The 57,671-nt window shown below is 56.9% G+C and carries 48 protein-coding genes, 2 tRNA genes and 1 other RNA gene (2 of these 51 only partly in view); 29 read left to right on the plus strand and 22 right to left on the minus strand.

The genetic code is table 11. The features are described 5' to 3' along the window. From AUC61_RS15955 to AUC61_RS15995, 9 genes are all read right to left on the minus strand, one after another. Positions 1-408 carry the 5' portion of a DEAD/DEAH box helicase gene (locus AUC61_RS15955; RefSeq protein ID WP_099266774.1) on the minus strand. It extends 2,604 nt beyond the left edge of the window, so the window shows 408 of its 3,012 coding nt (coding positions 1-408); its start codon is at positions 406-408; the stop codon falls past the left edge of the window. A 387-nt stretch (positions 409-795) separates the two neighbouring features. Then, positions 796-1,077, minus strand: a complete 282-nt coding sequence (locus AUC61_RS15960; RefSeq protein WP_080964338.1) for a hypothetical protein — start codon at positions 1,075-1,077, stop codon at positions 796-798. Then, positions 1,074-2,054 (minus strand): integrase domain-containing protein, encoded by a 981-nt coding sequence (locus AUC61_RS15965; RefSeq protein WP_243247205.1) that lies wholly within the window; start codon positions 2,052-2,054, stop codon positions 1,074-1,076. The genes AUC61_RS15960 and AUC61_RS15965 overlap by 4 nt, the downstream gene beginning before the upstream one ends. A gap of 948 nt (positions 2,055-3,002) precedes the next feature. Next, on the minus strand, positions 3,003-4,259 hold the full coding sequence (locus AUC61_RS15970) for an integrase domain-containing protein (protein ID WP_243247206.1): 1,257 nt from the start codon (positions 4,257-4,259) through the stop codon (positions 3,003-3,005). A gap of 187 nt (positions 4,260-4,446) precedes the next feature. Next, positions 4,447-4,834: a transfer-messenger RNA gene (gene ssrA, locus AUC61_RS15975) on the minus strand. Positions 4,835-4,942: 108 nt separating this feature from the next. After that, positions 4,943-5,227 carry a hypothetical protein gene (locus AUC61_RS15980; protein ID WP_243247207.1) on the minus strand — a complete coding sequence of 95 codons (285 nt, stop codon included), beginning with the start codon at positions 5,225-5,227 and terminating at the stop codon, positions 4,943-4,945. 213 nt (positions 5,228-5,440) lie between these two features. Next, the gene (locus tag AUC61_RS15985) at positions 5,441-8,251 is read right to left on the minus strand and encodes an FAD-binding and (Fe-S)-binding domain-containing protein (protein WP_243247208.1); all 2,811 of its coding nucleotides are present in this window, start codon (positions 8,249-8,251) and stop codon (positions 5,441-5,443) included. Between the two features lie 80 nt (positions 8,252-8,331). Next, positions 8,332-9,477: an FMN-dependent L-lactate dehydrogenase LldD gene (lldD, locus tag AUC61_RS15990; protein ID WP_243247209.1), complete on the minus strand. Its 1,146-nt coding sequence runs from the start codon at positions 9,475-9,477 to the stop codon at positions 8,332-8,334. A 69-nt stretch (positions 9,478-9,546) separates the two neighbouring features. Further along, positions 9,547-11,238, minus strand: coding sequence for a lactate permease LctP family transporter (locus AUC61_RS15995; protein ID WP_243247210.1), 1,692 nt, complete (start codon positions 11,236-11,238; stop codon positions 9,547-9,549). Positions 11,239-11,647: 409 nt separating this feature from the next. On the opposite strand from AUC61_RS15995, the gene AUC61_RS16000 reads away from it, so the two are divergent. Further along, complete coding sequence (locus AUC61_RS16000) at positions 11,648-12,415, plus strand: GntR family transcriptional regulator (RefSeq protein ID WP_243247211.1); 768 nt, start codon at positions 11,648-11,650, stop codon at positions 12,413-12,415. Positions 12,416-12,575: 160 nt separating this feature from the next. Here AUC61_RS16000 and smpB read toward each other — a convergent pair whose 3' ends face one another. After that, positions 12,576-13,058 (minus strand): SsrA-binding protein SmpB, encoded by a 483-nt coding sequence (gene smpB / locus AUC61_RS16005; protein WP_122666702.1) that lies wholly within the window; start codon positions 13,056-13,058, stop codon positions 12,576-12,578. Positions 13,059-13,530: 472 nt separating this feature from the next. On the opposite strand from smpB, the gene AUC61_RS16010 reads away from it, so the two are divergent. Both AUC61_RS16010 and AUC61_RS16015 read left to right on the plus strand, forming a co-directional pair. After that, positions 13,531-13,965, plus strand: a complete 435-nt coding sequence (locus tag AUC61_RS16010) for a type II toxin-antitoxin system RatA family toxin (protein WP_243247212.1) — start codon at positions 13,531-13,533, stop codon at positions 13,963-13,965. Further along, a complete protein-coding gene (locus tag AUC61_RS16015; RefSeq protein ID WP_243247213.1) occupies positions 13,958-14,269 on the plus strand; it encodes an RnfH family protein in 312 nt (103 codons plus the stop codon). Before AUC61_RS16010 ends, AUC61_RS16015 begins: the two co-directional genes overlap by 8 nt. Positions 14,270-14,344: 75 nt before the next feature. Here AUC61_RS16015 and AUC61_RS16020 read toward each other — a convergent pair whose 3' ends face one another. Next, the gene (locus AUC61_RS16020) at positions 14,345-14,854 is read right to left on the minus strand and encodes an outer membrane protein assembly factor BamE (RefSeq protein WP_122666700.1); all 510 of its coding nucleotides are present in this window, start codon (positions 14,852-14,854) and stop codon (positions 14,345-14,347) included. A 98-nt stretch (positions 14,855-14,952) separates the two neighbouring features. On the opposite strand from AUC61_RS16020, the gene fur reads away from it, so the two are divergent. Beyond that, on the plus strand, positions 14,953-15,360 hold the full coding sequence (fur, locus tag AUC61_RS16025) for a ferric iron uptake transcriptional regulator (RefSeq protein ID WP_002555142.1): 408 nt from the start codon (positions 14,953-14,955) through the stop codon (positions 15,358-15,360). Between the two features lie 336 nt (positions 15,361-15,696). On the opposite strand, the gene recN is transcribed toward fur, so the two are convergent. Next, positions 15,697-17,370 (minus strand): DNA repair protein RecN, encoded by a 1,674-nt coding sequence (gene recN, locus AUC61_RS16030; RefSeq protein ID WP_243247214.1) that lies wholly within the window; start codon positions 17,368-17,370, stop codon positions 15,697-15,699. Between the two features lie 273 nt (positions 17,371-17,643). On the opposite strand from recN, the gene grpE reads away from it, so the two are divergent. The 8 genes from grpE to AUC61_RS16070 all read left to right on the plus strand — a co-directional run bounded on the left by grpE (position 17,644) and on the right by AUC61_RS16070 (position 28,159). Continuing rightward, positions 17,644-18,207 carry a nucleotide exchange factor GrpE gene (gene grpE / locus AUC61_RS16035; RefSeq protein ID WP_243247215.1) on the plus strand — a complete coding sequence of 188 codons (564 nt, stop codon included), beginning with the start codon at positions 17,644-17,646 and terminating at the stop codon, positions 18,205-18,207. Positions 18,208-18,310: 103 nt separating this feature from the next. Beyond that, positions 18,311-20,230: a molecular chaperone DnaK gene (dnaK, locus tag AUC61_RS16040; RefSeq protein ID WP_243247216.1), complete on the plus strand. Its 1,920-nt coding sequence runs from the start codon at positions 18,311-18,313 to the stop codon at positions 20,228-20,230. Positions 20,231-20,556: 326 nt separating this feature from the next. Next, positions 20,557-21,693, plus strand: a complete 1,137-nt coding sequence (gene dnaJ / locus AUC61_RS16045; RefSeq protein WP_087266764.1) for a molecular chaperone DnaJ — start codon at positions 20,557-20,559, stop codon at positions 21,691-21,693. A gap of 12 nt (positions 21,694-21,705) precedes the next feature. After that, positions 21,706-22,509 carry a 4-hydroxy-tetrahydrodipicolinate reductase gene (dapB, locus tag AUC61_RS16050; protein WP_122666697.1) on the plus strand — a complete coding sequence of 268 codons (804 nt, stop codon included), beginning with the start codon at positions 21,706-21,708 and terminating at the stop codon, positions 22,507-22,509. A 266-nt stretch (positions 22,510-22,775) separates the two neighbouring features. Further along, positions 22,776-23,912, plus strand: coding sequence for a glutamine-hydrolyzing carbamoyl-phosphate synthase small subunit (gene carA / locus AUC61_RS16055; protein ID WP_243247217.1), 1,137 nt, complete (start codon positions 22,776-22,778; stop codon positions 23,910-23,912). 131 nt (positions 23,913-24,043) lie between these two features. Then, on the plus strand, positions 24,044-27,265 hold the full coding sequence (gene carB, locus AUC61_RS16060; protein WP_243247218.1) for a carbamoyl-phosphate synthase large subunit: 3,222 nt from the start codon (positions 24,044-24,046) through the stop codon (positions 27,263-27,265). Next, on the plus strand, positions 27,262-27,738 hold the full coding sequence (gene greA / locus AUC61_RS16065; protein WP_122666694.1) for a transcription elongation factor GreA: 477 nt from the start codon (positions 27,262-27,264) through the stop codon (positions 27,736-27,738). Before carB ends, greA begins: the two co-directional genes overlap by 4 nt. Further along, positions 27,716-28,159, plus strand: a complete 444-nt coding sequence (locus AUC61_RS16070) for an MFS transporter (protein WP_243247219.1) — start codon at positions 27,716-27,718, stop codon at positions 28,157-28,159. The genes greA and AUC61_RS16070 overlap by 23 nt, the downstream gene beginning before the upstream one ends. A 21-nt stretch (positions 28,160-28,180) precedes the next feature. Here AUC61_RS16070 and AUC61_RS16075 read toward each other — a convergent pair whose 3' ends face one another. After that, entirely contained in the window at positions 28,181-28,489 is a 309-nt protein-coding gene (locus tag AUC61_RS16075) for a YhbY family RNA-binding protein (RefSeq protein WP_027900317.1), read from the minus strand. A gap of 104 nt (positions 28,490-28,593) precedes the next feature. Here AUC61_RS16075 and rlmE point away from each other — a divergent pair, with 104 nt between their 5' ends. From rlmE to AUC61_RS16155, 16 genes are all read left to right on the plus strand, one after another. Then, entirely contained in the window at positions 28,594-29,244 is a 651-nt protein-coding gene (gene rlmE / locus AUC61_RS16080; protein ID WP_037015133.1) for a 23S rRNA (uridine(2552)-2'-O)-methyltransferase RlmE, read from the plus strand. 191 nt (positions 29,245-29,435) lie between these two features. Further along, positions 29,436-31,346, plus strand: a complete 1,911-nt coding sequence (gene ftsH, locus AUC61_RS16085; protein WP_087266497.1) for an ATP-dependent zinc metalloprotease FtsH — start codon at positions 29,436-29,438, stop codon at positions 31,344-31,346. An 8-nt stretch (positions 31,347-31,354) separates the two neighbouring features. After that, the gene (gene folP, locus AUC61_RS16090; protein WP_243247220.1) at positions 31,355-32,206 is read left to right on the plus strand and encodes a dihydropteroate synthase; all 852 of its coding nucleotides are present in this window, start codon (positions 31,355-31,357) and stop codon (positions 32,204-32,206) included. Between the two features lie 19 nt (positions 32,207-32,225). Further along, positions 32,226-33,563, plus strand: a complete 1,338-nt coding sequence (gene glmM, locus AUC61_RS16095) for a phosphoglucosamine mutase (RefSeq protein ID WP_243247259.1) — start codon at positions 32,226-32,228, stop codon at positions 33,561-33,563. 66 nt (positions 33,564-33,629) lie between these two features. Next, complete coding sequence (gene tpiA, locus AUC61_RS16100) at positions 33,630-34,385, plus strand: triose-phosphate isomerase (protein WP_243247221.1); 756 nt, start codon at positions 33,630-33,632, stop codon at positions 34,383-34,385. Between the two features lie 4 nt (positions 34,386-34,389). Further along, the gene (gene secG, locus AUC61_RS16105) at positions 34,390-34,770 is read left to right on the plus strand and encodes a preprotein translocase subunit SecG (RefSeq protein ID WP_243247222.1); all 381 of its coding nucleotides are present in this window, start codon (positions 34,390-34,392) and stop codon (positions 34,768-34,770) included. Between the two features lie 43 nt (positions 34,771-34,813). Beyond that, positions 34,814-34,899, plus strand: a tRNA-Leu gene (locus tag AUC61_RS16110). A gap of 96 nt (positions 34,900-34,995) precedes the next feature. Beyond that, a tRNA-Met gene (locus AUC61_RS16115) sits at positions 34,996-35,072 on the plus strand. Between the two features lie 138 nt (positions 35,073-35,210). Then, positions 35,211-35,669, plus strand: coding sequence for a ribosome maturation factor RimP (rimP, locus tag AUC61_RS16120; protein ID WP_162874006.1), 459 nt, complete (start codon positions 35,211-35,213; stop codon positions 35,667-35,669). 59 nt (positions 35,670-35,728) lie between these two features. Next, complete coding sequence (gene nusA, locus AUC61_RS16125; protein WP_122666689.1) at positions 35,729-37,210, plus strand: transcription termination factor NusA; 1,482 nt, start codon at positions 35,729-35,731, stop codon at positions 37,208-37,210. Positions 37,211-37,237: 27 nt separating this feature from the next. Beyond that, on the plus strand, positions 37,238-39,754 hold the full coding sequence (gene infB / locus AUC61_RS16130; protein WP_122666688.1) for a translation initiation factor IF-2: 2,517 nt from the start codon (positions 37,238-37,240) through the stop codon (positions 39,752-39,754). 160 nt (positions 39,755-39,914) lie between these two features. Continuing rightward, positions 39,915-40,328, plus strand: coding sequence for a 30S ribosome-binding factor RbfA (gene rbfA, locus AUC61_RS16135; protein WP_087266483.1), 414 nt, complete (start codon positions 39,915-39,917; stop codon positions 40,326-40,328). Positions 40,329-40,331: 3 nt separating this feature from the next. Then, positions 40,332-41,249: a tRNA pseudouridine(55) synthase TruB gene (truB, locus tag AUC61_RS16140; protein WP_243247223.1), complete on the plus strand. Its 918-nt coding sequence runs from the start codon at positions 40,332-40,334 to the stop codon at positions 41,247-41,249. 142 nt (positions 41,250-41,391) lie between these two features. Then, a complete protein-coding gene (rpsO, locus tag AUC61_RS16145; RefSeq protein WP_002555121.1) occupies positions 41,392-41,661 on the plus strand; it encodes a 30S ribosomal protein S15 in 270 nt (89 codons plus the stop codon). Positions 41,662-41,831: 170 nt separating this feature from the next. Further along, positions 41,832-43,937, plus strand: coding sequence for a polyribonucleotide nucleotidyltransferase (pnp, locus tag AUC61_RS16150; protein WP_027900330.1), 2,106 nt, complete (start codon positions 41,832-41,834; stop codon positions 43,935-43,937). A 290-nt stretch (positions 43,938-44,227) separates the two neighbouring features. Continuing rightward, positions 44,228-44,578, plus strand: a complete 351-nt coding sequence (locus AUC61_RS16155) for a BON domain-containing protein (RefSeq protein WP_243247224.1) — start codon at positions 44,228-44,230, stop codon at positions 44,576-44,578. A gap of 267 nt (positions 44,579-44,845) precedes the next feature. Here the strand turns inward: AUC61_RS16155 and AUC61_RS16160 are convergent, their stop codons facing one another. The 6 genes from AUC61_RS16160 to acs form a co-directional block, all read right to left on the minus strand. Then, positions 44,846-45,151: a DUF2845 domain-containing protein gene (locus AUC61_RS16160; protein WP_243247225.1), complete on the minus strand. Its 306-nt coding sequence runs from the start codon at positions 45,149-45,151 to the stop codon at positions 44,846-44,848. Positions 45,152-45,155: 4 nt separating this feature from the next. Further along, positions 45,156-48,140 (minus strand): DUF748 domain-containing protein, encoded by a 2,985-nt coding sequence (locus AUC61_RS16165; RefSeq protein WP_243247226.1) that lies wholly within the window; start codon positions 48,138-48,140, stop codon positions 45,156-45,158. Between the two features lie 121 nt (positions 48,141-48,261). Beyond that, positions 48,262-49,278, minus strand: a complete 1,017-nt coding sequence (locus tag AUC61_RS16170) for a class I SAM-dependent rRNA methyltransferase (protein WP_243247227.1) — start codon at positions 49,276-49,278, stop codon at positions 48,262-48,264. Between the two features lie 204 nt (positions 49,279-49,482). After that, positions 49,483-50,661, minus strand: a complete 1,179-nt coding sequence (locus tag AUC61_RS16175) for an acetyl-CoA C-acetyltransferase (protein ID WP_243247228.1) — start codon at positions 50,659-50,661, stop codon at positions 49,483-49,485. A 136-nt stretch (positions 50,662-50,797) separates the two neighbouring features. Continuing rightward, entirely contained in the window at positions 50,798-51,664 is an 867-nt protein-coding gene (locus AUC61_RS16180) for an oxygenase MpaB family protein (protein WP_243247229.1), read from the minus strand. Between the two features lie 155 nt (positions 51,665-51,819). Continuing rightward, on the minus strand, positions 51,820-53,757 hold the full coding sequence (acs, locus tag AUC61_RS16185; RefSeq protein WP_243247230.1) for an acetate--CoA ligase: 1,938 nt from the start codon (positions 53,755-53,757) through the stop codon (positions 51,820-51,822). Between the two features lie 504 nt (positions 53,758-54,261). On the opposite strand from acs, the gene AUC61_RS16190 reads away from it, so the two are divergent. Next, positions 54,262-54,474, plus strand: a complete 213-nt coding sequence (locus tag AUC61_RS16190) for a DUF6124 family protein (protein WP_243247231.1) — start codon at positions 54,262-54,264, stop codon at positions 54,472-54,474. Between the two features lie 197 nt (positions 54,475-54,671). On the opposite strand, the gene pgi is transcribed toward AUC61_RS16190, so the two are convergent. The 3 genes from pgi to panB form a co-directional block, all read right to left on the minus strand. Then, positions 54,672-56,336, minus strand: coding sequence for a glucose-6-phosphate isomerase (pgi, locus tag AUC61_RS16195; protein WP_243247232.1), 1,665 nt, complete (start codon positions 56,334-56,336; stop codon positions 54,672-54,674). Between the two features lie 348 nt (positions 56,337-56,684). Beyond that, positions 56,685-57,542 (minus strand): pantoate--beta-alanine ligase, encoded by an 858-nt coding sequence (gene panC, locus AUC61_RS16200; RefSeq protein WP_243247233.1) that lies wholly within the window; start codon positions 57,540-57,542, stop codon positions 56,685-56,687. After that, positions 57,539-57,671 carry the final stretch of a 3-methyl-2-oxobutanoate hydroxymethyltransferase gene (panB, locus tag AUC61_RS16205; protein ID WP_243247234.1) on the minus strand. The gene runs 668 nt beyond the window's last position, so the window shows 133 of its 801 coding nt (coding positions 669-801); its start codon lies beyond the right edge, outside the window; the stop codon is at positions 57,539-57,541. The genes panC and panB overlap by 4 nt, the downstream gene beginning before the upstream one ends.

A 57,671-nucleotide genomic window follows, 5' to 3' on the forward strand; every position in this document is an offset into this window, starting at 1 on the left:
ATCAAAGTCGTCTTGGACGTTTTTTAGTTCATCCTCACCCAACCTCGTCAGTTTCTGGAAGCTGGTGATGTAGACTCCATCACCCTGATCAAAATCAGAGTCACGAAAGGTTTTTTTAAGCTCAAGCTCTTGGTCGCCAATCGTACTCCGGAAAAACTTTCTTGAGATCTCTCGGAAAAGCTGATCTTTCACAGCTTTTCGATGGCATATCACAAGAACTTTCAGCGCATCTGATAGATGCGATATGAGAGAGATAACACCTGTTTTCCCGGCGCCCGTGGGTAAGTTGATCAGGAAGCCCCTCTCAGTGTCGTTTTCTTCGGCATATCTGACAAAGCTGCGAACAGCTTCCAGCTGACATTTTCTTAACTTTTCTTCAGCAGAATCCAAGTATTCCAGGATAGTCACAGCAGTCTTCCATGCAATTGAAAGTGGCCGTCTCGGCTATTAACGCCGCGATGCCAGTAGAGAGTGTCAAAAGGCCACAATGCCACATCCCTCCGGGCCGGTGGCAGTTTTTTTGATACCCTTCATGCAGCAGAGTAGAGTCCCCTCCGTGCTATGCCGCAGGCCCGTGATCGACCATCGCCTCTGTTTTCGGCTAAAAACATTATTTGAAGCCCATACGACCAGCTTTCTTTCAGCGCCTCAGCCAGAGGTGGCGCCAATGCCCACAGAATCGGTATTCGCACTGGCCAGGTAACGTATGCTATTGCGTACGTTAGGTGCGTAAACGGCCACCTAGGTATATGAAAATAGACGTTATGCTTATCCGAAGCATGTCCGACTCGGCAATCAGCGAGACCATTGGCCAACCCATGGTTTTTCTAATCGACGAGAAAGCAGTCGTATGGTCAGCAGGTAGTAGTACCGCGTCGCCTCGCTGTGTCGATCTAGGCGATGTTCAAGAAACCAAACCACATGCTTTCTCTGCCAAGCCCAAGGTGTTTCTCGCTGCCAGCGATCTGCAATTTCAGCTTGGATAAGCGTTGCTTGCCGTAAATGGCGCTGCTGCGTCGCGTGCGATCCGGTCAGCACTCCAGCCAAGAACAGCTCCATATCGAATGGCTTGCTCATGTCCGTCCTCCAATGTATGTAGCGACCACATCGATCCGACCGTGCCCCAGCTCATAGCTGATTTGACTCCGGGCCACACGATCAAGGTGCCTATTTACCTGGCAGCATCGGCCGCCGTTGATAGGCGCGAAGTGTTGGGTGATTTGCTCGTAGCGATCACATGCGTACGCCGCCCGCAGCTCATGAAAACCTTTGAGATTGCCTGCATGTAGGGTGTCCCGCGCTGGGCGGACGATTTCCTGCAGAACGTTCAGGTAGCTTTCGTTTGGCGCAATCAGGTTGCGGCTACCTGCAGGCAATACCTGCCGTGCAAACTCAAGTGCATCTCGAACATCGACATCCACCGCAATCCAACGGGGCGCCGAGGCGCCGGCGCGGCCTCCTTTGGTGCCATCCTGAATGTTTATCCTTCCTAGGTCAGTAGCCTCACGGCTTAGCCGTGGCAGGTCACCCAAGATGGCTTCACGCAAGCGCATGCCGGTGGCTCGCGCCAATAGAACGATCGCAGCGGCCCGCAGTTGATGTTGGCTGCAAAGCGCATCGACGATCTGTTTCACCTGTTCGCGATTCTGGCCTTGCGGCACTGATTGTCGAACCCCGTTGCGCTGCATACCTAACGCCTTGCTCGGACTTGGCAGCTTCACGTACTGATCACCGCGAAGCGCGGCCATGGTCCTGTTAACGCTGGATAGCCGGTTTTGTGCAGTGCTGATGGCGAGCTCACCGCGCGCTACAACGTCGCGCAGATACGCCGCATAGTCGGCCAACACCTTCCGATTAATCTGCCGCGCATCATTAATGCCGGGCCCCTGTTCGGAGCGGCACCACTTCACGAATGCCTGCCACCGATCACAGTGCGCCTTGACCGTGCCGTAATGGCCTCCGCCGAACATGCCTTTCAGCGCCTGCGGTCCTGCGTAGCTCAACTGCCTGCCGTAGCCGAAATTGCGGCCATTCCGCCTACCTATCAATGCCATGTCGATCACCTCTTCACCTGGTCTCAGACTTTCGCCCCACGTCATCCCGCCAAGAATGCTGAGTGTTATCAGGGATCAAGGCCCCTGCGGCCTGTGGGGTGTCCTCTAGCGCGGGACTGGCGGCTCCTTACGACCGGGAGCAAGGGCATCTCATGATCTGGCCTCCTGAGCACCGTTACCGGTGGGCGGGTGGAGGCAGCACTGGCTGACGAGACCAGCGCCTGAAGATCCTGAGTCGGGTGAACGCAGCGGTGCGATGACCGGGGCATGCCTGACTGTCAGTCAGGTGCAGTCCATTCCCTGGTCTGCGGCACCATCATCTGTAGCGCTGTTGCTGGTGATATCGGCGTTTGTCACGCCGATTGTCACGAGGAGAGTTGCGGCAAAGCCCCGTTCTATATGGGCTGCAGCAGTGGTAGGAGCGCCCGTCTCTTTCCAGTAGAAAGAGACGGGCGCAGGTTGGCGCAAGATTTGGCCAAGCGGATAGGTTGCTGCAGGGCAGCGAAGTAGGAAGTGTCGTTGGCACACGAGGGCCATGATCTGAAGTAGGCATCCATCACCGGGGAGGTGACCGGGCGAGCTGCCGGATGCTAATCGCCCTTGGGGAGAACCACCGCGGGAGCGGCATGACCTTTAAGGTTCGGGTCACCTGGGGTGCTGTCATCGACAGCGTTTGCACGGCCAGTTCTACGCCTGTGGATAAACCCGGTCAAGGGCCGAAATTCAGCGCTTTTGGGGGCGTGCAAAGTGGTTATCCATCGGTGGAATTCCGTGGTAAGTCACGGACAAAGTCGTGGCTTTTAGCTCTTTAAAGTGAGGTCCATCCAAACAGGGCGGCTTTGCAGCCCAGTTTGGATGGACCCGTGCTAAAAAGCGGATAAGCGAGGCTGCCTGCCCCGAATCTTGAGCGCTCAAATGTTGCTGCTGCCGTTCTTGCGCTGTACAGAGCTAGCGGATCGGCACCACGTTATTGTCTCTGACTTGACCGTATGCAGAGGCGAGCAGGCTGCCGGTGGCGGCCTTCTGGATGTACTCACTCCACCAGGCCATCATCGGGCGCCGGCGCTCGATGTAATCGGCTCGGTTGTAGGCGCTGCGCACCTCATCCTTGTCGACGTGCGCCAGTGCGACCTCAATGAGTTCCGGGTCCCACCCATGCTCATTCAAAATGGTGCTGGCCATCGAGCGCATGCCGTGGCTGACTAACCGATCCTGGAACCCCATGCGTTTCAACGCCATGTTGGCAGTTTGGCTATTGGCGTGGGTGCGCGGATTTCTGTCTGCCGGGAAGACGTATTCGCGATGGCCGCTGTGAGTCTTCAGTGACTCCAGCAACGCGACAGCGTGATCACTCAAAGGAATGCTGTGTGGGCGGCGCTTCTTCATCCGCTCCGCAGGGATAGTCCAAACGCGCCTTTCAAAGTCGATGTCTGCCCAGCGAGTAGTCGCCGCCTCCGCGGGGCGAGTCATCGTGTGCAACTGCCATTCGATCAGGCAGCGGGTGGTGCGTTTGATGCTGGCGTTCGCGATCTCCAGCATGAGCTCGGGGAGCTCTTCGGGTGGAAGCGCAGCCATGTTCTCTTTCTTGGGCTTTTTGAAAACCGCCCTGATCCCGCTGAGCGGGTTGGCGAAGATCAGGCCGGAATTTACACCGTAGGTCATGATCTCGTTTAGCCGCTGGCTAAGCCGTTTGACCGTCTCCAGGCTGCCTTTCGCTTCTATTGGTCGAAGCAATGCGATCACCATCGGTGCGGTGATTTTCGTCAGTGGTGTCGTCCTCAAGTCGGGGAATACATGCAGCGAGAGCGACCGCCAAATGTCCTCGGCGTAGGCCGGGGTCACCGAGTCTTTCTTGAGCTCGAACCAGGCGGTGGCCACGTTCTCGAAGGTGTGTTCCGTTTCTGCGCGCTTGGCTTCATTCAACGTATTGCGCTGTACCTTCGGATCGATCCCTTGGGCGAGCAGCTCGCGTGCATCGACTGCCATCTTTCGTGCGTTGGCCAGTGACAGTTCAGGATAGGTCCCGAAGCCGATGTTGATGCGCTTCTTGGTCACCGGTTCGCGGTAGTTGAAATTCCACAGCAACGAGCCGTTGCTGCGTACGCGGAGCTGTAAACCGTCACCGTCTGTAAGGACGTAATCCTTGGACGCGGGTTTGACTCCCTTGAGCTGTCGATCGGAGAGGCGGAGGTTTTGAGCAGGCATGAGATTCTCCTCAGGCACTGATTCGGTATTCCAAAGATTAGCACCGAGTGAGGTGGAATACCGCCTGGAATACCCGAACGGTTGGAACTCAAAAACTCTCAAAAGACCGCAAAAGCGCTGGAGGCCGCGTATTTCCTGGGTTTCAGGCACAAAAAAAGACGTCCGTGGACGTCTTTTTTTGATCATTTGGTGGAGCCGGGGGGATTTGAACCCCCGTCCGCCAGTACTCCGCTGTCGGTCCTACATGCTTAGCCGTGTCTATTAAGTTAACCCTCAGCGACCCGACGGGCAGGGTGCTTTGGGCGAGCTGTGTAAGTTTTAGCCGATTCGTCCACAGCGTACTGCACGGCGATTCTGTTCTATATGACAATCATTTTGGGTTTACAGACATCCCCTGATGATTGCTGGAGCCGAAGCTACCAGAAGTGCGGCTAGGCTGCTTACGCAGCTAGTTGAGCACCGTAGTTATCGTCATTGGCAACTATAGAAAGTTGCAACAGTGGATTTACGACTTCTGTTACCAAGTCGGCATGCACCTAAAGTTTCATCACCGGCGTCGAATCCTAATCGGCCCCAGGTGACTGCTTTCGCAGTCAGGTCGCGGAGTGTACTCCAATGAGCTCCTCGCGTCGACCTTCTGGCGCATCCGTTTTCGGCCAGCCAGGGGCTGGCCGAAATGCGAATTACTTGGCGCCTTCGCTGGCCGACCCAGTGTTTTTCAGCTTGGTGATGGTTTTGGTGGTCAGCTCTATACACGTTTTATCGTCGCCAGCTTTTTGGGCTTTTACCGCATCGGCTTGGGTTTTCTCGATTTCAGCTTTAGTGTCGGCCGACATGTTGGCATTGGCTGAAGTATGGGCATCCTTCAGCGTCTGCAGGTTGGCACCACACAGGTCATCGGCGGCGAAAGCCGGGGAACCCAACAGGGCGGCGGTGAGGAACAATCCAGTAAGTGCTGTGCGCTTCATGTGTATCTCCTTTTAAGCCTGTGGACTCGGTGTGGCCGGTCGATGAGGCCTGTAGCCGAGGTCTGTGAGTAAGCCCGACTACAGAATTGGCGGGCTCACAGAAACTGACTGCTCACAAACGCAGGGGTTCTATTTTTTTTCGTGCTCATGTGAAAAAGCCATATTTCGTGATAAGGGCACCAAAATGGGGCGATTGCCGCTGTTATGTCGCGATCAGGCAGTTTTGGCCTGTGTGACGCGATCTACTAGATACACCAACCCGTGGTAGTCGATACCGCCATGTTGTGAGAGGCCGATCTCGCATGTGCGGCTGGTCGAAATGCCTTCGTTGCACTGCTGGACCGCTTCTTTGAGGGTGCGCAGCGAGTGTGCGTTCAGCTCGGGTGTGGTGAAGCCTTTGTCGCCCGCAAAGCCGCAGCAATGGATGCCTTCAGGGATGACGACGTTGATGCTGCACAGGCGCGCCAGCTCGATTAGCGCCTGACTTTCACCCAGATGCTGAGTGCTGCACGTGACGTGCACGGCGATCGGTTCTTGCTGTGGCGTGAAGGTCAGTTTGTCGAGCAGATGCGTGCGGATAAAGCGCACGGGATCGTACAGATCGAGGCCTGTTTCCTTGAGGTTTTCAACCAGGCGCAAGGTGCAGGGGCTGGTGTCGCAATAGATTGGGTCGAGCCCACCCCGGCTGGCTTTGCCGAGCGCGGCGAGCAGTTGCTCACGTTTGCTGTCGGCTTGCTCCTTGTAACCTTTTGACGCAAAAGGCTGGCCGCAGCACAGGTTGTCCTGATCTTCGGGGAATACCACTTGGTAGCCTGCTTTTTCGAGCAGGCCACGGGTTTTATCCAGTAGCGACATTTGTTCTTTATCACCCGCTGCGGGGCCCATCACCCGGGATACACAGGCTGCGAGGTAAACCACTCGCGGACGTTGGTCCTCGATGGGCGGGGTAAAGCGTATCGCTTGTTCAGGCTGCGGCATGGCGGGGGACCATTGCGGCACTCGACCGGCCGAGGCTTTGCTCAGCGCGGCGGAAATTTTGGCGAGACGCGGCGCACCGAGCAGCATGCGTGCGCCATTGGCGGCATGCAGGGTGAAGCGCGCGCCTTGCAGCATGGTCTTGAAGTGATTGGCCATCCAGCCCGCAGCCTGTGCATGACTGGCTTCCTGGCTGCGCAGTTTTTTGACCAGTTCGCCGGTGTTGATCCCTACAGGGCAGCGCTGTGCGCACAGACCGGTGGCTGCGCAGGTTTCGATTCCTTGATAGTGGTAGGCCTTTTCCAGTTCATCGGTGTTGGTACCCGCTCGTTTGCGCGCCTGAATGTCTCGCCAGATGACGATGCGTTGTCGCGGGCTGAGGGTCAGGCCTTTGGAGGGGCAGACCGGTTCGCAGAAGCCGCACTCGATGCACTTGTCGATGATTTCGTCGGCTGCGGGTAAAGGCTTGAGGTGCTTGAGGTGGATCTGCGGGTCCTCACTCAGGACCACGTCAGGGTTGAGAATGCCGTTGGGGTCGAGCAGGCGTTTGAGTTGCCACATCAGTTGGTAAGCATCGTGGCCCCATTCCAGTTCAACGAAGGGGGCCATGTTGCGGCCGGTGCCGTGCTCGGCTTTGAGCGAGCCGCCAAACTCGACCGCCACCAGTTGCGCCACGTCTTCCATGAACGCCTGATAGCGGGCGACTTCTTCCGGGTTGTTGAAGCCCTGAGTGAACACGAAGTGCAGATTACCTTCCAGGGCATGGCCGAACAGGATGGCTTCGTCGTAGTGGTGTTTGTCGAACAGCGCAATGAGGCGACGCACGCCGTTGGCCAGTTCCTCAACGGGGAAGGTGACGTCTTCGATGATCACCGTGGTGCCGGTCTGCCGCACGGCGCCGACGGCGGGGAAGGTGTCTTTGCGGATGGCCCACAGGCGGGCGTTTTCCAGCGGGTCTTCGGTGAAGTCGACCTGCTTCTCCACCGGGAACGACGCCAGAGAAGTCATGATCTGCGCCAGTTGCTCGTGCAGCAGCGGGCTGGATGCCGCGCGGGCTTCGATCAGTAGCGCGCAGGCATTTGTCGACAGTTCACGTACGAATGCGGGCATACCGGGTTTGTTCTGCACCGAGCGCATGCTGCGTCGGTCGAGTAACTCGACGGCGGCCACAGGTTGGCTTTTCAGGACGGTGACGGCGTTGCAGCAGGTTTCCACATCCGGGAAGACGATCAGGGCCGAGGCTTTATGAGGATGATCGACGACGGTGTCGTACGTCACCGCGCTGATGAAGCCCAACGTGCCTTCGGAACCCACTAGCAGATGGCTGAGGATATCCAGTGGCTCGTCAAAATCCACGAGGGCGTTGAGTGACAGGCCGGTGGTGTTTTTCAGGCGGTATTTGTGGCGAATTTTGGCGGCCAATTCGGTATTGGCACGGGTCTCGCGGCTCAGTCTGGCGAGTTGTTCCAGCAGGTCAGCGTGGCTGATGCGAAAGGCAGCCACGCTGTCGGGGTCTTCAGTATCGATGCGCGTACCGTCGGCGAGCACCAAGCGTATGCCAGCCAGCGTGTGATAGGTATTTTGCGCCGTACCACAGCACATGCCGCTGGCATTGTTGGCCACGATGCCACCGATTTTGCAGGCATTGATGGACGCCGGGTCTGGCCCGATCTTGCGTCCGTAAGGTGCGAGCCAGGCATTGGCCTGCGCGCCGATCACGCCGGGTTGCAGGCGTATCTGGGTGCCGTGCTCGCGTACTTCGCGGCCATTCCAGTTATCGCCGAGTACCAACAGCACCGAATCGCTGATGGCCTGGCCCGAAAGGCTGGTGCCTGCTGCGCGAAAGGTCAGCGGTACGTTTTCCCGCTGGGCCAGTTTCAACAGGCTGACCACTTCGTCTTCGGACTCAACGCGAATCACCAGCTTGGGGATCAAGCGGTAGAAGCTTGCGTCCGTGCCGAATGCCAGCGTTGAAAGCGGATCGTCGAAGCGTCGCTCGGCGGGGATAAGCCGAGCGACATCGGTCAGGAAGGGGGCAGGGAGGTTCACACGGTCTTCCTCATGCAATCAGCTTTAGGGTGCCGCAGCATCTGGCGTGCCGCGTGCTTGCTGCTTCAGGTTGTACGGGCTTAAGCGCCTAGCTCACGGACCAGTGAATCGCGAGAAATCTCGCTGATGGATTTGGCTCCAGTCAGGACCATGGCCACGCGCATTTCCTTTTCAAACAGGTCGAGCAGGTTTTTCACTCCCGCTTCACCGTGGGTGGCCAAGGCGTAGATAAACGCACGGCCAATCAGCACCGCATCGGCACCGAGGGCGATCATGCGCACCACGTCCAGGCCACTGCGGATCCCTGAATCTGCGAGGATTTTCAAGTCGCCCTTCACCGCGTCGGCAATGGCGGGCAAGGCACGGGCGCTGGACAGCACGCCATCGAGCTGACGGCCGCCATGGTTGGAAACGATGATGCCGTCGGCACCGAATTTCACGGCGTCGCGGGCGTCTTCGGGGTCAAGAATGCCTTTGATGAGCATCGGCCCGTCCCAGGTTTCGCGAATCCATTCCAGGTCTTTCCAGGAAATGGACGGATCGAAGTTATTGCCCAGCCAGCCAATGTAGTCGGCGAGCCCGGTGGGATTGCCGCGGTAGGTGGAAATGTTGCCCAGATCATGGGGGCGACCATTTACACCAACATCCCATGCCCATTGAGGATGAGTCATGGCTTGCAGCACCCGGCGCATCGGGCCGTTTGCGCCGCTCATGCCATGGTGGGCGTCGCGGTAACGAGCGCCGGGCACCGGCATGTCGACGGTGAACACCAGCGTCTTGACCCCGGCAGCCTTGGCCCGCTCAAGGGCGTTGCGCATGAAGCCGCGGTCCTTGAGCACGTAGAGCTGAAACCAGATGGGGCGGTCGATGGCGGGAGCAACTTCTTCAATCGGGCAGACCGACACCGTGGACAAGGTAAACGGGATGCCTTTGGCCGCTGCCGCGCGCGCCGCCTGCACTTCGCCTCGCCGTGCATACATGCCGCACAGGCCGATAGGTGCCAGCGCCATGGGCATGCTCATGGACTCGCCGAACAACGTGGTATTCAGGCTCAGTTCCGACATGTTTTTCAGGACGCGCTGGCGTAAGGCAATGCTGGCAAGGTCCGAGACGTTATGGCGCAACGTGTGCTCGGCGTAGGCGCCGCCGTCGGCGTAATGAAACAGGAAGGGCGGCAGTTTGCGTTGCGCTGCGGCGCGGTAGTCAGTGGAGGCAGAAATAATCATGGGCTCTCACAGCGTCGAGTAAGTGGGGCGAAGGCCGGGCGCACCTGAGCGCGCCCGACGCTCGTTTCATCAGTGCACCAGCATGCCGGTGAACCAGTACGCCTGGGCGTAGGTCATGCAGCCAATAATCGTGGCGAAGAAAATGCTGTGCTTGAGGGTGAAGCGGAACAGGTCAGACTCTTTGCCGACCAGCCCGGTTGCTGCGCAAGCCACGGCGATGGACTGCGGCGAAATCATCTTGCCCGTCACGCCGCCGGTGGAGTTCGCCGCCACCATCAGCACATCGCTGACGCCAACCTGATGCGCGGTGGTCGCTTGTAACGAGCCAAACAGCGCATTGGACGATGTGTCCGAGCCGGTCAGGAACACGCCCAGCCAGCCGAGGAATGGCGAGAAGAACGGGAAGGCTGCACCGGTTCCGGCCAATACCAGCGCCAGCGTCGAGGACATTCCCGAGTAGTTCATGACGAAGGCAAAGGCCAGCACCATGCCAATGGAGATGATCGCCCAGCGCAACTCTTTGAGGGTTTCTTTGAACGTGGTCAGGCCCGTCATTGGAGTGATCCGCAACACGAGCATCGCGAGGATGGCCGAGAACAGGATCGCGGTCCCCGAGGCGGCGATCAGGTCAAACTTGTAAACAGCAGGCATGGCTGTCGCGTTGGCAACGATAGGTGCAGTTTTCATCACCAGTTGATCGAGATGCGGGATGGGAATGTTTATCGTCCACGCCTGCATCGCGCCGCCAGCGGCAAACATGGCCTTGAAGGGTTTCAGTGTCCAGATGGTGACCATCACCGTGAGTATCAGGAAGGGAGACCATGCCTTGATGATTTGCCCGATGGTGTAGGGCGATTTAACCGATGTGCGGGGCTGACCAAAACCGCCAGGGCTGCCCATGACTGCTGCACCGCCGGACTGGATGATGTCGGTTTCCCCGGCTTTTTTGGGCTGCCAGACTTTGAGGAACAGGGTCAGCGATACCATGCTGACCAGTGCCGAAGTGATATCGGGCAGTTCCGGGCCAATATAGTTGGAGGTGAGGTATTGGGTGATGCCGAAACTCACGCCTGCGACCAGCGCTGCAGGCCAGGTCTCCTTGACCCCTTTAACGCCATCCATCATGAACATCAGCCAGAACGGCACGAAGACCGACAGGAACGGCAATTGCCGACCTGCCATTGCACCGATCTTGAAAGCATCAATGCCTGACACCTGGCCCGCCACGATCACCGGGATCCCCAATGCGCCGAAGGCGACAGGCGCGGTGTTGGCAATCAGACACAGCCCTGCTGCGTACAGCGGGTTCAAACCAAGGCCGACCAACAGGGCAGCAGTAATCGCCACCGGTGCGCCAAAGCCTGCTGCACCCTCCAGAAACGCCCCAAAACAAAACGCGATCAACAGCACCTGGATACGCTGGTCATCGGTGATGGACATGACCGAGCTGCGGATGATCTCGAACTGACCACTCTTCACCGTCAGTTTGTAGAGAAACACCGCCGCGACAATGATCCATGCGATGGGCCATAACCCGTAGGCAAATCCATAACCGGCGGCAGCGAGTGCCATGTCAGCAGGCATCTGGAAAGCAAAGATCGCTACCAGTATCGACAGCACCAGCGTAATGCTCCCGGCGACATGCCCTTTGAGCCTGAATACGGCGAGCGCCAGAAAGAAAAACACAATCGGTATGAGCGCAGCGGCGGCCGAAAGGCCAAGACTGCCCAGGGGGGTGTAGAGCTGTTGCCAGGTTTGCATATGGGTGGCCCCTAATTGTTTTTGGATAGGCCCGGTATTCCGTGTCTTACGTGCGAGGCTTCGAGCTGACGCCCAGGGTGGCAGACGTCGTGCCGATGCTGACGAACGAATCGCACAGCTCACCAGTTCAAGCCTTTCATCATTGCGAAAGGTACTTGCAGCGCAGTAGAGGTTAGCCACTCACGCTGGCATTGGATAATTGGTAATACCAATTTACAATGTCTAGTCGCTAGCGTAGAAGCCTCTCTATTGGTGTGTCAATTTGCGGTCGTGCAACTTTCGTAGGAGAACCCTTTGAAAGTAGCTTCTGATACGGCATTTCAGGGGTTATCTGGTGGGTGCCTGAGTGGCGGCAATCAGCCAGAATACGCAGGCCCGGTAACGCGATCGGGGATGTGGAGTGAGAGTGATGGGCTTTGATCAGGTGCGTCAGCGCCGTTTGTCCGACGATATCGTCGAGCAGTTGGAACGAATGATTCTTGAGGGCACGCTCAAGGCAGGGGGGCGACTGCCTGCCGAGCGGGCCCTGGCCGAGCAGTTTGGTGTTTCCCGGCCTTCTTTGCGTGAAGCCATCCAGAAATTGACCGCCAAAGGCTTGTTGATCAGCCGTCAGGGTGGCGGCAATTATGTGGTCGAGAATATCGGCTCGACCTTCAGCGATCCGCTGCTGCATTTGCTGGAGAGCAGCCCGGATGCTCAGCGCGACTTGCTGGAGTTCCGCCATACGCTTGAAGCCTCTTGTGCGTATTACGCGGCCATGCGCGCGACTGATGTAGACCGCGAGCGTCTACGCCAGGCCTTCGACACGTTGCAGGACTGTTATGGCCGTGAAGGGGAAGTCAGCCGGGCAGAAGAGGGCGCTGCTGATGCGAGCTTTCATATGGCGATCGCTGAAGCCAGCCACAACGCTATTTTGCTGCACACCATTCGCGGTCTGTTCGACCTGCTCAAGCGCAACGTGGTGATCAATATTGGTGGGATGTACAAACAGCGCAGCGAAACCCGCGACATGCTGATCCGTCAGCATCAGGAGCTTTACACGGCAATTATCGAAGGGCGAGCGGACGACGCGCGTGATGTTTCCAGTCGTCACCTGCTGTATGTGCAGGAGGTGCTGGAAGAGGTTCGGCAGCAAGTGCAGCGCACGGCCCGGGCTGAGCGGCGCAATGGGATGTGATTGAGCTAGAACTGTAGGCGCTAAACCTGTGGGAGCGAATTCATTCGCGAAAGCGTGGGTACAGCCGATGAAGGTCTATCGACTGTACTGGCCTCTTCCCGAATAAATTCGCTCCTACCGGTCGAGCCAGCAGGGCAGGGCAGGGAATCAGGCGCTCAGCCTAATCATCCTTGCCTTTGGTCCGCACGGCCCGTTGCAGCTCGCGATCAGAATCACGCTCACGCTCGGTATGGCGCTTGTCGTATTCCTTCTTACCTTTGCCCAGAGCAATTTCGCACTTGATCAAGTGCTGCTTCCAGTAAAGGGAAAGCGCTACGCACGCATAGCCTTTTTGCTGAACCGATGAGGTCAGCTTTTCAAGCTCACGTGCATTAAGCAGCAGTTTGCGGGTGCGTGTCGGGTCAGCGATGACGTGCGTGCTGGCAGTCGTCAGTGGCGAAATATGGCTACCCATCAGCCAGGCCTCACCATCTTTGAGCAGCACGTAACTGTCGACCAGCTGTACCTTGTTGGCACGCAGACTTTTTACTTCCCAGCCAGCCAGGACCAGACCGGCCTCGAACTTGTGTTCGATGAAGTAATCGTGACGCGCTTTTTTATTTTGCGCGATGGTCCCTGTAGGGTGTTTCTTGAGCTTAGCCATAGGCGACGCATTATAGGGACTCGCTTCGATGTCGGCTACGCAGACCGTGCGAAAACTACTGCGCTCGACATTACTGCGTTAAAAACAGACGAAAAATGCTCATTTAGAACACCTAGACTCCGCTTTTTCGCCTGTTTTTGCCTTGTCCTGCCTTCGCTCGCTACGTTTTCACACGGTCTGTCCGGAAGCTGCACGCTTGAGCGCGATGATTGAATCCCGGACAATGCGCCTGGTTCTGCGCCGTATTCAGGGGTGCGAAGCGAAGGTGACTTTTATTTCATTCGAACCGATGCTGGCTTGCCAGGGTCGATGTGTTCATCACGTCGTTCACCGAGGTGAGGCGTGTTTGCAGTATCCGCAGGTTGGGTGACGGGCCTTGGCGCTCCTTGCTTTGACGTTTTTTTGATGCGCTATGTGGCGCCGTTCGGCATTCATGTTGTGTTTGCCGCTCAGCTTTGGAATTGACGCTGACATGACTACGCATATCCAACGTTCCGCTCTTTTGCCTTACCCGGCCAAGGCTCTCTATGACCTGGTCAACGATGTAGAGCGCTACTCCGAATTCTTGCCCTGGTGCTCTGAAGCTAAAGTGCTGGAGGTGGGCGAGGAGCACATGCGTGCCAGCCTGGAGATCGCCAAGGGCGGCCTGAGCCAACATTTTGTAACGCAAAACACGCTGGTACCGGGCCAATCCATTGTGATGGACCTGGTCGAAGGGCCTTTCGAGCAACTGCACGGCGTCTGGACGTTCAAGGCGCTGGGCGAGAAAGCCTGCAAAATCAGCCTCGATCTGTCGTTTGATTACGCGGGGCCCATCGTCCGGGCCACGCTTGGGCCGCTGTTCAATCAGGCTGCGAACACGTTGGTGGATGCGTTCTGCCAGCGAGCGAAACAATTGCATGGCTGAGGCACTGATTACGGTCGAGGTGGTGCACGCCGGGGTGGATCGGCAGTCGCTACGTGCTGTTGATGTGCCGGCGGGGTCGACTGTTCAGCAGGCATTGCTGATTTCAGGCGTAGGCAATGAGTTTCCTGAGCTGGATCTGGTCCATTGCCCTGTGGGTATCTTTGGCAAGGCGGTCAGGCATGAGCGTGTGCTGGAGCAGGGTGACCGGATTGAGATCTATCGCCCGCTGCTGGCCGACCCCAAAGAGGTCCGACGCCTGCGGGCAGCCAAGGCCGCAAAAGCTCGAAAGGATAGCGAGCGTTAGGCGCGTTGTTTTTTCCTTAACCCGCAGACAGCAAAAAGCCCGGCATGCCGGGCTTTTTTGTAGCTGCAGTATTGTTTACTGCGGCGACACTTCCAATGGTTCCTGAGTCGGAACAGGAACGGTCTCGACTTTGTCGACGTCCTTCTGGATCTGGTCCAGCAGCGACCCTGGCTTGGCAGGTTCTTCTTTAGGCTGCTGTGGCGTGACGGTAGAGCCACCGTCGTTGCCAAGGATGGCTTCATCACGGCTTACGCCTGGCATGAAGTCGCCCGACAGGCTGACCAGTTGGTCGTTGCCATTGAAGATCAGCGAGACACGCTCCTGCTGGCGTTCACCGCCACCTGGCTGCAGGCTGTACAGATAATCCCAGCGATCGGCATGGAAAGTATCGGTCAGCAGAGGGTTGCCCATGATAAACCGTACTTGCCGTCGGGTCATTCCCGGCCTTAACTGGTCTATCATGTCCTGCGTGACGACATTGCCTTGCTGGATGTCGATTTTGTAAACCCCGGGGAATGAACAACCGGCGAGTGCGAGCAGTCCCACAAGGGTGAAACTGGTTAGCAGGAGCTTGGTGTTTTGCATCGGTGGGCGACTTCCACTATCTTGGCTGGGACAACGTAAACCCCGATCATACCTGCATTAAGAGAAGCTGCGAAGCAGCGTCTGCGAGAAAGCTGACCATGGTTGAAAATAGCGAACTACGAAAAGCCGGACTTAAAGTGACCCTGCCACGGGTCAAAATACTACAGATGCTCGATTCCGCCGAGCAGCGCCACATGAGTGCCGAGGATGTTTACAAGGCACTGATGGAAGCTAGCGAGGACGTCGGACTGGCCACGGTTTACCGTGTCCTGACCCAATTCGAAGCTGCCGGATTAGTGGTTCGCCACAATTTCGACGGTGGACATGCGGTATTCGAACTGGCTGACGGCGGCCACCACGACCATATGGTCAACGTGGAATCCGGAGAAGTGATCGAATTCTTCGACGAAGAAATCGAAAAGCTTCAAAAGGCCATTGTCGAGCGGCACGGTTTCGATTTGGTGGATCACAATCTGGTGCTGTACGTGCGCAATAAGAAGGCGTAAGTCTTTTTGATGCATCAGCAAAGGCGACCCTAGGGTCGCCTTTGTGCGTTTTTGGATGTGAATAAGTCTTGGGGCGGGGCTGAGGGCGCGAATTGGTAGGAGCGAATTCATTCGCGAAGACGGCCTTCCTTCCGATGCAAATATGGCTGCTGTACCGGCCCACTCGCGAATGAATTCGCTCCCATGGGAATTGTGTCTGCAGGCCAGTCTTCCACGGGTTTGAGGTCGTCGTTGAGTCTGGAAGCTGTTCTGAATTATGTAGGAGCTGCCGAAGGCTGCGAATGGCGGCCATTGCTTCGCAGCCTTCGGCAGCTCCTACACTGAAAGCGGCAGCCTTCAGCTCTTAGCCGTAACGACCATCTTCTTCGCGTGGGCCAAAGACTCTTTGGTCAGGTCTATGCCGCCCAGCATCCTCGCGACTTCTTCTATACGTTCGTTCTTGCTCAGTTTTGATACAGCGGTGCGCGTGGCGTCGCTGTCGCGGACTTTGTGGACAAACAGGTGTTGATGCCCCTGTGCGGCCACTTGCGGAAGGTGAGTGACGGTCATGACCTGGCCGCGATCACCCAGACGTCGCAAGAGCTGACCAACGATTTCGGCCGTTGGCCCGCCGATCCCAACGTCCACCTCGTCGAATACCAGTGTTGGCACACGTGAGGTTTGTGCGGTGATCACCTGGATCGCCAGGCTGATCCGGGATAGCTCACCGCCCGAAGCCACTTTCGCCAGCGCTTTTAGCGGCTGGCCCGGGTTGGCGCTGACCAGCAGCTCAACCTGTTCAAGGCCGTTGGGCAGTAGTTCTTTCTCGGGGTTGGCTTTCAGCTCGATGCTGAACCGCCCACCCGGCATGCCGAGTCGCTGGATTTCATGTTCCACGGCGGCTGCGAGTTCCGGTGCTGCGCGATGACGCATGTCACTCAGTTCCCGGGCCTTTTCCTTGTAGTGACGTGCGAACGATGCCACTTCATTTTCCAGGCGCTCGATTGCCTCGTCGTTGGCATTCAGTGTTTCGATCTCGTCCAGCAGCTTCTGTTGAAGTGTCGCGACTTCAGTGGGCTGGATGCGATGCTTGCGCGCCAGGGTATAGATAGCATCCAGGCGTTCTTCGATCTGCTGCAGACGGGCCGGGTCAGCGTCGAAGTGATCAAGGAAGCGATTGAGTTCGCCCACCGCTTCTTCTACCTGAATCTGCGCACTGGACAGCAGGTTGGTGGCTTCGCTCAAGGCGGTAGGGGAGTCATTGACGCTGCCCAGCCGATGCAGGCTCGCGGTCAGTGCGTTCAGCACATTACCTGAGTCATTTTCGCTGCATTGCTCGACAACCTGACGGCAAATGCTCAGCAGGCTTTCGGCGTTGGTCAGGGTTTTCTGTTCCTGCTCAAGATGTTCCAGTTCGTTTTCGCCGAGGCTCAGGCTTTCGAGTTCTTCAAGCTGATAGCTCAGCAGTTGATGGCGTGCGCGCTGCTCGTCGCCGGAGTTGGAGAGCCTGTCGAGTTCCTGGCGAGTCTGGCGCCAGCGTTGGGCGGCCAGTTGTACCTGACGGGCCAGATCGGTAGCACCAGCGTATTCATCCAGCAGACGACGGTGTGTGTCAGTCTTGAGCAGCGACTGATGCTCGTGCTGGCTGTGTATGTCTATCAGCAGCTCGCCCAGTGCTTTCAAGTCACCTTGAGGGCAGGGCGTGCCATTGATATAGGCGCGTGAGCGGCCTTCTGCGGTGATGACGCGGCGCAGAATACATGGACCGTCATTGTCGAGGTCGCGCTCCTGCAGCCAGGTTTGCGCTTCAGGAATGTCGCCCAGGTCGAACGTCGCCAGGATGTCAGCCTTTTCCGCACCGGGGCGCACCACGCCACTGTCGGCCCTGTCGCCAAGGGTCAGGCCGAGGGCGTCGAGCATGATTGATTTACCAGCACCGGTCTCACCGGTGATCACGCTCATGCCACGGTCCAGCTCGAGGTCGAGATGTTCAACGATGGCGTAGTTATGTACGGAAAGGTGCACCAGCATGGAGTGGCTCCCAAGCGATAAGTCTGGTTATTTATACAGTGTTTTGTTCGCGGGTGACAATGCCCTGATTTAGCTCGATTCGTTCGGGAATACGCTTTTTTTAGTTCATTTGGCGATTTGTTCAAGCGCGATAAGGGCTTGGCTTTGGCCGGAAGGTTTGTGAGGACTTTTGTCGATCTGCTGAAATTTGCTCTTGAAGCTGAAAATTCCGCTCCCATATAGGGGGGCAGAAGCGCGATTTGAGGTCGCGGACGTATTGGAAAGGAGAAATCTATGGCTGACGAACAGAATCTGGATGCGCAGACCCAGGACCAGGCTGCCGAAGCGGTTTCCGGTGAAGATTTGGTAACCCGCGTGCAAGTGCTCGAAGAGCAACTGGCTGCGGCGCAGGACCAGTCCCTGCGAGTGGCTGCGGATTTGCAGAACGTCCGCCGCCGTGCAGAACAGGATGTAGAAAAGGCTCACAAGTTCGCCCTCGAGAAATTCGCCGGTGACTTGCTGCCGATCGTTGACAGCCTTGAGCGTGGTCTTGAGCTGTCCAATCCGGACGACGAAAGCATTCGTCCGATGCGTGAAGGCATCGAGCTGACGCTGAAAATGTTTAGCGACACCCTCAAGCGTTACAACCTCGAAGCCATTGATCCGCATGGTCAGCCATTCAATGCCGAGCACCATCAGGCAATGGCCATGCAGGAAAGCGCTGACGTTGAACCCAACAGCGTGTTGAAAGTGTTTCAGAAGGGCTACCAGCTCAATGGTCGTCTGCTGCGCCCGGCCATGGTCGTGGTCAGCAAGGCACCATCGCCTGTTCAGCCATCAATTGATGAGCAGGCTTGAAATCAGCTGTCTGGCCCCCATTTATAGGCCAAGCGTTTAAGAGCTACCGCAATTTGTAAACGCAGTTGCGGCAACCAAATTCAAAATTTCGGGAGATTCAAAGATGGGCAGAATTATCGGTATCGACCTGGGGACCACCAACTCCTGCGTCTCTATTCTGGAAAACGGTAGCGTCAAGGTTATCGAGAACGCCGAAGGCGCGCGTACCACGCCTTCGATCATCGCTTATGCCAACGATGGCGAGATCCTGGTAGGCCAGTCGGCCAAGCGCCAGGCGGTCACCAACCCGCATAACACTCTGTACGCGGTAAAGCGTCTGATCGGTCGTAAGTTCGAAGAAGAAGTTGTTCAGAAAGACATTCAGATGGTCCCTTACAAAATCGCCAAAGCTGACAATGGCGATGCGTGGGTTGAAGTCAACGGCAAGAAAATGTCGCCTCCTCAGATTTCTGCTGAAATCCTGAAGAAGATGAAGAAAACCGCTGAAGACTACCTCGGCGAAGCAGTGACCGAGGCGGTGATCACCGTTCCGGCTTACTTCAACGACAGCCAGCGTCAGGCCACCAAAGACGCCGGTCGCATTGCCGGTCTGGACGTAAAACGTATTATCAACGAACCAACCGCAGCCGCTCTGGCATACGGTATGGACAAAGCGAAGGGCGACCACACTGTCATCGTTTATGACCTGGGTGGCGGTACTTTCGACGTTTCGGTTATCGAAATTGCTGAAGTTGATGGCGAGCACCAGTTCGAAGTGCTGGCAACCAACGGTGACACGTTCCTGGGTGGCGAAGACTTCGACATCCGTCTGATCGACTACCTCGTTGACGAATTCAAGAAAGAAAGCGGCATGAACCTTAAAGGGGACCCGCTGGCCATGCAGCGCCTGAAAGAAGCCGCTGAAAAAGCCAAGATCGAACTGTCTTCGAGCAATTCGACCGACGTTAACCTGCCGTACATCACTGCAGATGCGACCGGTCCTAAGCACTTGAACGTCAAGATCTCCCGCGCCAAGCTGGAATCGCTGGTTGAAGACCTGGTTCAGCGCACCATCGAACCTTGCCGTATCGCGTTGAAAGACTCCGGTATCGACATCAGCGCCATCAACGACGTGATCCTGGTCGGTGGCCAGACTCGTATGCCGTTGGTACAGCAGAAAGTCACTGAGTTCTTCGGCAAAGAAGCGCGTAAAGACGTTAACCCGGACGAAGCCGTCGCCATGGGTGCTGCTATCCAGGGCGCAGTATTGGCCGGTGACGTTAAAGACGTTCTGCTGCTGGACGTTAGCCCGCTGACACTGGGTATCGAAACCATGGGCGGCGTGATGACTGCTCTGATCGACAAGAACACCACGATTCCTACCAAGAAATCGCAAGTGTTCTCCACTGCTGACGACAACCAGAACGCTGTGACCATTCACGTGCTGCAAGGTGAGCGCAAGCAGGCGGGTCAGAACAAGTCTCTGGGCAAGTTCGACCTGGCCGAGATTCCACCAGCACCACGTGGCGTTCCACAGATCGAAGTGACCTTCGACATCGACGCCAACGGCATTCTGCACGTGGGCGCCAAAGACAAGGCAACCGGCAAGCAGCAGTCGATCGTGATCAAAGCCAACTCCGGTCTGTCGGATGAAGAAATTCAGCAAATGATCCGTGATGCTGAAGCCAACACTGAAGAAGACCGCAAGTTCGAAGAGCTGGCGACTGCTCGTAACCAGGGCGATGCGCTGGTTCACTCGACTCGCAAAATGATCTCCGACGCGGGCGACAAAGTCACCGCGGAAGAGAAGACTGCGATCGAAGCTGCACTGGTTGCTCTTGAAGCTGCAGTCAAAGGCGACGACAAGGCTGCCATCGACGCGAAAGTCGAAGAGCTGTCCAAGGTCTCCGCGCCAGTGGCTCAGAAAATGTACGCCGAGCAGGCCGAGCAACCACAAGCGGGTGCTCAGGCGGCGAAGGAAGAAACCAAGCCTGCTGACGACGTTGTCGATGCAGAGTTTGAAGAAGTAAAAGAAAACAAGTAAGCGCAGGCTCACTTGCAAGCCAGTTGACCGTTTTCGGGCGGTCGCTGGTAGGATGTCGCCGCGCGGGAGCTTGCTCCCGCGTTGGCGTGTCTGGAATAGACGAAATTTTTGCGGCCTGCGGTATCTACCGCAAGCTGCTGTGGCAAGGTCGTCATGCTCCTGCATGGTGGCTTGTTCTGCCGCTTTCCCGGTCAGCCTGGCCGGTGAAATGAAGACCAGGATCGTTGAATTGACGTGAGTTGGGTCCGGGGCCTGTATGGGGCTCAACGAGTTTGGCAAAGCTCAGGAGGGTTTTGCCGGACGTCCTCAAGAGTGCGGAAGAATTTATGGCAAAGCGTGACTATTACGAAGTTTTGGGGGTGGAGCGAGGCTCCAGCGAGGCTGATCTGAAGAAAGCTTATCGTCGTCTGGCGATGAAGCATCACCCTGATCGCAATCCTGATGACAAAGCATCGGAAGAGCTGTTCAAAGAAGCCAATGAGGCCTACGAAGTTCTGTCCGATGCGAGCAAGCGTGCGGCCTATGACCAATACGGTCACGCTGGCGTCGACCCAAGCATGGGTGGCGGCGGCTTCGGTGGCGGTGCTGGCGGTGCAAACTTCTCCGATATCTTCGGCGATGTATTCAGTGACTTCTTCGGCGGTGGCCGGGGCGGTGGCGGTGGTCGTGGTGGCGCTCAGCGCGGTAGCGATCTGCGTTACACCCTTGAGCTGAACCTCGAAGAAGCCGTGCGTGGTACCTCGGTTAATATTCGGGTCCCGACGCTGGTCAATTGCAAACCTTGCGACGGTTCGGGTGCCAAGAAAGGCTCCTCGCCTGTTACCTGCCCGACGTGCGGCGGTATTGGTCAGGTTCGCATGCAGCAAGGTTTCTTCTCGGTGCAGCAAACCTGCCCGCGTTGCCACGGTAACGGCAAGATCATTTCCGATCCGTGCGACTCGTGCCACGGTGAAGGTCGTGTCGAAGAGTACAAGACGCTCGCTGTGAAAGTGCCGCCTGGAGTGGATACCGGCGATCGCATCCGTCTCTCCGGCGAAGGCGAAGCGGGTACGCAAGGTGGGCCAACGGGCGACCTGTACGTGGTGATCAATGTGCGCGAGCACGCGATCTTCCAGCGTGACGGTAAGCATCTGTTCTGCGAAGTGCCAATCAGCTTCACCGATGCCGCACTTGGTGGTGAGCTTGAAGTGCCAACGCTGGATGGTCGCGTCAAACTGAAGATTCCTGAAGGTACCCAGACGGGCAAACAGTTCCGCTTGCGTGGCAAGGGCGTAGCGCCGGTACGTGGCGGTGGCGCAGGGGACTTGATGTGCCGTGTGGCTGTCGAGACTCCGGTCAATCTGGGTCGTCGTCAGCGTGAACTGCTCGAAGAGTTCCGCTCAACGCTTGAAGGCGATAGCTCTCACTCCCCGAAAGCCACCGGCTGGTTTGACGGTGTGAAGCGTTTCTTCGGCGATTTGTAACGGGAGCAGGACATGCGACGTATTGCAGTGATGGGCGCCGCCGGGCGCATGGGTAAAATTCTCATCGAGGCCGTTCAGCAGGCGCCTGGCGCTGGTCTGACTGCGGCTATTGATCGTCCTGACAGCACGCTGGTTGGTGCTGATGCGGGCGAGTTGGCTGCACTGGGTCGGATCGGTGTACCGCTGTCGGGTGATCTGGCTCGGGTGGCTGACGAATTCGATGTGTTGATCGACTTCACGCACCCTTCGGTAACGCTGAAGAACCTGGCGTTCTGCCGCAAGGCTGGCAAGGCGATGATCATCGGCACTACAGGTTTCAGTGCTGAAGAGAAGCAGCGTATCGCCGAGGCGGGTAAAGAAATCCCGATTGTTTTCGCGGCTAACTTCAGCGTCGGTCTGAATCTCTGTCTGAAGCTGCTCGACACCGCCGCTCGCGTGTTGGGCGATGATGTCGATATCGAAATCATCGAAGCGCATCACCGTCATAAGGTCGACGCGCCATCAGGCACTGCGTTGCGCCTGGGTGAAGTGGTTGCCAATGCATTGGGTCGTGATCTGGAAAAGGTCGCTGTCTACGGCCGTGAAGGTCAGACCGGCGCACGTGATCGCGAAACCATTGGCTTCGCGACGATTCGTGCAGGTGACGTGGTGGGTGATCACACGGTCTTGTTCGCCTCCGAAGGCGAGCGCGTCGAGATCACGCACAAGGCCTCCAGCCGCATGACCTTCGCCAAAGGTGCGGTTAGAGCTGCAATGTGGCTTGAAGGGCGCGAAGCGGGTCTGTATGACATGCAGGACGTGCTTGATCTGCACTGATTGACCGCTGCGAGAGAGGCGTAACCCCTGAGATACAGGGTTTGCGCCTCTGTTTTATTCTTTCTCGGGAACTTCTGTCGCATTCCCTCGTCTTTTCGCCTCATTGGCGGTAGACCAAAAAAGCCTTTTTCTGTAAGCTACAGCTTTAGTGTGTCCACTAAAAGCGCGCAGATGATTCGATAAGAAAGCGGGGTGACGTAACTACGTCATTCCGCTTTTTTGCAACCTGCGAACGCCCTTTCAGGCTTTACTTACGGGAGGTCTTCTTGACTAAGCCAGCCATACTCGCCCTTGCTGATGGCAGCATTTTTCGCGGCGAAGCCATTGGAGCCGACGGTCAAACCGTTGGCGAGGTAGTGTTTAACACTGCCATGACCGGCTATCAGGAAATCCTTACCGATCCTTCCTATGCCCAGCAAATCGTTACTCTGACGTACCCGCACATCGGCAACACCGGTACCACTCCTGAAGACGCTGAGTCAGATCGCGTCTGGTCTGCCGGTCTGGTCATTCGTGATCTGCCGCTGGTTGCCAGCAACTGGCGTAACAAGCTGTCGCTGGATGAATACCTGAAAGCCAACAACGTCGTAGCAATCGCTGGCATCGACACCCGTCGCCTGACCCGCATCCTGCGTGAGAAAGGCGCACAGAACGGCTGCATCATGGCCGGTGACAACATTTCCGAAGAAGCTGCAATTGCTGCCGCGCGTGGCTTCCCGGGCCTGAAAGGCATGGACCTGGCGAAAGTCGTCAGCGTCAAGGAAGCGTACGAGTGGCGCTCCAGCGTCTGGTCGTTGAAGACTGATAGCTGCCCGGAAATCGCCGCGTCCGAATTGCCATACCACGTTGTAGCCTATGACTACGGCGTCAAGGTCAACATCCTGCGCATGCTGGTTGAGCGCGGTTGCCGCGTGACCGTGGTCCCTGCGCAAACGCCTGCCAGCGAAGTACTCGCGTACAAGCCTGACGGTGTATTCCTGTCCAACGGCCCTGGCGACCCGGAGCCGTGCGATTACGCCATCAAGGCGATCAAGGAAGTGCTGGAAACCGACATTCCGGTATTCGGTATTTGCCTGGGTCACCAACTGCTGGCGCTGGCTTCCGGTGCCAAGACAGTGAAGATGGGCCATGGCCACCACGGTGCCAACCACCCGGTACAGGATCTGAAAACCGGCGTTGTGATGATCACCAGCCAGAACCACGGTTTTGCGGTGGATGAAGCGACACTGCCGGCCAATGTTCAGGCGATCCACAAGTCGCTGTTCGACGGCAGCCTGCAGGGCATCGAGCGTACCGACAAGGACGCGTTCAGCTTCCAGGGTCACCCTGAAGCAAGCCCGGGCCCGACTGACGTGGCTCCGCTGTTTGATCGTTTCATCGAAACCATGGCCAAGCGACGCTGAACGGTTGCCTTGAGAATGTAACGCGCAGCGCTGGGCTGGACCTGGATGAACGTCCGGCGAAGACCGCCCAGCCGCTGCAAAGAAGTTCAAGACGGCTTGCCGACTGACCTACGGATTTGAGTGACAAACCCATGCCAAAACGTACAGACATTAAAAGCATCCTGATTCTCGGCGCCGGTCCTATCGTGATCGGTCAGGCCTGTGAATTCGACTACTCCGGCGCCCAGGCCTGTAAAGCCCTGCGCGAAGAGGGTTATCGCGTCATCCTGGTGAACTCCAACCCAGCGACCATCATGACCGACCCGGCAATGGCCGACGCGACCTACATCGAGCCGATCAAGTGGCAGACGGTTGCCAAGATCATCGAAAAAGAGCGTCCAGACGCCGTGCTGCCAACCATGGGTGGTCAAACCGCTCTGAACTGCGCACTGGATCTGGAGCGCGAAGGCGTTCTGGCCAAGTTCGGCGTTGAGATGATCGGTGCAAACGCCGACACCATCGACAAGGCTGAAGACCGTTCGCGTTTCGACAAAGCCATGAAATCCATCGGTCTGGACTGCCCACGTTCGGGTATCGCCCACACTATGGAAGAGTCCTACGCGGTTCTGGAAAAGCTCGGCTTCCCGTGCATCATCCGTCCATCATTCACCATGGGCGGCACCGGTGGCGGTATCGCGTACAACCGTGAAGAGTTCGAAGAAATCTGCACCCGCGGTCTGGACCTGTCTCCGACCAAGGAACTGCTGATCGACGAATCGCTGATCGGCTGGAAAGAATATGAGATGGAAGTTGTCCGCGACAAAAAGGACAACTGCATCATCGTCTGCTCCATCGAAAACTTCGACCCGATGGGCGTCCACACCGGCGACTCGATCACTGTTGCGCCAGCGCAAACGCTGACCGACAAGGAATACCAGATCATGCGTAACGCCTCTTTGGCGGTACTGCGTGAAATCGGTGTGGAAACCGGTGGCTCCAACGTTCAGTTCGGCATCTGCCCGAACACTGGCCGTATGGTTGTGATCGAGATGAACCCGCGTGTATCGCGCTCCTCGGCACTGGCTTCGAAAGCGACCGGCTTCCCGATCGCTCGCGTAGCCGCCAAACTGGCTATCGGTTACACCCTTGACGAGCTACAGAACGAAATCACTGGCGGCAAGACTCCGGCGTCTTTCGAGCCTTCGATCGACTACGTCGTGACCAAGCTGCCACGCTTTGCCTTCGAGAAATTCTCCAAGGCTGACGCTCGCCTGACCACGCAAATGAAGTCGGTCGGTGAAGTCATGGCAATCGGCCGGACCTTCCAGGAATCCCTGCAGAAAGCTTTGCGCGGTCTGGAAGTGGGTGTGTGTGGTCTTGATCCGAAGCTGGACCTGAGCAACCCGGAAAGCATGAGCACCCTCAAGCGCGAGCTGACCGTACCGGGCGCCGAGCGTATCTGGTACGTGGCTGATGCATTCCGTGCGGGCATGACGGTCGAAGAAATCTTCGCCATGAACATGATCGATCCGTGGTTCCTGGTACAGATCGAAGATCTGATCAAGGAAGAAGAGAAGGTCAAGACTCTGGGTCTGTCGGCTATCGATCACAGCCTGATGTTCCGCCTCAAGCGTAAAGGCTTCTCTGATGCACGTCTGGCCAAGCTGCTGGGCGTTACCGAGAAGAACCTGCGCACTCATCGTCACAAGCTGGAAGTGTTCCCGGTCTACAAGCGCGTTGACACGTGTGCCGCCGAGTTCGCTACTGACACCGCTTACCTGTACTCGACGTACGAAGAAGAGTGCGAAGCTGCACCGACAGGTCGTGACAAGATCATGATCCTGGGTGGCGGTCCTAACCGTATTGGCCAAGGCATCGAGTTCGACTACTGCTGTGTACATGCGGCTCTCGCCCTGCGCGAAGACGGGTACGAGACCATCATGGTCAACTGCAACCCGGAAACCGTATCCACCGACTACGACACCTCCGATCGCCTGTACTTCGAGCCGGTAACTCTGGAAGACGTACTGGAAATCGTCCGTGTCGAGAAGCCTAAGGGCGTGATCGTTCAGTACGGTGGCCAGACGCCTCTGAAACTGGCTCGCGCTCTTGAAGCGGCCGGTGTGCCAATCATCGGCACCAGCCCTGATGCTATCGACCGTGCAGAAGATCGTGAGCGCTTCCAGCAAATGGTTGAGCGCCTGAACCTGCGTCAGCCGCCTAACGCCACTGTGCGCAGCGAAGACGAAGCGATTCGCGCTGCTGCAAAAATCGGTTATCCGCTGGTTGTGCGTCCGTCCTACGTGTTGGGCGGTCGTGCGATGGAAATCGTTTATCAGGAAGACGAGCTCAAGCGCTACCTGCGCGAAGCGGTTCAAGTGTCCAACGACAGCCCGGTACTGCTGGACCACTTCCTGAACTGCGCCATTGAAATGGACGTCGATGCCGTTTGTGACGGTACTGACGTGGTGATCGGCGCGATCATGCAGCACATTGAACAGGCTGGCGTTCACTCCGGTGACTCCGCATGTTCGCTGCCTCCGTACTCGCTCCCGGCTCATATCCAGGACGAGATGCGCGAGCAGGTGAAGAAGATGGCGCTGGAGCTGGGTGTGGTCGGCCTGATGAACGTGCAGTTGGCGTTGCAGGGTGAAGACATCTACGTGATCGAAGTGAACCCGCGTGCCTCGCGTACCGTGCCGTTCGTTTCCAAGTGCATCGGTGTTTCCCTGGCGATGATCGCTGCGCGCGTCATGGCAGGTAAAACCCTGAAAGAGCTGAACTTCACCAAAGAGATCATCCCGAATTTCTACAGCGTGAAAGAGGCGGTGTTCCCGTTCGCCAAATTCCCTGGCGTTGACCCGATCCTTGGCCCAGAGATGAAGTCGACCGGCGAGGTCATGGGTGTGGGTGATACGTTCGGTGAGGCATTCGCCAAGGCTCAGATGGGCGCCAGCGAAGTACTGCCGACCGGTGGCACTGCGTTCATCAGCGTACGTGACGACGACAAGCCTTTGGTGGCTGGCGTTGCTCGTGACCTGATCAATCTTGGTTTCGAAATCGTTGCCACTGCCGGTACTGCCAAGTTGATTGAAGAGGCGGGCCTGAAGGTTCGTCGTGTCAACAAAGTGACCGAAGGCCGTCCGCACGTTGTCGACATGATCAAGAATGACGAAGTCACGCTGATCATCAACACCACCGAGGGGCGTCAGTCGATCGCTGATTCCTACTCTATTCGTCGTAATGCCTTGCAGCACAAAATCTACTGCACCACGACGATTGCTGCGGGCGAGGCCATCTGCGAAGCGCTGAAATTCGGTCCGGAAAAGACCGTGCGTCGCTTGCAGGATCTACATGCAGGATTGAAGGCATGATCAAATACCCAATGACAGTTCAGGGCGCTCGCGCCCTGGAAGAAGAGTTGACCCACCTGACCAAGGTGGTTCGCCCAAAACTCAGCCAGGACATCGGTACTGCGCGTGAGTTGGGTGACCTGAAGGAAAACGCTGAGTACCACGCTGCCCGCGAGCAGCAAGGTATGGTTGAGGCGCGTATCCGTGATATCGAAGGCCGTATGCAGAATGCTGTGGTCATTGATGTCACCACGATCCCGCATACCGGCAAAGTGATTTTCGGCACCACAGTGGAAATCGCCAACGTCGAGACTGACGAATCTGTGAAATACCAGATCGTCGGTGAAGACGAGGCAGACATCAAACAGGGCAAGATTTCGGTCGGCTCACCCATCGCTCGCGCCTTGATTGCCAAGGAAGAGGGTGATGTGGTGGTGGTCAAAACGCCAAGCGGCGTGATCGAGTACGAGATTGTTGAAGTCAGCCACATTTGAACAAAGTCGCCCGTTTTCGACGGGCGCATTGACCTGGCAGCTTGCCCAGACTTTTTGGGTGGGCGGCCTGGTCTTGTTGCATCTGGCGATGCTCGCAGTACTTGATCAGACCGGCCTTGCGCCGTTGTTGATCAATGAGCTCACCGGTTTTTCCGGCGCGTTACTGGTCGGGATTGCAGTGTTATGTGCGACCCTGCAGTTGGCTGTTTTGGTGAGTTTCAAGCGGTCGGCAGGTATCTGGCGTGATTTGCGCGGACAATTGCTGATCGTTGCGATTCTGTCGGCGGGCGGCTACTTCGCCTTGCGGCTGTGGTTGCCGAATGCGATTAGCTGGCAGTTGCTGAGCTACACGATTTTGGGAATGTCCGGCCTGCTGCTGGTTTTACAGCCTGTGCCGGAGAGTAGCGCCAGGGCACGCTGATGCGGCCCTGGGCTGGTGATATCAAACTGCGCGATGGACGTTGGAAAGCTGCTTGTTTACCTTTGGGTTCTTGCGGTAGATCAACGCCATTTTGCCGATGACCTGCACAAGATCCGCAGATCCGGCCTTGCACAGTTCGGCAATGGCTTGAAGGCGGCTTTCGCGATCCAGGATGTTGAGTTTGATCTTGATCAGCTCGTGATCGCTCAGTGCGCGCTCCAGTTCGGCTAGCACACCTTCGGTCAAACCATTGTCAGCCACGATCAATACCGGTTTCAGATGGTGGCCAATGGATTTGTACTGTTTCTTCTGCTCTTGAGTGAGCGGCATAATCTGACCCCTGCGTCTGATCTTGTAAAAAGCGGCGGCCAGTTTACCCGAGCGAGTCCGGGACCGCCCACTTAATCACGACTCGATTATTTTTGAGGTGCCCCGTGGCCCGTTCCAAGACAAGCCATAACTGGCTCAAAGAACACTTCGACGACAAATACGTCAAAATGGCGCAAAAGGACGGCTACCGTTCACGCGCCAGCTACAAGCTGCTCGAGATTCAGGAAAAGGACAAAATTATTCGTCCTGGTATGACCGTCATTGACCTCGGCGCTGCGCCCGGAGGCTGGTCGCAAGTGACCAGTCGTCTGATTGGGGGTCAAGGTCGGCTGATTGCGTCTGACATACTGGAAATGGACAGCATCCCTGATGTCACCTTTATTCAAGGGGATTTCACCGAGGACGCGGTCCTTGCACAAATTCTGGAAGCTGTCGGTAATACACAGGTAGACCTTGTGATTTCCGATATGGCCCCCAATATGAGTGGACTGAGTGCTGTTGACATGCCTCGCGCAATGTTTCTTTGCGAGTTGGCACTCGATCTTGCCGGACGGGTTTTGCGCCCTGGTGGTGATTTTCTGATCAAGGTTTTCCAGGGTGAAGGCTTTGATGTGTACCACAAGGACATTCGCAAGCTGTTTGACAAGGTTCAGATGCGCAAGCCGTTGTCATCGCGTGATCGCTCCCGCGAGCAGTATTTGTTGGGGCGTGGTTTCCGCGGTATTGAAGGTTCGGCGAGCGATGAGCGCCTTTGAGGTGCAGCGATAGTTTTTTTTAAATGGCCTTGTCGATGCAGCATCACCGAGCATCGTGTAGTCAAAGTTTCACAAAGGGTTACAGACGGCGCCTGCCACATCTGTAGGTTCTGTAGTAAGTTAGGCCGGTGAATATCATGCGAGGCACGCTCTGCGTGGAGCTTGCTTCAGAGGGTAGCTAATTGAACGATATGGCAAAGAATTTGATCCTGTGGTTGATCATCGCAGCTGTCCTGGTGACGGTGATGAACAACTTCTCCAGCCCTAACGAGCCGCAGACCCTCAACTATTCCGAGTTCATCCAGCAAGTGAAGGATGGCAAGGTCGAGAAAGTTGCTGTGGATGGCTACGTCATCACGGGCAAGCGCAGTGATGGCGACACCTTCAAGACCATTCGTCCGGCGATTCAGGACAATGGTTTGATTGGTGATCTGGTCAACAACAACGTGGTTGTTGAAGGCAAACAGCCTGAACAGCAGAGCATCTGGACCCAGTTGCTGGTAGCCAGCTTCCCGATTCTGGTGATCATCGCTGTCTTCATGTTCTTCATGCGCCAGATGCAAGGTGGTGCTGGAGGCAAGGGCGGGCCGATGAGTTTCGGCAAGAGCAAGGCGCGCCTTCTCTCTGAAGATCAGGTCAAGACCACGCTGGCTGACGTTGCAGGTTGCGACGAAGCCAAGGAAGAAGTGGGCGAGCTGGTCGAATTCCTCCGTGATCCGGGCAAATTCCAGCGTCTGGGCGGTCGTATTCCTCGCGGCGTGCTGATGGTTGGCCCGCCGGGTACCGGTAAAACCTTGCTGGCGAAAGCCATTGCGGGTGAAGCGAAAGTACCGTTCTTCACGATCTCCGGTTCTGACTTCGTGGAAATGTTCGTGGGTGTTGGCGCAAGCCGCGTTCGCGACATGTTCGAACAAGCCAAGAAGCATGCTCCTTGCATCATCTTCATCGACGAAATCGATGCCGTGGGTCGCCATCGTGGCGCGGGCATGGGTGGTGGTCATGATGAGCGTGAGCAGACTCTCAACCAGTTGCTGGTAGAGATGGACGGCTTTGAAATGAATGACGGCATCATCGTCATCGCTGCGACCAACCGTCCTGACGTACTCGACCCTGCGCTGCTGCGCCCAGGCCGTTTTGACCGTCAGGTCGTAGTGGGTCTGCCGGATATTCGCGGTCGTGAACAGATTCTCAAGGTTCACATGCGTAAAGTGCCGATGGGCGACGACGTCAACGCGGGTGTTATTGCGCGTGGTACGCCTGGCTTCTCCGGTGCTGACCTTGCCAACCTGGTTAACGAGGCATCGCTGTTCGCTGCCCGTACCGGTAAGCGCATCGTCGAGATGAAAGAGTTTGAACTCGCCAAAGACAAAATCATGATGGGCGCTGAGCGCAAATCCATGGTCATGTCCGAGAAAGAGAAGCGCAACACGGCTTATCACGAAGCGGGTCACGCAATCGTGGGTCGTGTGGTGCCAGAGCATGATCCGGTTTACAAAGTGTCGATCATCCCTCGCGGTCGTGCGCTGGGTGTCACTATGTTCCTCCCTGAGGAAGATCGTTACAGCCTGTCCAAGCGTGCCCTGATCAGTCAGATCTGCTCGTTGTATGGCGGTCGGATTGCTGAAGAGATGACCCTGGGTTTTGACGGTGTTACCACTGGCGCTTCCAACGACATCATGCGGGCCAGTCAGATTGCCCGGAACATGGTGACCAAGTGGGGGCTCTCAGAGAAGCTGGGTCCTCTGCTGTACGGCGAAGACGAAGATCAGGGCTACCTGGGTCGTGGCGGCGGTGGCACCAGCAGTGGTTTGTCGGCTGACACCTCTCGTTTGATTGACTCTGAAGTGCGCAGCATCATCGATCAGTGCTACGGCACCGCCAAACAGATCCTCACCGACAATCGTGAGAAGCTCGACGCGATGGCAGATGCGTTGATGAAGTACGAAACGATTGATGCTGAGCAGATCGACGATATTATGGCTGGCCGTACTCCGCGTGAGCCGCGCGATTGGGAAGGTGGTTCGGGTACTCCAGGTACGCCGGTTACACCTCCGGACGTTCGTCCGGAAGCCCCGATCGGTGGCCCTGCCGCTGAACACTAAGGCCTGACATGAACGCTGTGCTGTACCCAACCCGGTTGCCTTGCGGCAACCGGGTTCTTGATTTGTCCCGTACGCATGTTATGGGCATCCTCAACGCAACTCCCGATTCCTTCTCTGATGGTGGTCGCTACACCCATCTCGATGCTGCGTTGAAGCACGCACAGGCGATGGTTGCTGCGGGGGCTACGCTGATTGATGTCGGGGGCGAATCTACTCGCCCTGGCGCGCGTGCCGTGTCGCCCACTGAAGAGCTTGAGCGTGTTGCGCCTGTCGTAGAAGCCTTGAGTCGTGAGCTGGATGTGATCATTTCGGTGGACACGTCAACGCCTGCGGTTATTCGCGAAACAGCGCGTCTAGGCGCCGGACTGATCAACGATGTTCGTTCGTTGCGTCGTGATGGTGCGCTGGATGCGGCTGCAGCTACGGGGTTGCCGGTGTGCTTGATGCACATGCGCGGCGAGCCGGGTGACATGCAGGATGATCCGAAGTATGGCGATCTGGTCGCAGAGGTCAGCGCGTTCTTGCGCGAGCGAATGGACCAGTGCGCAGTTGCCGGCATTCCTGAAGAGCGCATTATTCTTGATCCGGGTTTTGGCTTCGCCAAGAGCCTCGATCACAATCTGAGCTTGTTCAAGCATATGCAGGAACTGCATATGCTGGGGCGTCCGCTATTGGTTGGCGTCTCGCGCAAGAGCATGATTGGCGGTGCGCTGGGTCGCCCGGTGGGTGAGCGCCTTTATGGTGGTCTTGCCCTTGCCGCGCTGGCGATGACCAAGGGCGCAAGAATTCTACGTGTGCATGATGTGGCCGAAACGGTCGATGTCGTGCGGATGATTGCCGCAGTTGAAGCGGCGCAATAAGAATATTGGAGCATCCATGATTACCAAGAAATACTTCGGAACCGACGGCATTCGTGGTCGAGTGGGGCAGTTCCCTATCACTCCAGAATTCATGCTGAAGCTCGGTTGGGCAGCAGGCATGGCGTTTCGTCGTCTTGGCGCCTGCCGCATTCTGGTCGGCAAGGACACGCGTATTTCAGGTTACATGTTCGAGTCTGCGCTTGAGGCGGGTCTCTCTGCTGCGGGCGCTGACGTCATGCTGCTCGGACCAATGCCTACGCCTGCAATTGCTTATCTGACCCGTACTTTCCATGCAGAAGCCGGGATCGTGATCAGCGCGTCGCACAATCCGCACTACGACAACGGTATCAAGTTCTTTTCCGGCCAGGGCACGAAACTGCCAGACGAAATCGAGCTGATGATCGAAGAGCTGCTCGATGCGCCAATGACGGTCGTCGAATCGGAAAAACTCGGCAAGGTTTCGCGTATCAACGACGCTGCGGGCCGCTATATCGAGTTCTGCAAGAGCAGTGTGCCAACCAGTACCGACTTTGCCGGCCTCAAGCTTGTGATCGACTGTGCTCATGGCGCGACCTATAAAGTCGCCCCGAATGTATTTCGTGAGCTGGGCGCGCACGTCACGGTGTTGTCCGCGCAGCCTGACGGCCTGAACATCAACGAAAATTGCGGCTCCACTCATATGGGGGCGCTACAGGCGGCCGTGCTGGCTGAGCACGCAGACTTGGGTATCGGTTTTGATGGCGATGGCGATCGCGTCTTGATGGTTGATCACACCGGCGCTGTCGTTGATGGCGATGAGCTGTTGTTTATCATCGCTCGTGATCTTCATGCGCGTGGTCGTCTGCAAGGCGGCGTGGTGGGTACCCTGATGAGCAACCTCGGCCTGGAGCTGGCTTTGGCTGATCTGGATATTCCGTTCGTGCGTGCCAACGTGGGTGACCGTTATGTGATCGCCGAACTGCTGGAACGTAACTGGCAGGTTGGTGGTGAAAACTCGGGGCACGTGGTTTGCTTCCAGCATACGACCACCGGCGATGCAATTATTGCTGCGCTACAGGTGCTGCTGGCTCTGCGTCGTAATGGCGAGAGCCTTGCGCAGGCGCGTCAGGCGCTTCGCAAGTGTCCACAAGTGCTGGTTAACGTTCGGTTCTCGGGTGGTGTTGACCCGGTTTCGCACCCTGCAGTCAAAGAGGCGTGTGACCGTGTTACCGCCGCTATGGAAGGGCGTGGTCGCGTATTGTTGCGCAAGTCCGGGACCGAGCCGCTGGTGCGTGTCATGGTTGAAGGTGAGGACGAAGTGCAGGTTCGCGGTTATGCCGATGAGCTGGCAAAACTGGTTGCTGAAGTTTGCGCCTGATTTCGGCTTGCCAGTGTTGAAACTGTTGGGTAACATCTGCGCCCACTTTGACCGACGAGGTACAGCATGCGTCGCCCTATGGTAGCTGGTAACTGGAAGATGCACGGTACCCGCGCCAGCGTCGCTGAGCTGATCGAGGGCCTTGCTGAGCAGGTCCTCCCTGGCGGTGTTGATGTGGCGGTATTTCCGTCGAGCCTGCACATAAGCTTGGTAGTCGAAGGTTTGCAGGGTAAATCGATTTCCGTGGGTGCGCAGAATTGCGCCCATGAAGCAGGACAGGGTGCTTTGACCGGGGAGGTGTCTCCGAGTCAATTGGCTGATGCGGGTTGCAAGCTGGTACTTGTTGGGCATTCGGAGCGTCGCCAGATTATGGGCGAAAGCGATGATGTTCTTATTCGCAAGTTCGCTGCAGCTCAGGCAAGCGGCCTGACGCCGGTGCTGTGCATTGGCGAAACCCTTGAGGAGCGTGAAGCTGGCAAAACGCTTGAGGTTGTCGGGCAACAACTTGACAGCATCATCGCGGCGCTGGGTATCAAGGCTCTCGTAAATGCAGTAATCGCTTACGAGCCAGTCTGGGCCATTGGCACCGGGCTGACCGCTTCGCCTCAACAGGCGCAGGACGTGCACGCAGCCATTCGTGCGCAGTTGGCGAAAGAGAATGCTGAGGTCGCACAAGGCGTGCGACTTCTTTATGGCGGCAGCGTGAAGGCGGCCAATGCGGCCGAACTGTTCGGCATGCCGGATATCGATGGGGGGCTCATTGGTGGTGCCTCCCTGAATGCAGCTGAGTTCGGTGCGATTATTCGCGCCGCGGGAAACTGAAAAAATGCTGGAAACAGTCGTAGTCGTTTTTCATCTGCTGGCCGCTCTGGGCGTTGTTGTCCTGGTTTTGCTGCAGCAGGGTAAAGGTGCGGACGCTGGTGCGTCTTTCGGAGCAGGTGCATCAAATACTGTGTTCGGAAGCCAAGGTTCCTCTACCTTTCTTAGTAAGTTTACTGGTATACTCGCCGCAGCTTTTTTCATAACCAGCTTGGGGTTAGGTTACTTTGCTAAAGAGAAAGCTCATGAGCTGACTCAAGTAGGTTTGCCAGATCCAGCGGTAATGGAGGTGAAGCAAAAGCCGGCAGCAGATGATGTTCCGGTGCTCGAAGGGCAAAAGCCAGCTGTTGTTCCAGCTGACGTACCTCAAGCTCCAGAGCAGAAGTAAGGTTTCAACGGGCAGTGAAGTTTGAGGCTGCCAAAGATGTATTGCCGAGGTGGTGGAATTGGTAGACACGCAACCTTGAGGTGGTTGTGCCCATAGGGTGTAGGGGTTCGAGTCCCCTTCTCGGTACCAATTATCAGGAGAGCCCGCTGTTGCGGGCTTTCTTGTAGGTGGAAGGTTACATTGACCCTGCAAGGGATCGGTCGTATACTTCCGCCCCAGCTTTGTCGCGGGGTGGAGCAGTCTGGTAGCTCGTCGGGCTCATAACCCGAAGGTCGTCGGTTCAAATCCGGCCCCCGCAACCAGTTTAAGGAGCCCCTTTTAAGGGGCTTTTTGTTAGCTGGACACTTTCAACGCCGCTGTTCGACGGCGTTTCAAGGATGGGCGTTTCGCCCATTTTTTTATTTTGCATAGCATGCACATACATGCACGAGGGGGTTCAGGTGTCGAGCAAGCTAGAAGAGTTGCAGGCCTTGCTGGCCCCGGTGGTCGTGGCCCTGGGCTATGAATGCTGGGGTATTGAGTTTTCGGCTCAAGGTCGCCACTCAATGTTGCGCGTTTATATTGATAAGGAAGGCGGCGTGCTGGTGGACGATTGTGCCATCGTGAGCCGTCAAATCAGCGGTGTTCTGGATGTTGAAGATCCGATTTCCGTTGAATACACCCTTGAAGTTTCCTCGCCTGGCATGGAACGCCCACTGTTCACTATCGAGCAGTTTGCACAATTTGCCGGTGCACAAGTGAAGATCAAGCTGCGTTCGCCTTTCGAGGGTCGACGCAACTTTCAGGGCCTTCTGCGTGGTGTAGAAGAGCAGGACGTTGTGGTGCAGGTAGAAGACCATGAGTTCCTGTTGCCGATCGATATGATCGACAAGGCCAACATTATTCCCACGTTTGACTGATACGTGCCAAATACTGCGGATCCCGCGGATCCAATGGCTTGCGAAAGGCGAGGCGTACGATGAGCAAAGAAGTACTGCTGGTTGTTGAGTCGGTGTCCAATGAAAAGGGCGTCCCGGCAGGTGTTATTTTTGAAGCGCTGGAACTGGCTCTGGCCACAGCGACAAAAAAACGCTTTGAAGATGAAGTTGAGCTGCGTGTAGAGATCAACCGTCAGACGGGTAACTACGAGACGTTCCGTCGCTGGACAGTGGTCGAAGACGAAGACCTTGACGATCCAGCATACGAGCTGGCCGTCGATCAGGCTCAAGAGAAAAGGCCAGGCGCTGTAGCCGGCGACCTGATCGAAGAAAAAATCGAATCCATCGAGTTCGGCCGCATCGCTGCGCAGACTGCCAAGCAAGTCATTGTGCAGAAGGTTCGCGAAGCTGAGCGTGCCCAAGTGGTTGACGCCTATCGTGAACGATTGGGCGAAATCATTTCCGGTACTGTTAAAAAGGTCACGCGTGACAACGTCATCGTTGATCTGGGTAACAACGCTGAAGCGCTGTTGGCTCGTGAAGACATTATTTCCCGCGAAACCTTCCGCGTAGGTGTCCGTCTGCGGGCTCTGCTGAAGGAAATTCGTACAGAAAACCGTGGTCCGCAGTTGATCCTGTCGCGTACAGCGCCAGAGATGCTGATTGAGCTTTTCCGCATTGAAGTGCCGGAAATCGCTGAAGGTCTGATCGAGGTGATGGCTGCCTCTCGTGACCCGGGTTCGCGTGCAAAGATCGCTGTTCGCTCCAAGGACAAACGAATCGATCCGCAAGGCGCCTGTATCGGCATGCGTGGTTCGCGAGTTCAGGCTGTTTCGGGCGAACTGGGTGGCGAGCGAGTGGATATCGTCCTGTGGGATGACAATCCGGCTCAGTTCGTCATCAACGCGATGTCCCCGGCTGAAGTGGCGGCAATCATCGTTGATGAAGACGCCCATGCAATGGACATTGCGGTCGGTGCCGACAACCTGGCTCAGGCCATCGGCCGCGGCGGTCAGAACGTGCGTCTTGCCAGCCAGTTGACTGGCTGGACCCTGAACGTAATGACCGAATCCGACATCCAGGCCAAGCAGCAAGCAGAAACCGGCGACATCCTGCGCAACTTCATCGACGAGCTGGAAGTCGACGAAGACCTGGCGCAAGTGCTGGTAGATGAAGGCTTCACCAGCCTGGAAGAGATTGCCTACGTACCGGTGGAGGAGATGCTCAACATCGACGGCTTTGACGAGGAAACCGTCAACGAGCTTCGTGCTCGGGCCAAGGATCGTTTGTTGACCAAAGCCATCGCTACAGAGGAAAAGCTGGCAGACGCCCATCCGGCCGAAGACCTGCTCTCGCTTGAGGGTATGGACAAGGATTTGGCGATGGAACTGGCGGTGCGCGGCGTAATTACCCGCGAAGACCTGGCCGAGCAGTCTATTGACGATCTGCTCGACATCGACGGCATTGATGATATTCGTGCCGGCAAGTTGATCATGGCCGCCCGAGCCCACTGGTTCGAGTAATTAGGCGCGGCCTGAGGAGAGAAGTGCATGACGCAAGTCACGGTGAAACAACTGGCCGATGAGGTCAAAACACCGGTAGAGCGCCTGTTGCAGCAGATGCGTGAGGCAGGTCTGCCGCACACCGCCGCCGAAGAACATGTGACTGACAGTGAGAAGCAATCGTTGCTGACTCACTTGAAGAGCAGCCACAAGGCGAAAGTGGAAGAACCACGCAAGATCACGCTGCAGCGTAAAACCACCAGCACCCTGCGTGTTGCTGGCAGCAAAAGCATCAGCGTTGAAGTACGCAAGAAGAAAGTGTTCGTGCAGCGCAGCCCGGAAGAAATCGAGGCCGAGCGCAAGCGCGAGCTTGATGAACGTCGCGCCGTAGAAAATGCTGCCCGTCAAAAGGCTGAAGAAGAAGCCAAGCGCCGCGCCGAAGAAGAAGCGCGTAATCAGCCTTCAGCTCCTGCCGCCGTTGCTACTGAAGCAGCAGCGCCAGCTCCGGCTGCCGAACCTGTTCAGGAAGCACCTGTCGCTGCTCCTGCTCCGGCTCCGGTTGCTGAAGTTCGCAAGCGTGACGAACAGCGTCGTCCGGACAAGCCGCGCAGCGATGATCGCAATGCTCGTGGTGGTGACGGTGATCGCAAGAACGCCCCGCATCGCGCCTCTGTTAAAGAGAAAGCTCCAGCGCCACGCGTTGCCCCGCGCACTACTGACGAAGAAAGCGATGGCTTCCGTCGTGGTGGTCGTGGCAAGGCCAAGCTGAAGAAGCGTAATGCTCACGGTTTCCAGAGCCCTACCGGCCCTGTGGTTCGTGACGTGAAAATCGGTGAGACCATCACTGTCGGCGACCTGGCACAACAAATGTCGGTCAAGGCAGCTGAGATCATCAAGTTCATGTTCAAGCTGGGTACTCCGGCCACCATCAACCAGGTTCTGGATCAGGAAACTGCTCAACTGGTTGCTGAAGAGCTGGGCCACAAAGTGACCCTGGTCAGCGATACAGCCCTGGAAGATTCCCTGGCAGAATCGTTGAAGTTCGAAGGTGAAACGTTCTCCCGTGCTCCTGTTGTGACCGTAATGGGTCACGTTGACCACGGTAAGACTTCCCTGCTCGACTATATTCGTCGTGCCAAGGTTGCTGCTGGCGAAGCCGGTGGTATCACCCAGCACATTGGTGCATACCACGTTGAAACCGAACGCGGCATGGTCACCTTCCTCGACACCCCGGGTCACGCCGCGTTTACCGCAATGCGTGCTCGTGGTGCCAAGGCCACTGACATAGTAATCCTCGTTGTTGCTGCTGACGACGGCGTGATGCCACAGACCATCGAAGCCGTGCAACACGCCAAGGCTGCCGGTGTTCCGCTGGTCGTTGCAGTGAACAAGATCGACAAGCCGGGCGCTGACCTGGACCGCATCCGTAGTGAACTGTCGGTTCACGGCGTGACGTCCGAAGAGTGGGGCGGTGAAACGCCGTTCGTTTCGGTCTCCGCGAAGATGGGTACCGGTGTTGATGACCTGCTCGAAGCAGTTCTGTTGCAGGCTGAAGTCCTGGAACTGACTGCAACACCTTCGGCTCCTGGCCGTGGTGTTGTTGTTGAGTCGCGTCTCGACAAGGGCCGTGGTCCGGTCGCAACTGTTCTGGTTCAGGACGGTACGCTGCGTCAGGGCGACATGGTGCTGGTTGGTTCGAACTATGGCCGCGTTCGCGCCATGCTCGACGAGAACGGCAAGCCAATCAAGGAAGCAGGTCCAGCCATTCCGGTCGAAATCCTCGGCCTGGACGGTACACCGGACGCTGGCGACGAGATGAGCGTTGTTGCTGACGAGAAGAAAGCCCGTGAAGTGGCTCTGTTCCGTCAAGGCAAGTTCCGCGAAGTCAAACTGGCCCGTGCTCACGCTGGCAAGCTGGAGAACATCTTCGAGAACATGGGTCAGGAAGAGAAGAAGACGCTTAACATCGTCCTCAAATCCGACGTCCGTGGTTCCCTGGAAGCTCTGCAGGGCGCATTGAACGGCCTGGGTAACGACGAAGTGCAAGTGCGCGTTGTCGGCGGCGGTGTCGGTGGTATCACCGAGAGCGATGCTAACCTGGCGCTGGCTTCCAACGCTGTACTGTTCGGCTTCAACGTGCGTGCTGATGCTGGCGCTCGCAAGATCGTCGAGCAGGAAGGTCTGGATATGCGTTACTACAACGTGATCTACGACATCATCGAAGACGTCAAGAAAGCCCTTACCGGTATGCTTGGCAGCGATGTTCGGGAAAATATCCTGGGTATTGCTGAAGTCCGCGACGTGTTCCGTTCGCCGAAGTTTGGCGCGATCGCTGGTTGCATGGTTATCGAAGGCGTTGTCTTCCGTAACCGTCCGATTCGTGTACTGCGTGAAGACATCGTTATCTTCGAAGGCGAGCTGGAATCCCTGCGTCGCTTCAAGGATGACGCTTCCGAAGTTCGTGCCGGCATGGAATGTGGTATTGGCGTCAAGAGCTACAACGACGTCAAAGTCGGTGACAAGATCGAAGTCTTCGAGAAGGTCCAAGTGGCTCGCAGCCTCTAAGTCGCGAGCTATAGGAGCCATGGCAGGTCTTCGCATGCAAATGCCGCAGACCCTGTCATGGGCTCAACACGCAACGCCCGGTCCGACATCTGTCAGGCCGGGCGTTTGCCGCTTTCAGACCGCGAGGGTTTCGCCCCCGGTCAGTATCAGGTAGCAAAACATGGCAAAAGAATATAGCCGTACCCAACGCATTGGCGATCAGATGCAGCGCGAGCTGGCTCAACTGATCCGTCGCGAAATCAAGGACCCGCGCGTAGGTCTGGTCACCATCACTGCTGTTGATGTCAGCCGTGACGTCGGTCACGCCAAGATTTTCATGACCGTCATGGGTCAGGACAGCGCTGAAGAAATTTCGCAGACCATCAAGGTGCTGAACTCCGCTGCAGGCTTCCTGCGGATGCAGCTGGCCCGTGAAATGAAACTGCGCAGCGTGCCTCAGTTGCACTTCCACTACGACGAGAGCGTCGTGCGTGGTGCGCACCTTTCGGCCCTGATCGAACGTGCTGTTGCCGAAGACGGCCAGCATGCCGGTGACGCGCCGCAGAGCACCAAGCCAGAAAGCAACGAGGAATAAGGCGTGGCTCAGGTCAAGCGCATTCGTCGTAACGTCAGTGGGATCATCCTGCTCGACAAACCTCTGGGCTTCACTTCCAACGCCGCCTTGCAGAAGGTGCGTTGGTTGCTCAATGCCGAGAAGGCTGGCCACACCGGCAGCCTCGATCCGTTGGCCAGTGGCGTACTGCCGTTGTGCTTCGGCGAAGCCACCAAGTTCTCGCAATACCTGCTCGACTCAGACAAGGCCTACGAAACACTGGCGCAATTGGGTAAAACCACGACTACCGGCGATGCCGAAGGCGAGGTTTTGCAGACGCGTCCAGTGACCGTTGGTCGTAACGATATCGAAGCGGTATTGCCGGGATTTCGCGGTGAAATCAGTCAGATACCACCGATGTACTCCGCTCTCAAGCGTGACGGGCAACCCCTGTATAAGCTGGCACGTGCCGGGGAAGTAGTGGAGCGCGAACCGCGTTCTGTTACTATTGCGCGCCTGGAATTGCTCGAATGTGATGCAGACACTGCACGCTTCTCGGTCGATTGCAGCAAAGGTACATATATACGTACCCTGGTTGAAGATATTGGTGAGAAACTGGGCTGCGGTGCTTATGTCGCGCAATTGCGCCGTACACAAGCCGGACCTTTCAGCCTGGCCCAGACGGTCACTCTGGAAGAGTTGGAGCAGGTGCACGCCGACGGCGGTAATGAAGCAGTTGATCGCTTCCTGATGCCATCGGACAGCGGTTTGCAGGACTGGCCGGTATTGCAGTTTTCGGAACACAGTTCGTTTTACTGGCTGCATGGTCAGCCGGTAAGAGCACCGGACGCCCCGCAATTTGGCATGGTTCGGGTGCAAGATCACAATGGTCGCTTCATCGGTATCGGTGAAGTGAGCGAAGACGGGCGGATCGCGCCACGTCGTTTGATTCGGTCAGAATGACCGAACCTCGGGTCATGTGAATGATCCGGGAGAGGATGGCTGTTAACAGGCACGGTCATTCCTCATCTTTTAATACAAGGGTTTGCCCTTGGCCTGTTGAAACCGCTCTTCGGAACGGTTTCCTGATAAAAGGATTGCCCACATGGCACTCAGCGTTGAAGAAAAAGCTCAGATCGTAACCGACTACCAGCAAGCTGTTGGTGACACTGGTTCGCCAGAAGTGCAAGTTGCACTGCTGACCGCCAACATCAACAAACTGCAAGGCCACTTCAAGGCCAACGGTAAAGATCACCACTCGCGTCGTGGTCTGATCCGTATGGTAAACCAGCGTCGTAAGCTGCTGGATTACCTGAAAGGTAAGGACGTTAGCCGTTACAGCGCCCTGATCGGTCGTCTGGGTCTGCGTCGCTAATAACGACTCGGATAGAGGTTGGTTGTCTGCGTCGTCTTACCGTTTTTCGGTAAGGCTGGCAGGCTCCCAGCCTCTAGTTGTATCTGGACAGTCGTGGGGCCGATTCCCCGCACCGCCCAAGAATTCGTAAGAAACCAGTTCCCCAAGAGCCACAAAGAAGGTAGGAAACCGTGAACCCGGTAATCAAGAAATTTCAATTCGGTCAATCGACCGTAACCCTCGAGACTGGCCGCATTGCCCGTCAAGCTTCGGGTGCTGTATTGGTCACCGTTGACGATGACGTCACCGTACTTGTGACTGTGGTCGGCGCCAAGACAGCAGACCCAAGCAAAGGCTTCTTCCCACTTTCCGTGCACTACCAGGAAAAAACCTACGCTGCAGGTAAAATCCCTGGTGGCTTCTTCAAGCGTGAAGGTCGTCCTTCCGAGAAAGAAACCCTGACCTCGCGACTGATCGACCGTCCGATCCGTCCGCTGTTTCCAGAAGGCTTCATGAACGAAGTGCAGGTTGTCTGCACCGTCGTTTCCACCAGCAAGAAAACCGATCCGGACGTCGCTGCGATGATCGGTACTTCGGCTGCTCTGGCAATCTCCGGCATTCCTTTCGATGGCCCGATCGGCGCAGCTCGCGTTGCTTTCCACGAAAGCACCGGTTACCTGCTGAACCCGACTTACGAGCAACTCAAGGCTTCGAGCCTGGACATGGTTGTAGCCGGTACCGAAGAAGCCGTTCTGATGGTTGAATCGGAAGCAAAAGAGCTGACTGAAGACCAGATGCTGGGTGCAGTACTGTTCGCCCACGACGAATTCCAGTCGGTGATCAAGGCTGTTAAAGAACTGGCTGCCGAAGCTGCCAAGCCTACCTGGGCCTGGACGCCGAAGCCTGAAGCCACTTCGCTGCTGAGCGCTATCCGCGCTGAGTTCGGCGACGCGATTTCCCAGGCTTATACCATCACCGTAAAAGCTGACCGTTACGCGCGTCTGGGCGAGCTGAAAGATCAGATCGTTGCCAAACTCGCTGTAGAAGAAGGCAGCCCTTCTGCCAGCGAAGTCAAAGCAGCGTTCGGTGAAATCGAATACCGCACCGTTCGTGAGAACATCGTTAACGGCAAGCCACGTATCGATGGTCGCGACACTCGCACCGTACGTCCGTTGAACATCGAAGTCGGCGTTCTGCCGAAGACTCACGGTTCGGCTCTGTTCACCCGTGGTGAAACTCAGGCACTGGTTGTTGCCACCCTGGGTACCGCACGTGACGCGCAACTGCTCGACACCCTTGAAGGCGAGAAAAAAGACCCGTTCATGCTGCACTACAACTTCCCTCCGTTCTCGGTGGGCGAGTGTGGTCGCATGGGTGGCGCTGGCCGTCGCGAGATCGGTCACGGCCGTCTGGCTCGTCGTTCGGTTCAGGCCATGCTGCCTGCTGCTGACGTATTCCCGTACACCATCCGTATCGTTTCGGAAATCACCGAGTCCAACGGTTCCAGCTCCATGGCTTCCGTTTGCGGTGCTTCCCTGGCACTGATGGACGCTGGTGTACCGATGAAGGCACCTGTTGCCGGTATCGCCATGGGTCTGGTTAAAGAAGGCGAGAAATTCGCCATCCTGACCGACATCCTGGGTGACGAAGACCACCTGGGCGACATGGACTTCAAAGTAGCCGGTACCGCTAAAGGTGTTACCGCGCTGCAGATGGACATCAAGATCAAGGGCATCACCGAAGAAATCATGGAAATCGCTCTGGGCCAAGCCCTGGAAGCGCGCCTGAACATCCTCGGTCAGATGAACCAGATCATTGGTCAGTCGCGTACCGAGCTGTCGGAAAATGCTCCGACCATGATCGCGATGAAAATCGACACCGACAAAATCCGTGATGTTATCGGTAAAGGTGGCGCAACCATCCGTGCAATCTGTGAAGAGACCAAGGCTTCGATCGATATCGAAGACGATGGCTCGATCAAGATCTTCGGCGAAACCAAGGAAGCCGCTGAGGCAGCACGTCAGCGCGTTCTGGGTATCACTGCTGAGGCCGAGATCGGCAAGATCTACGTGGGCAAGGTTGAGCGCATCGTCGACTTCGGCGCGTTCGTCAACATCCTGCCTGGCAAGGACGGTCTGGTTCACATCTCCATGCTGAGCGACGCTCGCGTTGAGAAAGTGACCGACATCCTGAAAGAAGGCGAGGAAGTCGAAGTGCTGGTACTGGACGTCGACAACCGTGGCCGTATCAAGCTGTCGATCAAAGACGTTGCTGCTGCGAAAGCATCGGGCGTCTGATCTGTCGATCAGTTAGCTGCTAAAAAAGGGATCCTTCGGGATCCCTTTTTTATGTGTCTAATTAAGTAGTTACGGAACTTTTTTGGGTAATAATCAAAGCATGCATCTTGCACGCGAAAGTTTCGACGAGCGGGCAATCTGCACGATTCCAAAAAAATGCCGTTTTCATAACTTGTTGTTTTTAAAGGATTTATAATCATTCTCAATGTTGGCATACGGCTTGCGATATATACCAGTAACCCTGCTGCCACTTGCTGGCGCAGTTTCTGAGAAAAACAGGAGTTACTCGTATGAAGAAGTTCGCTATTGCTGCTGCCACCGCTACTGCACTGACTCTGACTATGGCCAACGCTGCCTTCGCTCAGACTTCCGCTACCCCAATGGTCGTAGCTGCCAACACCACTACTCAAGAAGTGAAAGAAGACACTTCTGATACCTGGATCACCACCAAGGTCAAAGCTGACCTGCTGACTGAGAAAGGCATCCCAGGTTCGGACATCAAGGTTGAAACCAACAAAGGCGTGGTTTCCCTGTCCTCTATGGTCAAAGTGACCGAAGCTCAGAAAAATACTGCCGTCGCTATCACCAAGAAAATCAAAGGTGTTAAAGACGTATCGGCTGCAGGCCTGAAAGCTGAGTAATCAGACATTCATCGCTGAACAAGTAAATGGATTGGTGGATAACCTGGATGGGTAACCGCTGATTCTGGAAGGTTCATGCGAAAGACCACAAGGATGTGGTCATTAAAAGCCCTGGCGGAAACGTCGGGGCTTTTTCTATGGGTCTAAAATGCAGCTTTCCAATTTAGGTCCATTACCTGTAAGAGCTGCCGAAGGCTGCGATGCATTCATCCTGCTGCAACGCCATCGCAGCCTTCGGCAGCTCCTACACGATTAGAGGGTGTTCCCTCAATTCCCGCGCTTGCTATCGATCCTTACCAAACGGCCACCTTCAAAGCGCAGGTATTGATACATGCCGTGGTCCGGGCCGTAGATCCATTCTTCGATCCTCACCTGCTCAGACTGACGGTAATTGCCGCTGTAGGTCTCCTTCGAGCCAATGACTTCCTGACTTACAGGCACACCACACTTTTGCTGCACTTCAAACGCGCGATCACCGGCGCTGATGAGCTGGCTGCCACAACGCAGGGTTGCCGCTTGAGATGCGCTGGCAAAAGCCAACAAGACCAGGCTGGGAATCAAATACAGGTGCATGCAGTTACTCGCTGTCCAGATGCAATGGGCTGATCACGCTGCCGTCCTTTTCTGCCTGACCCAGTTTGGCGTCGACGAAATAGACTCGCTCATCTTCGAGTTTGCCCTTGTCCACCAGGTAATCCTTGATGCTGCTGGCGCGATTCTGGCCGAGCTCACGTAACAATACCTCGTTGCCGCTCCAGAATTGAATGATCTCGCTACGCATCTTGTTGGCGCGTTCTTCCTTGCCCAGGTCAGTCCACTGCGCCAGCGGTTGTTTTTTCAGGCGTGCGCGATAGATACCCTCAAGCATCGGTGCCTTCTCGCTATCCGGTACCTCAACCATCGCAGCCCTGGCCGGGACCTTGTCGCCGCGACGCTGGAGGATCTTGTAGTAAGTGTATTGATATTCGCGTTCAAGACGCTGCTGAGCGAGGAATGGGCCATCGCTGCTGGCGGCACTTGTACCTTCAATCTCAAGGCGCAGGGTAGGGCGCTCCTTGAGGGCCGCCGCAAGCTTATCCAGCGCCTTTTGTGCATCGGCGCTCAAGTCAGTGACACCGGGCGCGAACTTCACGCTGCTCAGGTCCTCAGAGCCTCCGCCGGTGACTAGCCCGCCAATGAAGTTGAATGGCGCCGCTGCCGCGCGGACGACCAGATTACGCAGGGTCTGCCAGACAATGGGCATGACACTGAACTGCGGATTGTTCAAATCCCCGGATACGGGCAGCTCGATGGATATCCTGCCGTTAACGTCCTTGAGTAGCGCCACCGCCAGCTTCAAGGGAAGGTCTACCGCATCCGGGCTGTCGACTTTTTCACCCAGCTCCAGTTGTTCCACCACGACCTTGTTCTCAGCCTGCAACTGGCCTTTGGTAATTTTGTAATGCAGGTCCAGATTGAGCCGCCCCTTACGGATGCGGTACCCCGCAAATTTGCCGGAGTACGGCGTCAGGGTGGTCAGTTCCACTCGTTTGAAGCTGGTGGCGATGTCCAGCGCTGCCATAGGGTCAAACGGATTCAGGCTGCCTTTGATGGTGACCGGTGCGTAACGGTCCACCTTACCGTTGACGTTCACCGTGGCAGGGTCCGACTGACGATTGTCCAGAGTGCCAATCTTGCCGTTGAGTTGCTGAATGGCCGTAGCGAAATTTGGCGTCAGGCTGAAGTCGGCAAAGTTGGCCGAGCCGTCATTGATATCCACTTCACCGATGCGAATACCCAGCGGTTTCGAGTTGCTGGCTGAGGCGTTGGTCTTGGCTGCCGGAGACTTATCCGCTGGCTGTGGGATCAGCAGGTCATCGATATTGGTCGTCCGGTCATTGTTGATCATGAAGCGCGCGTAGGGTTGCTCCAGATTGACCCTGGCGATGTTCAGACTGTCGCCGTGCTCGTAATTGAGGCCTTCAAGCGTCAGTTTTTGCCACTTCAGGAAATCACGCTTTTTCAGCGTGTCCAGTGTGTGCAGTTGTTCGACCTGGGCTTTACCGTTGATGTTGAACGCCAGTGGCTCGGTGCTTTTCAGATTCACTGCCAGATCGCTGCCCAGCATGCCGCTGCGCAGTTCCAGGCGAATGAACGGGCTGATGTAGGCTTGGGCGACCCTCAGGTCGATATCGCGGGTCGTGATATCCAGCTTTGCGCTGACCGGGTTCAGGTTGACGTCGCCCGCTGCGGTAATTTTGCCCTGCTTGCCGACGCCAGTATCCAGCTTCAGCGTAAACGGCGATTTGTTCAGGCTGTCGAAATTTTGCAGGTCCAGATTCAACGGGCTGAGATCAAGTGCTACCGGCTCTTTCTGACTGCGATCAGCAAGGTGGACCTGGTAATCGCGCAGTTGCACGTCTTTGAGCAGCACTTGCCATGGCTTGGAAGCTTCGACAGGTTTGGCGGTCGAAGCCTGAGTCTCCGCTGCCGCTGGAGCAGCCTTGTCATCCACCACCGGTTTTGCTGCTGGTGTGCTGTCGGTAGCCGCTTTGGGTTTTGCAGCAGGTTTGGCAGGCTGACTGGCAAACAGCTTTTGCCAGTCCAACTGACCGTCAGCCTCCAGTGCTGCCCAGGTTTCGAGTTTTGTGCTGCGGATCTTGCCAACAGTGACTAATTGTTTAGCCAGATCGACCGAGCTTTCTGTGACATCCAGACGTTGCAAGCGCGCCAGTGGGCGGCCATCCGGAGCGTCGATGGCGAACGGCGCGATGCTCAGTGAGGTGTTGGTCAGCTTCAACTCGGTTTCTTTCGAAAGATTGAGTGAATAAGCCGTGCTGAGGTTCATCGTGCCGTCTTTCAACACCAATGGCAGGGCATCGCGCACATAGGGCCACCAGACCTTCATTTTGCTGTCAGTGACTTTCAGCGTGCCTTCAGATGTGATTGGTAGCAGGCTGATGCGCCCGACCCAATCGATCTGCCCTCCCTCAGGCCCTGCGGCGACCATCGTCATGTCCGCATTGTCTTCCGGCAGGGTGCTGAGGTTCTTCAGCTCCAGATTCAGCTTGTCGTAAAGAAACTCGATCGGTTCGCTGGGCCTCATGTCCTGGAAGTGCACGTAACCGTCAGCCAGTTTTATTTCGTCGATGCGTAGCGGGAAGGGTTTGCTGGCAGGTTCATCTGCGGCGGCAGGCTCGCTGGGCGGCAACTTGAACAGCTGACTCAGGTTCAGTGTGCCGTCCTTGCCGAACAGCAGTTCAGTCTTGGGTTTGATCAGCTCGACGGCCCGCAGATGCAAGGCGCGGGTCCAGAGGCTATCAACCTGCAGATTGGTATAAAGCTTTTCGAAGCCGACCTGCTCTTTACCCGGTGCGCCGATAGTCAGGCCCCACAAGGTCAGCTCAAGGCTGTAGGGATTGAATTCAATGCGTTCAAGGCGCGCCGGGACAGTGGAGTAGGCAGCCAGTTGCTGGTTGGCAATGCGTAAACCGACTCCGGGCAAAATCAGAAAGCCCAGAACGCTATAGAGTCCGAAAACGACCAGTAAGGTGCCAACTGCGCGTATCAATCCTTTGGACATGTGAGGCGTCGTCTCTCTTTATCGGACTTTATGGGAGCTCCTTGGAGTATGGCATGCCAATCTGGTTCCGAAGACGCTGCCCCTGCATGTTGTGGGATATTTCCCTAAGGCTTGTGCGGCATCAGAGTTGCAGAATAAGGGTCTTGAGCGGTGGCTGATTATCCAGCGACGGGAAATCTGCAGCCGGCGGCATGACCTGCCAATCGCGAACAGGGCGCCCGCTTTTGGTGGCACATCGCAGGACCTGCTCTCGCCAATCCTCCATGCTGACCTTTGCCAGATTATTGCAGCAGATCAGTACGCCGGCCTCGGCAGTGGTCAGCAGCGCAGGCTTGAGCAGGCTTTGATAGTCACGCAGCAGGTCTACCGTACCGAAAGCGCTTTTGGCCCAGGCAGGCGGGTCCAGCAGGACCAGGTCGTATTGGCGTTGTTCCAGTTTCACATAGTCAGGCAGTTTATGGCCGCGGCGCTGAGTGATAGGCAGGCCTGCCATTTGCCGGATTGCCGGGAAGTAATCGGACTGGATGAACGACATACCCGGCAATTGCGGGTTAAGTGCGCCGTTTTCGCGACCCACGGCGAGGTTGCCTTCCGCGAAGTCCAGATTGCAGACTTCACTCGCCCCGCCCGCAGCTGCGCTCAGGCCAACACCGCAGGTATAGGCGAAAAGATTGAGCACGCTTTTGCCCTGGCTGTGCTGCTTGACCCAGCCCCGGGTATTACGCAGGTCAAGAAACAGCAACGGGTCCTGCCCGGCGTGCCGCCCGCGTATGCGGTAATTGAGACCCCATTCGTGGCCGATCAGGTCTTCAAGTGCAGCAGGCTCGGCTTTGTAGACGACATCTTCGCGGTCAATTCGCGAATTGCCCTGGGAGCGATCGTTGTAGACCAGCAACAAATCCAGGCCCAGTCGGCTATTCACAGCGGCATGAAGCTCAAGCAGCGCATCACGCTCAAGGCGAGTATGGAAACTCTGTATAAGCAGTTGCGGACCGTAACGATCAATGGTCAGACCGCTGGCGCCTTCCTGGCTGCCGTGGAACAGCCGATAACAGTCCGTGCCTTGCTGATGCAGCTCGGCAAGCAGCGGTTGACGGTTATCGAGGGCGACGCTGAGCGCCTGAATCAAGGAAGACATGCTAAGCGCCTTGGCTGGATGTAGGCGCGGCAGTTTATCAGGTAAGGCCTGATTTCAGGTTGTGAATGCAATCCTTGTGGGAGCGGTGCTTGCCCGCGATGCATGTGTCGCAATTCGCAGGTAGACCGAATTATCGTTTATCGTCGCAAATGCCACCCAGACCAGGCTCTGCTCCCACAATTTGTAGTCCAAGTCAGGCTTCGATTACCGCGCCAACGCCAGTGCCACGCCCTGACCGCCGCCGATACACAGCGTCGCAAGGCCCTTTTTGGCGTCGCGCTTGATCATCTCGTGCAGCAGGGTCACCAGTACGCGGCAGCCTGAGGCGCCAATCGGGTGGCCCAGCGCGATAGCGCCGCCATTCACGTTGACCTTGGCCATGTCCCAGCCCAGCTCTTTGCCGACGGACAAGGCCTGGGCTGCGAAGGCTTCGTTGGCTTCGATCAGCTCGAGCTGTTCAATCGACCAACCGGCTTTGTCGAGGCAGCGGCGAGTTGCGCTGACCGGACCGATGCCCATGATGGCGGGGTCAACACCGGCATTGGCATACGCGGCGATGCGTGCGAGCACGGGCAAGCCCAGCTCTGCAGCTTTTGCTGCACTCATCAGGATCACCGCAGCGGCGCCATCGTTGAGCGAAGAGGCGTTACCGGCTGTCACTGAGCCGTCTTTCTTGAAGGCAGGTTTGAGCTTGCCCAGCGTTTCAGCTGTGGTGCCTGCGCGGGGTTGCTCGTCGATTGCGAAGGCCACCGGCTCGCCCTTGCGCTGAGGGATCATAATCGGCGTGATTTCGTCGACGAAACGACCTCCCTCAATTGCGGCAACGGCTTTTTGCTGCGAAGACGCTGCAAACGCATCCTGTGCCTCGCGGCTGACTTCGTATTTGTCGGCCAGATTCTCGGCAGTGATACCCATGTGATAGTCATTGAACGCATCCCACAAACCATCGCTGATCATGGTATCTACCAACGTGCTGTGGCCCATGCGCAGGCCAGTTCGTGCGCCGGGCATGACGTAGTTGGACAGGCTCATGTTTTCCTGGCCCCCGGCAATGATCACTTCAGCGTCGCCACAGCGGATCGCCTGGGTCGCCAGGTGCAATGCCTTGAGGCCCGAGCCGCAGACTTTATTCAGCGTCATCGCCGGAACGGCAAATGGCAGGCCTGCTTTGATTGCGGCCTGGCGCGCCGGGTTTTGCCCCGCGCCTGCTGTGAGCACCTGCCCCATGATGACTTCATCGACTTGCGCGCCATCCAGCCCGGTTTGTACCAGAAGCTGGCGGATGACCGCTGCGCCCAGATCAACTGCGGATATATTCGCCAGTGAACCCTGGAAACTTCCGACTGCGGTACGAGTGGCGGCAACGATAACGACGTCTTGCATGGCGCGGATCCTCACTATTATTGGGTTTTACGTCAGGCGCTTTGCAGGCCGCCCGATTCGCTGTGATCAGAAAGACATGTTGGCACAGAAGTCGGGCCAGCTTCCAACCGAGAACTGGTCAGTACCGGTTCTGCGATCACAGCCCCATTCGCCGACGGGCGCGGTGAATTGAAGCATTGCGTACCGCCCAGCGCAGCACGGGAGCGCTGCGTTTGACGCCTGCACGAATTATCCGTCGGCGCAGTGGGGATTGGCGCAGCTCCAGCATGTCACTGGCCCACAGTGGCAGCAGGTCGATACCGGCCTGCATCATCAGTGCGCCCATGGGTTTAGCCAGCAAGCTCGGTGCGGGCGCGTTGAGCAGGATGCGCAGCACTTCTCGGCTCCGTTCGTCGCACAGCAATTGAGGCCGCATCTGTTCGAGATACTCGGCAATTGCCTGGGAGGAGCGAGGTACATTTCGTGCACCGAGGCGCTCTGCGATAACAGCGGTTTCTGCGTAGTACTTGTCCTGATCTGCCAGTGAAAGTACTGGATTCAGATAGCGCAGGTGCGCCGCAAGGAAGTTGCTGACCTCGGCTACATGCACCCACGTCAGCAAGTCCGGATCGCTGGCGGCATAAGGACGACCATCCGGTGCAGTACCGGTGACCTGCAAATGGATCGTGCGGACTTTGTCGATCAGCCAGTTGGCATCACGGGTTGAGCCGAAGGTCGTCCCGGAAATAAATTGCCCGGTACGCCGTAGCCGTCCAAGCATGTCCTGGCGAAAGTTGGAGTGATCCCACACGCCAGCCAGCGCAAGAGGATGCAAGGCTTGCAGCATCAGGGCGCTGAGGCCGCCGATCAGCATGGAGGGGAAGTCACCATGCACCTGCCAGCAGATAGCGTCTGGCCCAAACAGACCCGGATCGCCCTTGGGATTTTCCAGATCGAGTTGGCCGAGGGATAAGCCCGTCAGGCTCATCACCTGGGTTTCGATACGACTACGGATGAATTCCATGGGGTCTCATTACGCGGGGCGCAAACGGCTGAGTAGCACGACAACCTGTAGGAGCTGCCGAAGGCTGCGATAGCGGTGTGTCTGAGCAGATGCTATCGCAGCCTTCGGCAGCGCCTACAGTTCCTTTGTGACTAAGCGACCATGCCCCGCTTCCTTCAACGATTCAAGCGTTTGTCGATCAGCCCCTCCACCACACTTGGGTCAGCCAAGGTTGATGTGTCGCCCAGGCTATCCAGTTCATTGCAGGCGATCTTGCGCAAAATACGCCGCATGATCTTGCCCGAACGGGTTTTTGGCAGGGCGGGAGCCCATTGGATCAATTCCGGTTTGGCAAAGCTGCCAATCTCCGAGCTGACGTGGGCAAGCAGCTGTTTCTTCAGCTCATCGTTGGCGTCGACTCCGTCCATGGGCGTCACAAAGGCATAAATGCCCATGCCTTTGACGTCGTGGGGATAACCCACCACGGCGGCTTCAGCGATGCTGTCGTGCAGCACCAATGCGCTTTCTACTTCCGCCGTGCCGATGCGATGGCCTGACACATTGATCACGTCATCAACACGTCCTGTGATCCAGTAATCGCCATGTTCGTCGCGGCGCGCACCGTCGCCGGTGAAATAATAGCCAGGGAACGGTTTGAAATAGGTGTCGATCATGCGCTGATTATCGCCATAGACGCTGCGAATCTGCGCAGGCCAGCTGGCTTTGATGACCAGTAAACCGCTGGCCGGACCTTCAATCTCGTTACCCTTTTCATCGAGTAAAACGGGCTGTACACCAAACATCGGCTGGGTCGCGCAGCCTGGCTTGATCGGGCTGTTGCTGATCAGCGGGGTCATCATGATGCCGCCGGTTTCTGTCTGCCACCAGGTATCGATGATGGGGCAGCGCTCTTTGCCTACCTCACGGAAATACCATTCCCACGCTTCAGGGTTGATAGGCTCACCGACGCTGCCGAGCAATCGCAGACTTTCCCGGGACGTGGACTGCAGCGGCTTTGGACCTTCACGCATCAAGGCGCGCAAGGCGGTTGGCGCGGTGTAGAAAATATTGACCTGATGCTTGTCGATGACCTGCCAGAAGCGCGACGCATCGGGATAGTTGGGCACGCCTTCGAACATCAGGGTGGTGGCGCCATTGGCCAACGGCCCGTAAACAATATAGCTGTGGCCCGTGACCCAACCGACATCCGCCGTGCACCAAAAGACCTCGCCATCGTGATAGTCAAAAGCGTACTGGAAGGTCATGGCGGCCTGCAGCAAATACCCGCCAGTGGTGTGCAAAACACCCTTGGGTTTGCCGGTGCTGCCTGAGGTGTAGAGGATAAACAGCGGATCTTCAGCGTCCATCACTTCCGGCGGGCAATCGTCGCTCACATTCTGCAGGCTTTCGTGGTACCAGATATCCCGATCAGGCACCCACTCGACCTTGCCTTTGGTTCGCTGCACGACCAGCACGGTGCTGACGTCCGGGCAGCTCTGCAAGGCCTTGTCGACGTTTTGCTTGAGCGGTATCTGTTTGCCGCCGCGCACGCCTTCGTCTGCGGTGATCACTGTGCGACAGTCGGCGTCAAGGATCCGGTCGCGCAGGGCTTCAGGCGAGAACCCACCGAACACCACTGAATGCATCGCGCCAATTCGTGTACAGGCGAGCATCGCGTAAGCGGCTTCAGGGACCATCGGCATATAGATACACACCCGATCACCTTTCTTCACGCCCCGGCTTTTCAGCACGTTGGCCAAGCGGGCGACGTGCTGATGCAGTTGCCTGTAGGTGATTTTGGCCGAGTCGGAAGGGTTGTCACCTTCCCAGATGATAGCGACCTGCTCACCGCGATCCTTCAGATGGCGGTCGATGCAGTTGTAGCTGACGTTGAGTTTGGCATCTTTGAACCACTCCGCTGCGCCGGTTTTCAGGTCGGTCTTTTGCACAGTGCTCCAGGGGGCTGACCAGTCGAGGAACTGATTGGCCTGTTCGGCCCAGAACTGGTCGGGCTGCTCCACCGATTGACGGTACATGCGCTGATAGTCTGAGTGGCTGAGCTGTGCGGCCTGTCGTACTGCTTCTGCCTTGGGGAACTTGCTGATATCGAACATGACGGTTCCTTATTCTTGTGGAGTCATCAAAGAATAGGAGCTTGTTGGGGGAGGGTGGGTTCAATTGGGTGGGATGCCACGTGCCCGTTCTGTAGGAGCTGCCGAAGGCTGCGATTGGCTGTGTGTCAGGCAGGCCGCCTTCGCAGCCTTCGGCAGCTCCTACAGGGGCGGGTTGATTTGTTACGAACGCTAACGATATGCCCCGGAAATAGCCTGATTCTGACAGACCTATCCCTTTCATCTGCGTGAAGTTTCCTAGAAAATCCTGACCCCTTGCGTGGGTGGATTTTGCTCTCTAGGCTGCGCCGGTCACTGCTCATCAGTGATCGGGTTTAGCAGCCTGTGGAGGGTAGCCACGCAGACTTACCGCTTATGGCGGCTTTGCGTGGGGCGTCTTCGGGCGCGCCGGATTTGGCTATCTTCCCCGGTCTGCTAACCCGCGACAAAGCCGCCACCCTCATTCGTTTAGCAGCGATTGTCCGGTGGCCTCACAGGAAGGTAGTCATGAAAAAAGTAACACCGGATCCACCCGACATTTCTCTCGAGGAATCCCTGCTGCACGTCAGCGACCTGCTGCGTTGTGCTGCCGCTACCGCATACGAGTCCGGCGACAGCCTAAACGGCCCGAAACGTGACTTGGCTTTTTCGGTGGTGCACTTGATTGGCATGGCCAGAACCGAACTGGATCGCTCGTTGGCGCGGGTCGAGGCGCACTGAGCCTGGCCTGAGATGCTATCCCTTGTGGGAGCTGGGCTTGCCCGCGATAAGGTCAACCTGATTTACAGGCCTCAACCTGGTTATCGTTCATCGCGGGCAAGCCCAGCTCACACACGTACAGCGTTTACCACATCCCAAGAGCACAAAACCCGCCGTCTCTTGCGAGAGCAGCGGGTTTGGGTGTCGCTTTGGGCCAATCAGCCGCGGTGACGGCCGCGGAAGTAGTTGATCAGGCCTTGGGTCGAAGCATCGTCGGCAGGCTCGTCGGTGCCACCGGTCAGGCGTTGGTAAACGGCTTTACCCATTTCCTTGCCCAGCTCCACGCCCCATTGGTCGAAGGCGTTGATACCCCAGATCACGCTTTGCACGAAGACCTTGTGCTCATACATCGCGACCAGCGCTCCGAGGCGGCGAGGGCTGATGCGCTCTACCACCAGTGTGTTGCTCGGACGGTTGCCCGGGATGACCTTGTGCGGTGCAAGTTTCTGCACGTCTTCTTCGCTCAGCCCTTTATCACGCAATTCAGCTTCGGCTTCTGCACGGGTTTTACCGATCATCAGCGCCTGGCTTTGTGACAGGCAGTTGGCGTACAGCCACTGGTGATGATCAGAAACCGGGTTGAAGCTGACAATCGGCACGATGAAGTCGGCCGGGATCAATTGGGTGCCTTGGTGCAGCAACTGGTGATACGCGTGCTGACCGTTGCAGCCTACGCCACCCCAGATCACCGGGCCGGTGTCGGTCGCCGTCGGCGTGCCGTCCTGACGGACGCTTTTGCCGTTGGATTCCATGTCCAGCTGTTGCAAGTGTTTGGTGATGTTGCGCAGGTAGTGGTCGTACGGCAGGATCGCGTGGCTCTGCGCGCCCCAGAAATTACCGTACCAGACGCCCAGCAAGCCCAGCAGCACCGGCATATTCTGCTCGAAAGGTGCGGTCAGGAAGTGTTGGTCCATGGAATAAGCACCGGACAACAGTTCCTTGAAGTTGGACATGCCGATAGCCAGTGCGATAGGCAGCCCGATGGCCGACCACAGCGAGTAACGACCACCGACCCAGTCCCACATCGGGAAGATATTCTCTTCACGGATCCCGAACGCTACGGCTGCGGCGTTGTTGCTCGACACCGCGATGAAGTGGCGATACAGCTCAGCCTCGGAACCACCTTGTGCCAGATACCAGGCACGCGCCGCGGTTGCGTTCTTGAGGGTTTCCAGTGTGGTGAAGGTCTTCGACGAAACGATGAACAGCGTCGTTTCGGCGCGCAGCTTCATGGTCAGTTCGTGGAACTCACTGCCGTCAATGTTCGCCAGGTAGTGGCAGCGCACGCCTTTCTGGGCGTAAGACAACAGCGCTTCAGAGACCAGCTCCGGGCCGAGGAATGAGCCACCGATGCCGATGTTCACCACGTCGGTGATTGGCTTTTCGGTGTAACCGCGCCACAGGCCATCGTGAATGCGGCCGACCAGATCAGTCATCTGGTTCAGCACTTTGTGCACTTCAGGCATCACATTGACGCCATTGACCTGCAGCTTGTCGCCCACTGGACGGCGCAGCGCAGTATGCAGGGCCGGGCGGCCTTCGGAAGAGTTGACCAGTTCGCCGTCGTACTGCGCCTTGATGGCGTCTTTGAGGCCCACTTCATTGGCCAGCTTGACCAGCAAGTCGCGCGTTTCGGTATTGATCAGGTTCTTCGAGTAATCGAGGAACAGTCCGCAACTGCTCAGGGTGAATTGGCTGAAACGCTGCGGGTCAGCATTGAAGGCTTCGCGCATGCTGAAATTCTGCATGGCTTCGCGGTGTTGGTTGAGCGCCTGCCATGCGGGCAGGGCGGTCACATCAGAAGGGGTGCGGTAGTACGCCATCGCTGCGGGTTTCCTTGTACTTGGAACTGGCTAAACACTGAAAGCGAAGATAAGCAGACTTTTTAATCGTGGCACCAAGACTAAACATAATGTGCGGCTGTGTCTGCGCCTGAACGACTTGGGACTCGGTACTATTTCACACGAAGCTGTCGGTTCGATGAACAGCCATCGCATCGGTGCTGTCAGGCAACCGGTACGAATAGGGCATTGCGGGTGGGGCGAAGTTCATTGCCTAGTGTAGGCAGGAAGATACGTAAATTGTAGGAGCTGCCGAAGGCTGCGAAAGCGCTCGTCCTGACACACCGCCATCGCAGCCTTCGGCAGCTCCTACAAGGCCTCCTGTTGGGCTTAATGCTGCTCGCGGTTCAGATGCAGATTATCGATCAAACGGGTCTTGCCCAGAAACGCAGCGGCCAGAATCACCAGATCGCCATCTTGATCGGTCGCGGGGCGCAGGCTGGTGGCTTCGCGGATTTCCAGATAGTCGGGGCGGAACCCGGCCGCTTCGAGCTGGCGCTTGCCCGCCTCGAGCAGGGTGACGAAGTTTTTGTCACCGCTATCGACAGCTGCGCCAATCTCCTGGATGACTTTATAAAGGGCCGGTGCGACAGCGCGCTGTTCTTCGTTGAGATAACCGTTGCGTGACGACAGTGCGAGGCCGTCTTCGGCGCGAACAGTAGGCTCGCCAATGATCTGAATCGGCATATTCAGATCGCGAACCAGCGCGCGGATGACTGCCAACTGCTGGAAGTCCTTTTCGCCAAATACGGCCAGGTCAGGCTGAACCATGTTGAACAGCTTGCTGACAACCGTCGACACGCCGTCGAAATGACCAGGACGGCTGGCGCCGCACAGACCTTCGGAAATAACCGGGACGCTGACTGTCGTCTGGTCGGTCATCCCGTGGGGATACATTTCTTCAACGTTGGGCGTGAACAACAGGTGGCAACCTGCTTCGAGCAACTTTGCCTGATCGGCAGCGAGGGTGCGCGGGTAGGTCGCCAAATCTTCGTTGGGTCCGAATTGCATGGGGTTGACGAAGATAGTCGCTACTACGAAGTCGGCGCGCTGTGCCGCTTTGGTCACCAGCGCTGTGTGGCCGCTGTGCAGATTGCCCATGGTGGGCACGAGGCCGACCCGCTTGCCTTCACTGCGTGCACGAGCGATGGCGGCGCGCAATTCGCGTACGGTTTTTACTGTGTTCATGCCGAGAATCCGTGTTCTGTTCCGGGGAAGCTGACGTCTTTGACTGCTGTGACATAGGCATGAAGTGCTGACTGGATGTCAGGCTGACCGGTCATGAAGTTCTTCACGAACTTGGGGACGCGCCCGGTG

It is taken from the genome of Pseudomonas maioricensis (assembly GCF_022790535.1).
Taxonomy (GTDB): Bacteria; Pseudomonadota; Gammaproteobacteria; order Pseudomonadales; family Pseudomonadaceae; genus Aquipseudomonas; species Aquipseudomonas maioricensis.

Coding starts and splice junctions, on each gene's coding strand:
- AUC61_RS15970 (WP_243247206.1), bottom strand. CDS start 4,259: ATGCCTGCTCAAAACCTCCGCCTCTCCGATCGACAGCTCAAGGGAGTC.
- AUC61_RS16000 (WP_243247211.1), top strand. CDS start 11,648: ATGGGCTTTGATCAGGTGCGTCAGCGCCGTTTGTCCGACGATATCGTC.
- AUC61_RS16170 (WP_243247227.1), bottom strand. CDS start 49,278: ATGTCTTCCTTGATTCAGGCGCTCAGCGTCGCCCTCGATAACCGTCAA.
- AUC61_RS16165 (WP_243247226.1), bottom strand. CDS start 48,140: ATGTCCAAAGGATTGATACGCGCAGTTGGCACCTTACTGGTCGTTTTC.
- greA (WP_122666694.1), top strand. CDS start 27,262: ATGATCAAATACCCAATGACAGTTCAGGGCGCTCGCGCCCTGGAAGAA.
- rpsO (WP_002555121.1), top strand. CDS start 41,392: ATGGCACTCAGCGTTGAAGAAAAAGCTCAGATCGTAACCGACTACCAG.
- AUC61_RS16155 (WP_243247224.1), top strand. CDS start 44,228: ATGAAGAAGTTCGCTATTGCTGCTGCCACCGCTACTGCACTGACTCTG.
- folP (WP_243247220.1), top strand. CDS start 31,355: ATGAACGCTGTGCTGTACCCAACCCGGTTGCCTTGCGGCAACCGGGTT.
- AUC61_RS15965 (WP_243247205.1), bottom strand. CDS start 2,054: ATGGCATTGATAGGTAGGCGGAATGGCCGCAATTTCGGCTACGGCAGG.
- lldD (WP_243247209.1), bottom strand. CDS start 9,477: ATGATTATTTCTGCCTCCACTGACTACCGCGCCGCAGCGCAACGCAAA.
- ftsH (WP_087266497.1), top strand. CDS start 29,436: ATGGCAAAGAATTTGATCCTGTGGTTGATCATCGCAGCTGTCCTGGTG.
- smpB (WP_122666702.1), bottom strand. CDS start 13,058: ATGGCTAAGCTCAAGAAACACCCTACAGGGACCATCGCGCAAAATAAA.
- AUC61_RS15960 (WP_080964338.1), bottom strand. CDS start 1,077: ATGAGCAAGCCATTCGATATGGAGCTGTTCTTGGCTGGAGTGCTGACC.
- tpiA (WP_243247221.1), top strand. CDS start 33,630: ATGCGTCGCCCTATGGTAGCTGGTAACTGGAAGATGCACGGTACCCGC.
- panC (WP_243247233.1), bottom strand. CDS start 57,542: ATGAACACAGTAAAAACCGTACGCGAATTGCGCGCCGCCATCGCTCGT.
- AUC61_RS16175 (WP_243247228.1), bottom strand. CDS start 50,661: ATGCAAGACGTCGTTATCGTTGCCGCCACTCGTACCGCAGTCGGAAGT.
- dnaK (WP_243247216.1), top strand. CDS start 18,311: ATGGGCAGAATTATCGGTATCGACCTGGGGACCACCAACTCCTGCGTC.
- AUC61_RS16180 (WP_243247229.1), bottom strand. CDS start 51,664: ATGGAATTCATCCGTAGTCGTATCGAAACCCAGGTGATGAGCCTGACG.
- AUC61_RS16160 (WP_243247225.1), bottom strand. CDS start 45,151: ATGCACCTGTATTTGATTCCCAGCCTGGTCTTGTTGGCTTTTGCCAGC.
- AUC61_RS16010 (WP_243247212.1), top strand. CDS start 13,531: ATGACTACGCATATCCAACGTTCCGCTCTTTTGCCTTACCCGGCCAAG.
- recN (WP_243247214.1), bottom strand. CDS start 17,370: ATGCTGGTGCACCTTTCCGTACATAACTACGCCATCGTTGAACATCTC.
- AUC61_RS16020 (WP_122666700.1), bottom strand. CDS start 14,854: ATGCAAAACACCAAGCTCCTGCTAACCAGTTTCACCCTTGTGGGACTG.
- dapB (WP_122666697.1), top strand. CDS start 21,706: ATGCGACGTATTGCAGTGATGGGCGCCGCCGGGCGCATGGGTAAAATT.
- AUC61_RS15980 (WP_243247207.1), bottom strand. CDS start 5,227: ATGAAGCGCACAGCACTTACTGGATTGTTCCTCACCGCCGCCCTGTTG.
- secG (WP_243247222.1), top strand. CDS start 34,390: ATGCTGGAAACAGTCGTAGTCGTTTTTCATCTGCTGGCCGCTCTGGGC.
- AUC61_RS16015 (WP_243247213.1), top strand. CDS start 13,958: ATGGCTGAGGCACTGATTACGGTCGAGGTGGTGCACGCCGGGGTGGAT.
- AUC61_RS16075 (WP_027900317.1), bottom strand. CDS start 28,489: ATGCCGCTCACTCAAGAGCAGAAGAAACAGTACAAATCCATTGGCCAC.
- carB (WP_243247218.1), top strand. CDS start 24,044: ATGCCAAAACGTACAGACATTAAAAGCATCCTGATTCTCGGCGCCGGT.
- infB (WP_122666688.1), top strand. CDS start 37,238: ATGACGCAAGTCACGGTGAAACAACTGGCCGATGAGGTCAAAACACCG.
- fur (WP_002555142.1), top strand. CDS start 14,953: ATGGTTGAAAATAGCGAACTACGAAAAGCCGGACTTAAAGTGACCCTG.
- nusA (WP_122666689.1), top strand. CDS start 35,729: ATGAGCAAAGAAGTACTGCTGGTTGTTGAGTCGGTGTCCAATGAAAAG.
- AUC61_RS16190 (WP_243247231.1), top strand. CDS start 54,262: ATGAAAAAAGTAACACCGGATCCACCCGACATTTCTCTCGAGGAATCC.
- grpE (WP_243247215.1), top strand. CDS start 17,644: ATGGCTGACGAACAGAATCTGGATGCGCAGACCCAGGACCAGGCTGCC.
- rbfA (WP_087266483.1), top strand. CDS start 39,915: ATGGCAAAAGAATATAGCCGTACCCAACGCATTGGCGATCAGATGCAG.
- acs (WP_243247230.1), bottom strand. CDS start 53,757: ATGTTCGATATCAGCAAGTTCCCCAAGGCAGAAGCAGTACGACAGGCC.
- dnaJ (WP_087266764.1), top strand. CDS start 20,557: ATGGCAAAGCGTGACTATTACGAAGTTTTGGGGGTGGAGCGAGGCTCC.
- pgi (WP_243247232.1), bottom strand. CDS start 56,336: ATGGCGTACTACCGCACCCCTTCTGATGTGACCGCCCTGCCCGCATGG.
- AUC61_RS15995 (WP_243247210.1), bottom strand. CDS start 11,238: ATGCAAACCTGGCAACAGCTCTACACCCCCCTGGGCAGTCTTGGCCTT.